Below are 56,966 nucleotides of genomic sequence, written 5' to 3'. Positions count from 1 at the left end.
GAAGCGGATGCGCCACCATTGGCGCGGACAAGCTTTGCCTTCATACCACGCGATGGCTTTGCGCTCGGCGAAGCATCGTTACGGTTATCGACGACATTAGCGAAAGAGTGTTGCCCAAATCTAAATCGGGCGACGAGATTGCGAAAGGTTTTTATCTCGGATGAAAACCAGGCGGTTTTGCTGTCGATCTGTTCCAGCCGATTTTTGGCATTCAGGATCTTCCAGGCTTCTTCGGGATGGCGAAGAAGAATTGCGCCGATTTACTCAGCCTATCGTCTTTTCAATCTGCGAGACGGCCCAATCCACCTGCTCGTTGGTGATGACCAGCGGCGGAGCGAGACGAATCGTATGATCGTGGGTGTCCTTGGCGAGAAGGCCGCGCTCTTTCAGCGCATGGCAATATTGCCGTGCGCCGCCGGCTTCGGGTTCCAGCTCGATGGCCATCATCAGGCCGCGGCCGCGCACGTCCCTGACGATGTTCGAGCGGATCGACCTGAGGCCTTCGATAAAGTAGTCGCCCATGACAGCGGCGTTCTCGATCATGCCCTCTTCCGTCAGCACCTTGAGTGCGGTACGCGCCACCGCGCAGGCGAGCGGATTGCCGCCGAAGGTCGAGCCGTGCTGGCCGGGTTTCAGTACGCCCAAGACTTCGGAATTCGAAAGCACGGCCGACACGGGATAGAAGCCGCCGGACAGCGCCTTGCCGATCAGCGTCACGTCGGCCTCGATGCCTTCGTGCTCCTCGGCCAGCAGCTTGCCGGTACGGCCGAGGCCGGTCTGGATCTCGTCGAGGATGAGGGTGACGTTATTTGCCGTGCAGAGCTCGCGGATGCGGGTGAAATAACCCGCCGGCGGGATGATGACGCCGGCTTCGCCTTGGATCGGCTCGATCAGGGCGGCCACCGTATTTTCGTTGATCGCTGCCTCGAAAGCCTCGGCGTCGCCGAAGGGAATGGTGCGGAAACCTGGCGTATAGGGGCCGAAGCCCGTGCGGGCCTCGGGATCTGTGGAGAAACTGATGATGCTCAGCGTCCGGCCATGGAAATTATCGGCGCAGACGATGATCTCCGCCTTGCCTTCCGGCACGCCCTTGACCTCGTATCCCCATTTGCGCACCGCCTTGATGGCGGTCTCCACTGCCTCGGCGCCGGAATTCATCGGCAGGATCTTGTGTGAGCCGGTGAGAGCCGCAAGCTCTTCGTAGAGATAGGCGAGCTGATCGTTGCGGAAGGCGCGAGAGGTGAGCGTCAGCCTGCCCGCCTGCTCGACCATGGCGGCGAGGATCTTCGGATGGCAATGGCCTTGGTTGACGGCGGAATAGGCCGAGAGGCAATCGAGATAACGGTTGCCGTCGGTATCCCAGACATAAACACCTTCGCCGCGCGTCAGCACCACGTCGAGCGGCTTGTAGTTATGGGCGCCGAGCCGTTGTTCCGTGGCGATCAGTTTTTCCGAAGTATTCATGGTCGTTCTCCCTCCAGAGCATGATGCCGAAAAGTGTAAGCGGTTTTCGGGCAGCATCATGCTCTAACTATTTAATTTAGAACAGGATTCAGATTTTAGGCCGTCCCGGCCTAAAATCATCCTGTTTTATGCGGCGCCTGCCCTATGCGGCGCGTGTCGGACGATCGAAGATGCGGCGGCCAAACAGGCTTGCCGTCAGCTCGACCAGGATGCGGGCGCTCTTGCCGCGATCGTCGAGAAACGGATTGAGCTCGACGAGATCGAGCGACGAGACGAGGCCGCTGTCCGAAAGCATTTCCATCACCAGATGCGCCTCGCGAAAGGTCGCGCCGCCCGGCACCGTTGTGCCGACGCCGGGGGCAATCTCGGGATCGAGGAAATCGAGGTCGAGGCTGACATGCAGCAGGCCGTTCGCCTTGGTGACGACATCGAGGATCTCGCGCATGATGGCGCCGATGCCCTGCTCGTCGATTGCGCGCATGTCGAAGACATTGACGCCGTGTTCGTGGATTTCCTCGCGTTCGCGCGCATCAACCGAACGGATGCCGACCTGGAAGACGTTCTTTGGATCGACGAACGGACGGTCCTTCGGCAGGATCTCGGCGAACTCCGCCTCGCCGCAGAAGAAGGCGACGGGCATGCCGTGAATATTGCCGGAGGGCGACGTTGCCGGAGAATTGAAATCGGCATGGGCATCAAGCCAGAGCACGAAGAGCGGGCGGCCTTTGCTGGCGGCATAGCGGGCCATGCCGGAGACGGTGCCCATAGAAAGGCTGTGGTCGCCGCCGAGAATTAGCGGAAAACGGCCGGAGGCGGCCACGTCGTGGACGCTGCTTTCGAGCGCGCGGGTGAAGGCGCCGACAATCCTCAAATTGTGAGCCTTCGGGTGATTCGGCAGGTCCATCGCCGGCACGATCCTGAGATCACCGATATCGGCGACGTCATGGCCAAGCTCGATCAACGTCTGGTCGACGCCGGCAATGCGCAGGGCGGAAGGGCCCATGGCAGCCCCTCTGCGGCCGGAGCCTTCTTCCAGCGGCGCGCCGATGAGGGTGACAGATCGCGATTGGGCATCCATTTCGAGGGCTCCGTGGTTGTGGCCTGTTTCGACCGATATTGGGGTAAAGTGCTGGTAGCAAAAAGATGGAAAAACGTCAGAAATGGACTATGATTGCGCAGATTGATAAATCTATTTTGACAAAGTGGGCAGCGTGGACGATCTCGACACCGAACTTCTCAGTGCACTTCGCCATAACGCCCGGATTTCCGTCTCGTCGCTTGCCGCGACGACAGGTGCATCGCGGGCGACAGTTGCCGCCCGTATCGACCGGCTGGTCGCCAGCGGCACCATTGTCGGCTTCACCATTCGCACCGGCCATGAGACGCGGTCCGCCGGCGTGCGCGCCATCGTCATGATCGAGGTGCTGGGCAAGCTCGCCGACAGGGTGGCCGATCAGTTGAGGGGCCTGCCGCAGGTGCGCGCGCTTCACAGCACCAACGGCAAATGGGATTTCGTCGCCGAGCTCGAGGATCGCGATCTTGCCGCCTTCGACGAGACGCTGCGCCGCATCCGGCTGATCAACGGCATCAATTCGACCGAGACCAACATCCTTCTCAAGACAAGCAAAACCGGTTTCTAAGCCGGCTTAAAGCTTGTGCATGCTGTCCGCAAACTGCTGCATAGCTTCGGGAGGATGCATCAGTATTCTCGTTCGTAGACAATCCCGGCTTCGCCCTCACCGTTGCCACCGGCCCCTCCGCGCAGCTTGACGCCGCGGCCGACATCGAGGTTGATCACCGCCTTGGCGCCGGCCGAACCGCCCTGCTGCAATTCGAAATAGGTGCGATCGTTGAGATAGCGGCCGACGCTGACGCTCGTCTGGCCCTTGGAATCGGTGCTGACGTCGAAATCGTCGACGCCGAGTTGATTGCGTAGGCCTTCGAAAAGCGAGGTGGAGCGGTTGCCGGCCAGCTGACTGACGGCATCGGCGAGCTGAGCGATCTGCACCGGCGAGAGCTTCGACATCGACTGGCCGAAGATCAGCTGTGCCAGCACCTCGTCCTGCGGCAGCTCGGGCGAGGAGGAGAAAGTGATTGCGGGATCGGTGGCAAGGCCCGCGACGTCGACGGTCAGCGTCGTCGTGCCGGAGGACGATGTCGCTTCCATATCGAGCGCCGGCGTCAAGTCGCCGGCAAAAGTGATCCTGCTCTTGTCAGAGAAGTCCAGGCGGCGGTTGAGAATGGTCAGGCGGCCGCGGCGCATGGTGAAACCGCCGGTCACGATGGGTGCAGCCGCCGTTCCGCGGATCGTCACCTGGCCGCCGAGTTCGGCGTCGATGCCGCGGCCGCGAACGAAGATATGCGAAGGCGCGTCGATTTCGAGATCCAGCGTGATCACGGAGGATTTCTCCCCAGGTTTGCGCTCGCCGTTATCGCGCATCTGCGCAAGCACGGCGCGCGGCGCATTCTTGTGCCGGATGTCGATTTCTCTCAGCGAGGTCGGCAGTTTTTCCGGGACCGTGATTGAGGTCTTATCCAGCAGCAGTTTGCCGCTCAGCGTCGCACTGGCGATCGGCCCGCGCAGGCCGACCGTGCCGTTGACGGTCGAGACGACAAGCGTTCCATCGACGTAGACCGCCTTGTCGAGCTTGATCGAAATGTCGGCGGGAAAGCCGCCAGCCGGCTGGATGCCGATCGTGCCGCTTGCAGAAATCGTGCCGCCGCCGCCAAGGTTGCCGCTGAGACGCGATATTACGGCCTGGCTGCCATTGAAGGTTACGGTTGCCGCGAGATTGTTGACCGCCAGATTGCGCCGGACGTCGACGAGCTTGGCGCCGTTGGTCGAGACCGTGCCATTGATGACGGGTGCTGCGGCCGTTCCGCCAATCTGGAGATTGACAGTGGCGACGCCGTCCGCGACGAGGCCCTGCTGCGCGAGCGGGGCGCCGAGCACGGCAAAGGGAAGATTGCCTGTGAAGTGCATGTCGATGGCGCGATTGCCTGTGATCACGACACTGCCGCCGCCCTTCAGCGACATGCCGGCGTCACCGGCAAGGCTGGTGTCGACCGTCAGCTTGTTTCCGGCAAGTTTGCCTGACGCACCGATGGTGAACGGCGAAAGGCCGGCGCCTTTTGTCTGGCTCGTCCCTGCGTTCTTCCAGTCGACCTTGAAATCGACCGACGGCGCCGATAGCGCGCCGGTGGCCTTTACGGTCGCCGAGACCGCGCCCTCGGCGGCAAGGCCGGGAACGAAGCCGTTGGCGATGTCGGCCGGAACATTGGTGGCGTTCGCCGTGACGTCGACCGAGCGGATCGACGTGCCTGCGATCGAAAGATCGCCGGCTGCTTTCAGCGCCATGCCGCCGCCGCCAGTCAGGTTCGCGTCGAAATCCAGCCTGTCACCGGCATATTTTCCCGTTGCCGCCAGCGCGAGGCGGGACAGGCCGGCAGCCTTGGTGTGGCTGGTCGCGGCATCTTTCCAGTCGAGCTTGAAGTCGACGATCGGATTGGCCGGCGTTCCCGACGTTATGGCGCTTGCCGAAAGCGTGCCTTCGGCACCGAGGCCGGGAACGAAGGCATTTGCGATATTTGCCGGCAGCGCCGGGATATCGGCATTGATCGAAAGGTCCCGGATGGCGGTTCCCGCGATCGTGACGCCGCCCTTTGCCTTGGCCAACACGCCGTCCTTGCCGGCGAGATTAGCGTCGAAATCGACCCGGTCATTGGCGAACTTGCCGGATGCCGCAGCGTTCAAGCCCAAAAGGCCGCTGCTCTTGGTCTGGGCGGTCGCGGCGTTCTTCCAGTCGAGCTTGAAATCGACCGCCGGCTTTGGAAGTGTGCCAGAAGCCGATGCCGTTCCCGAGACGGTGCCTTCTGCGGCAAGACCCGGGACGAAGCCGTTGGCGAGGCCTGCCGGAAGGTTGGCGAGATCGGCCTTGACGTCAAGGTTGCGAACCGACGTGCCTGAAATCGCAACGTTGCCGGCGGCCTTCAGCGAAAGGCCGCCCTGGCCGGCGAGATTGGTATCGAAATCGAGCCGGTTGTCGGCAAAGTGTCCCGATGCGGCAAGTGCCAGGCCGGAGAGGTGCGCGAGTCGGGTCTGGCTGGTCGCAGCGTCGGTCCAGTCGAGCTTGAAGTCGGCTTTCGGTGCGGCGAATGTTCCGGCGGCGGACATGGTGCCGGAAATCGTGCCGCCGGCCGCGAGATCGGGAACGAAGGCATTTGCGAGGCTGGCGGGAAGCTTGGCGATCTCGGCATCGACCTTGATGCTGTCGATCGCCGTACCAGCCAATGCGACATTGCCGATGGCCTTTAGTGAAAGGTCTTTATCGCCGCTGACTGCCGCGTTGAAATCAAGCTTGTTTTCCGCAAATTTTCCCGATGCGGTCACGCCGAGCGCTGCAAGGCCGGCCCGTTTCGTGTGGCTCGTCGCAGCATCTTTCCAATTGAGATCGAAATCGGCATTCGGGGCGGAGAGCGACCCGCTGACCGAGATCTTTCCTGAGATCGCGCCTTCGGCGGCGAGATCGGCGACGAAGTCGTTTGCGATGTTTGCGGGAACATTGGCCAGCGCGGCGTCGACTTTGACGTCGCTGATTGTCGTGCCCGTGATGGCGACATTGCCCTTTGCCGTCAGCGAGAGGCTGTTGGCGCCGCCGATCACCGTGTCGAAATCGAGCTTATTATCTGCAAGTTTTCCCGATGCGGTCACGCCGAGCGCTGCAAGGCCGGCGCGTTTCGTCTGGCTCGTCGCGGCATTCTTCCAATTCAGATCGAAATTGGCGGTCGGGGCGGAAAGAGAGCCGCTGGCAGAGACCGTTCCCGAGATCGCGCCTTCGGCGGCGAGATCGGCGACGAAGTCGTTTGCGATGTTTGCGGGAACATTGGCCAGCGCGGCATCGACTTTCACGTTGCCGATTGTCGTGCCCGTGATGGCGACATTGCCGTTTGCCTTTAAGGAGAGGCTGTTGGCGCCGACGATCACCGTGCTGAAATCGAGCTTATTATCCGCAAGTTTTCCTGATGCGGTCATGCCGAGCGCTACAAGGCCAGCCCGTTTCGTGTGGCTGGTCGCAGCATCTTTCCAATTGAGATCGAAATCGGCATTCGGGGCGGTGAGCGACCCGCTGGCCGCGATCTTTCCTGAGATCGCGCCTTCGGCGGAGAGATCGGCGACGAAGCTGTTTGCGATATTTGCGGGAACATTCGCCAGTGCGGCGTCGACCGTGACATTGCCGATCGTCGTGCCCGTGATGGCGACATCGCCGGTTGCCTTTAAGGAGAGGCTGTTGGCGCCGACGATCACCGTGTCGAAATCGAGCTTGTTTTCGGTGAATTTTCCTGATGCGGTCACGCCGAGCGCTGCAAGGCCCGCACGCTTCGTCTGGCTCGTCGCAGCGTCTTTCCAATCGAGATCGAAATCGGCACTCGGGGCGGAGAGCGACCCGCTGGCGGAGATCTTTCCAGAGATCGCGCCTTCGGCGGCGAGATCGGGGACGAAGCTGTTTGCGATATTTGCCGGAACATTCGCCAGTGCGGCATCGACCGTGACGTTACCGATCGTCGTACCCGTGATGGCGATATTGCCGTTTGCCTTCAGCGAGAGACTGTTGGCACCGCCAATCGCCGTGTTGAAATCGAGCTTGTTGTCGCCGAATTTTCCGGATGCCTTGACGGCGAGGTCGGCAAGGCCCGCACGCTTCGTCTGGCTGGTCGCAGCACTTTTCCAATCGAGATCGAAATTGGCGGTGGGAGCAGCGAGCGAGCCGGAGGCGGCCAGTTTTCCTGTAATCGTGCCTTCGGCGGCGAGATCGGGAACGAAGCCATTGGCAATGCGGGCAGGCAGGTTGAGGATATCGGCATTGACATCAAGCACCGGCGCCTTCGGGTCGGCGAGCGCGACATTGCCGGCTGCCTTCAGCGACAGTCCGTCATTGCTGCCAATCGTCGTGTCGAAATCGAGCTTGTTGTCGGCGAATTTGCCACCGGCGGTGATGCCGAGCGGTGCCAGGCCCGCCCCCTTTATCTGGCCCGTCGTCGCATCCTTCCAGTCGAGCTTGAAGTCGGCGACCGGTGCTGCCGGCGTTCCGGTTACGGCAATCGTTCCGGAGATCGTGCCGCCGGCTGAAAGGTTGGGCACGAAACCGTTGGCGAGCGCTGCCGGCAGCTCGTGGATGTCTGCATCGAGCTTCAGCGTTTCACCGGCGGAACCGGTGACAGTCACCGAACCGGTGCCGGTCTTCAGCGTCAGTCCGTTCAGACTGGCGGCACCGCCGCCGATGGTGACCTGCGTCGGTGCGGCAAGCTCGATCGGGATATTGCGGGGGCTTGCCGAAAAGCGATCGAGGTTCAGCTGCATCGTACCGGCCGCCGCCTCGATATTGCCGGCCGCCAGCACGGGATTGCCGTCATAGGCAGCATCGAGATGGAAGTCGGTATGGTCTTGCTGCTTGGTAAAATCGAGCGAAAACCCGGCCAGCCTGTTCGTTCCGACACTCACCTCCGCGGCCTTGACCGTACCTTTTGCGGCAAGGGCTTTGAGATCGCTGACCGTGACATCGATATCCGGCTTGGTGATCGCAAGCGTATCACGGCGGATCGATCCGCCTGTTGCAAGCAGCTTGAGCGCAATCCTGCCGCTATCGCTGCTCACGCCAAGCGACCCCTTGAGATCACCGTCGGCTTTCTGTCCGCCGAGTGCGGCAAGCAGGCCGACATTGGGGAAATCGAAAGTCAGTGCGCCTGTTGGCTCCAGGGAAGGCGAGAATTCCACATTGCCGGTCAGCCGGTTGCCGCCGATATCAGCGGTCAAAGCCGGAATACTCGTCTTGCCGTCCCGCGAACTGATGTCACCGTTGATGCCGATCGGCTGGCCGTCGATCGTGCCGGTGGCGGCGATCCTGCCCTGCGGCGCCTTGGGATCGGCGAGCCCTGACAGGTCGATATTCAGATTGCCGAGCACGCGGTCGGCCATTTCAAGGCTGGCGGCCTTCAGATTGGCCGTCACCGAGATTGCCGGGAGCTCACCGCCAACTCTCAATGCATAACCCGCGCCACCACTGGCGCCGGGGATGAGCTTGCCGATGTCAGGCAACCGGCCGGAGAGATCGGCATTCAACATCCCGCCGTCGAGCGCGACGTTGCCGGCGGCTTCGAGCGTGCCGGATTTCAGGACGATGTTGGACAGCGCGAATTTTGACGGGATGGTGCCGACCATCTGGCTTTCGAACGAGATCGGTCCGTCGAACCTGCTTGTCACCGCAGCCGGCAGGGCTGCCGGGTCGATGGTGAGCTTGAGGTTGCCGGTCAGCGCCTTGTCTGCCAGCCGATAGGAGCCGTTGAGGCCGCCGTTGATATTGGCGCTTTCGACGGTGGTGGCGTTGAAGCCGATGCCACTGGGCGAGATCTGCAGCGGCGAGGCGATCGTGACCGGGCCCTGGACGGCGCGATTGAGGTTCGGGTCGGAGAAGGTTACGTCGCCGGCAACGAGGCGCAGCTGGACGCTGCCGGAACGGGCGGCGAGATTGAAGGCGTCGCTCTTTGCGGTCAGCTTGATATTGCCGATATTGGCCTGCGGGAGGGTTGCGGTGTCGAGCGAGCCGCTGACGTTCAGCCGGGCCGCCTGCGCATCGCCTGTCAGTGCCAGGTTGAGGCCAGAAATGAGGAAGCGCGCTTCGCCTTCGGCGAGCGGCCAGCGGAAATCGACGGGCCCCGACGTGCCGAGCAGATTGGCGTTCAGGCTGTTATTGCCGGCCGGATCGAGGGTGCCCGAGGCGGCGATCACCACGCTGCCGGTGGCGATATTGCCGGTCTGGATATCGATCTTGCCGTGATTGTCGAAGGTCGTGGCAAGATCGATATTGGTCTGGCCGGCAAAAAGCGGCCGGAATGCCGATGGAAGCAGCGAGCTCAGGTCACCGCCACCCTTGAGGTCGAGATGGTGCAGCCCGTCTGCCGTGATCTGATGCCGGGCCTCGATTGCGGCGCGCTGCTGCCCGTCGAGGGCGGCCTGCACTTTGCCTTTCCAATCGGATATCGGCCCCTGGCCGTCGAGATCAATGTTGACGGCCGGGCTGTCCGGCAAGCCGAGAAAGCCCGCCAGCAGCCCGCCCTTCGGCTCGGACAGTTGCGCCTTCAACCGCAGCCGGTTTTCGGCCGGCGCAAAGGCGATGTCGGCGGCAAGCCGCGCATCCGGGACCGCGTGACGGCTGACATTGACGACGGCCTCGCCGCCATCGCCATTTGCCGAAAGGCTGCCCTCGGCGGCGAGCGCAAAGGCGCGGCCGGCAACAGGTGCGGCAAGTTTGATATCGGGCAGCGCGACACGGTCTATATCGACCTTGATCGGAAGATTAAATCCGCCGGAATTTTCAGCTCCGGGCCGCGAGGGGAGGGTGCGCACCGGCTTGCGCAGCACGTTGATCGCTTCGATCTCGAAGCGTTTGGCATGGAAAGTTCCCGTCAGCAGCGCAAGCGGATTCCAGTCGATCGCGACGCCATGAATTTCCGCAAAGACGCCCCTGGTGTCGGAGATGGAAATCTCGGCGGCCCGCAGCCCGCCGGTCAAAAGGCCTTGCGGTTCGCGAACCTCGATCGTCATGTCGCGGTTGGAAAGCGTGGAGGCTATCTTTTCGGTGACGATGCGAGCACCAAAACTGGTGAAGCCGAAGATCGCCAGCGCTACGACGGCGAGAATCAAAGTGGCACCGACGGCATAGCCGGTGAGCCGTACGATCCAGTTGACGATTTTTGCCAGCGTTTGCATCGGCGCGGACACTACCCCGTTTTCATGACGGCTCACAGATCGGAAAACACGAGCGGCATCGGCAACCCTAGAAGGATTGGCCAATGCCGGCGTAGATTCCGTAATCTGTGCCATCTTCGTACTTGTTTAGCGGCACGGCAAAATCAAGCCGCAGCGGGCCGAAAGGCGTTGCATATCGTATTCCGGCGCCGGCGCCGGCGCGGATATCGGAAAAACCCGGAAAGGTGCTGTCCGATACCGTGCCGACATCGACGAAGGGCACGATGCCGATCGTATCGGTGATCTTGATGCGGGCCTCCAGCGAACCGGTCACATAAGAGCGGCCGCCGGTGGCATCGCCATTGTCGTTATAAGGCGAGATTTCCTGATAGCTGTATCCGCGCACAGAACCGCCGCCGCCGGCAAAGAAGCGCTGGGTGGCGGGAATGTCCCCAATGCTATCGCCGCCGATCAGGACGCCGGCGGCAACCTTGCCGGCAAGCACCAGGCCGTCTTCCTGGCCGAACGGCAAATAGCCGGAAATCGAGCCCTCGAATGCCGCATAGGGCGTGGCGTTGAAGATTTCGTAGCCAGGCTTTGCCGAGAATGTCGCGCGATAGCCCTCTGTCGGGTTGAACTTGTCGTCGCGTGCATCGCGATCATATTTGATCGGCAAGGCAAAAGTCAGATAGTCGTTCGTGCCGAAGGCGTCGTCGTCGCGCTCCCAGCTGACCTCGCCGCTCGCCGAGACGGTGTCCCGGTCGGTCAGCTCGTAGGAAAGGCCGAGCGAGGCGGTGACGAGCGTCGCGTTATAGGCATCCGGATTTTCGGTCTTGGCGACGATGCCGGCCTTCAGGGTGGCGGCAGGAAAGAAGGCGCCGGGCTTGGTGAAGAGGATGCCGGCGGAATAGTCGAGGCTGCCGACATCCGTCGTTTCGCCAAGCCTGGAGACCGATCCCTCGATCCTCAGCGTTTCGGCTTCGCCGAACAGGTTGCGGTGGCCCCAATAACCCTGAACACCGAAGCCGTCGGTGGTGGAATATTGCGCGCCGACGCCGAAGTAGCGCCTTTTGCCCTCGGAAACCTCGATCGTCATCGGCAAGGTGCCGTCAGGCGCCAATGCATCCCCTTGGTGGATGGTGACGCTCGAAAAGACGCCGAGGGCGCGAAGGCGCTCGCCGGCTTTCTTCAGTGCTTCCGGGGAATAGGCTTCGCCCTTGTTCAGCCGGGAATAACGCTGGATGAAAGTCGGCTTGACGGTCTTTTCGCCGGTGACGCCCACATCGCCGATCGGGGCGACGGGACCGCCCTCGGCAGCAAGGACGATATCGACGGTATCGCTGTTGTGATCGGCGACGACCTTGCGTTCGGTCAACTTGGCAAACGGCCGACCTTCGCTCTTCAATTGTTCGACAATCTTGTCGCCGGCCTTGATGATGGCGAGCGAGCCGGCCTCAGCGCCCGGGGCGAGATCGTAATCGGCGGGATTATGGTTTGCGGCATCGCCGCCGAACTGAACTTCCCTGACCTTGAAAACCGGGCCGGGAGCAATGTCGACGGTGACGCGGATCGGGCCGGACCGGTCGAATGTCGGATTGGGTGGCAGGTCGTCGATATTCTTGCCGTCGATGGTGATCGTCACCAGGCCGCCATAACGGGCCTTTTCATAGAGAGTGGCGATCAGGCGCTCTCGGTCGTCGCGCGCCTTGACGACGATGCCGAGATCGCCGGACACCGGCTGCTTCTGGTCGCTGACGAGACGGGAACTGTTTTCCAGCGCTTCTTTCAGGTCGGGATCGGCGGTATCGGCTTTAAGGTCGACGTGGTAGCGCACCGGATCGGGCACCTGTTCGCCTTCGTCTTCTTCTTTGCCGAAAATGGTGATGCCGAAAAGCTTGAAGGCGTAAGCGTCGCCGATCAGGACCGGTGAGAACGCAGCTGCCGCTGCGACCACCATCATGGTGCCTGTTCGCCGATACGCAGTACTTGTTTTCGGACCTGTCCCTCTAATCCGCATCCGCCGCTTTTGGTTACGCCTATGATGAAGCTTCGTTGCCCAGCCGTGAACAGCTTAGCGATAAAATCGCGCGGGGTGTACCATTTTAAATTGCCAACGCACTAATTTAGCACAAAAAATCCCGGACGTGTGTCCGGGATTTCCTGGATTTAGCGATTTCAGGGTGCTCTCAGCGAGGGCAACTATCGATGTAGCGGCGACCGTAGCGGTCGCGATAGTAGCACTGGCCGGGCTGTTCGGCGACGCTGCCGATGAGGGCGCCGGACACGCCGCCGATCGCGGCGCCGACTGCCGCGCCACGAACATTGCCGGTGACTGCACCGCCGATGACGGCGCCTGATGCAGCGCCGATGCCGGCGCCCTGCTGCGTCGGCGTGCAGCTTGCAATCGACAGGCCGACCAATGCGAGTATGACAGCTTTCTTCATCTTTTCTCTCCGAGGTTGTTGCCCAGCGGGCAAAGGCCGTCCCTTCTATTTTTTTTCAGGCTAGACCGAAAACTATGTCGGAAGAAAGGGTTGTCCATCCGGTGTGCTGATTTTTTTGCGATCGGGCCGGGTCGCCTTTTGCACGGTGCGCAAGCTCCCCCTGCCTTCTGCGGCATCAATTTCGTTGATCGCGGCGCGCATATTTTTTATCTGGAATCATTCAAAAATCTGGGCCTTTTGCCGCAGTTGATGTTAAAGCAAAGGGTAAGCATTGACGCGCGGACGTCCAGTCATCAAGAACATCCGCGCGATACTGGAGCACATGATGGATTTCGAAGCGTTTTTCAAAGACGAGCTGGACGGGCTTCATAGCGAAGGCCGTTACCGCGTTTTTGCCGATCTCGAACGTCACCGCGGCAATTTCCCGCGCGCGACGCGTCACACCGCGGATGGCCAAAAGGAGGTCACGGTCTGGTGCTCCAACGACTATCTCGGCATGGGCCAGCATCCGAAGGTGATCGAGGCGATGAAGAACGCCATCGACCACTGTGGCGCGGGTGCGGGAGGCACCCGGAATATTTCTGGCACCAACCACCATCACGTCATGCTCGAGCGTGAGCTTGCCGATCTGCACGGCAAGGAAGCCGCGCTGATCTTCACGTCGGGCTATGTCTCCAACTGGGCAGCGCTCGGCACGCTCGGCGCCAAGATCCCCGGCCTGATCATCTTCTCCGACGCATTGAACCATGCCTCGATGATCGAGGGCATCCGCTACGCCAAGTGCGACAAGGTGATCTGGAAGCACAATGACGTGGCCGATCTCGAAGCCAAGCTCAAGGCCGCCGATCCGAAGGCGCCGAAGCTGATCGCCTTCGAGAGCGTCTATTCGATGGATGGCGATATCGCCCCGATCAAGGAAATCTGCGACCTCGCCGACACATACGGGGCGATGACCTATCTCGACGAAGTGCATGGCGTCGGCATGTACGGCCCGCGCGGCGGCGGCATTGCCGAGCGCGACGGGCTGATGGACCGGCTGACCGTGATCGAGGGCACGCTCGGCAAGGCGTTTGGGGTGATGGGCGGCTATATCGCCGCGTCGACGGCGCTTTGCGATTTCATCCGCTCGTTTGCGTCGGGCTTCATCTTCACCACGGCGCTGCCGCCGGCGCTGGCCGCCGGTGCCGTCGCCTCGATCCAGCACCTGAAGATCAGCCAGTTCGAGCGCGCCCGCCATCAGGACCGTGTCCGCAAGCTGCGGGCGCTGCTCGACCAGCGCGGCATTCCGCATATGCCCAATCCGAGCCATATCGTGCCGGTGCTGGTCGGCGATGCGGCCAAGTGCAAGTGGATCTCCGACCTGCTGCTCGACAATTGCGGCGTTTACGTCCAGCCGATCAACTATCCCACCGTGCCGAAGAAGACCGAACGGCTGCGCATCACGCCGACACCGCTGCATTCCGACGCCGATATCGCCCATCTGGTCGAGGCGCTGCATTCGCTTTGGTCGCGCTGCGCGCTCGCAAGGCACGTCGCCTGATTTTTCGATGATCGCTCGGTTCGAACCGTAATTCAGGGCCTCCACTGGAGGCTCTGACAGCGATCGGTCTTGCTCCCGCAAGGCGCTGCTGCAAACCTCCTTACCCGCCCAAGATCATCCGCTCTGTGCTTGGTCTCAACACCGATGACACATCGCAATCGGCCTGATCGATGCGCGTCGAACTCTCCCTGTGCTTGCCCTTCCCGCAAACTGCATTGCCGATCCGGCCTTTGTGCCGCATGAGAAAACCTTTTCTCACTTGACATAAGGTTTGGTAAAAGCTTTTCTCAGATCACTTCAGAAGGAGGACGTTCTGAACATATCGGGAGGAAAAAGAGGCAGGATCACCATCCACGAGGTGGCGGCGGCTGCCGCGGTGAGCATCTCCACGGCGTCGAAAGCTCTCAACGATACCGGCCGGATGGGCTCGGAAACGCGCGAACGGGTGAAACGGATTGCCGCGGAAATTGGATACCGGCCGAATGCGCTGGCCAGAGGTCTTCTCAGCAAGCGCAGCTTCACCATCGGACTGCTGACGAATGATACTTACGGCCGTTTCACGCTGCCTGTCATGGCAGGCATTTCGGACGCACTCGTCGATCACGGTGTTTCGGTCTTCCTGTGCGCGATCGAAGACGATCCGGCGCTCGCCCAGATCCATGTCGACGCGATGCTGGACAAGCAGGTCGATGGGATCATCGCAACCGGCAAGCGGCTGGACAGGCGCCTGCCTGTCGACCTGTCGAATTTGCATGTGCCTGTCGTCTACGCCTTCACGGAGGGGACGCAGAACAGTGTTACTTTTCGTTCGGACGACGAGCAGGGTGCGAGGCTCGCCGTCGAGTGGCTCGCGAACATCGGGCGGCGGCGGATTGCCCATATCACCGGGCCGGAAGAGTTCTTCTCGGTGCGGGAGCGTGCCGGCGCCTATCACGAGGTGGCAGGTCACCGCGAACCGGTGCTCTACGGCGTCTGGTCGGAAAGCTGGGGCCATGAGGCAGTCGAGCAGCTTTGGAAGAGACCCGGAGAAAAACCGGATGCGCTCTTCTGCGGCAATGATCAGATCGCCCGAGGTGCTGTGGATGCGTTGCGCGAGCGCGGCGTCAAGGTGCCGCAGGACGTCTCGGTCGTCGGCTTCGACAATTGGGAGATTGTCGCGGCCCAGACGCGGCCGCCGTTGACGACGGTGGACATGGAACTGAAGGAGCTCGGGCGGCAAGCCGGATTGACGGTGCTTGCGCTTGCGGAAGGACGGCCTGTCGAACCGGGAGTGAGGAAATTGCCGTGCCGGCTGATCGTCCGGCAATCATGCGGGGGGTAAAGCCCCCGGGGATGAGAACACGTGAATGAGCAAAGGCGCGAGGAGATGCGCCATATCGGGAGGAGTGTCATGATCAAGCGTCTATTGGCGGCGACCAGCATCGCTACCTTATGTCTGGTGTCGGCCGCGTCAGCCGCCGAAAATGTCGAAATGTGGGTTCGCTCGGGGATCGGCGACGCCTTCAAGAAGGTCGTCGAAGCCTATAATTCCGGTCACGAGAACAAGGTCGTGATGACCGAAGTGCCGTTTTCCGAGCTCGTGCAGAAATATGCGACGGCAATCGCCGGCGGACAGGCGCCGGACGCGCTGTCGATGGATCTCATCTACAACCCCGCCTTTGCTGCGGCCGGCCAGCTGGAAGACCTGACGGACTGGGCGAAATCGCTGCCCTATTTCAACTCGCTGTCGCCCTCGCATGTGCGCCTCGGCACCTATCAGGGCCGGATCTACGGCCTGCCGCTGTCGGTCGAGACATCGGTCTTTGCCTGGAACAAGGATCTCTACAAGAAGGCGGGTCTCGACCCGGAAAAGGCGCCGGCCAACTGGGATGAAATCACCGCCAATGCCGAGAAGATCCGGGCCTTGGGTGACGATACCTACGGCTTTTATTTCTCCGGCGGCGGCTGCGGCGGCTGCATGATCTTCACCTTCACGCCGCTCACCTGGGGTGCCGGCGCCGATATCCTGTCGGCCGACAGCAAGACGGCAACGCTCGATACCCCTCAGATGCGCAAGGCCGTCGATATCTACCGCAACATGGTCAAGAAGGACTTGGTGCCGGCGGGTGCGGCCAGCGACACCGGCGCCAACTTCCTGACCTTTACCAACGGCAAGATCGGCCAGCAAAGCCTCGGCGCCTTTGCCATCGGCACGCTGGTGACCGAGCATCCCGATATCAACTTCGGCGTGACGCTCATCCCCGGCGTTGACGGCAAGCCTTCGTCCTTTGCCGGCGGCGACAACTTCGTCATCACCAAGGGCACGAAGAAGATCGACGCGGTGAAGGGCTTCCTCGAATATGTGTATTCGATGGACGGCCAGAAGATCATGGCGAAATACGGCAGCCTGCCGACGCGCGGCGATATCGCCGACAAGGTGCTTGAGGGCCTCGATCCGCGCATGCAGGTTGGCCTGAAGGCGATCAGCGTCGCCAAGACGCCCTATACGCTGCAATTCAACGACCTGATCAACAGCGCCAACGGGCCATGGGCAAGCTTCACCAATGCCGCGATCTTCGGCGACGATGTCGACGGCGCGTTTTCGAGCGCCCAGTCGGAAATGCAATCGATCATCGATAGCGGCCAGTAATCTCTCCCCGGCCGCGGCCGGGGAGCGGTGGCAGCTTCCCGGCCAATCCCACTCGACAGACGCGGAGCGTTTTGATGACCGGTTCCGGTTCAGAGACTCTATTGCCTCAGCGCAGGCGACGGCGCAGATCGAACTGGCGAGGTCTTGCCTATATCGCGCCGGCCATGGCGCTCGTCATCGTCTTCTTCATCATGCCGGTTCTCTTCACCGGATGGATGAGCCTTCACAACTGGCCGCTGATGGGGGCGTCGCGCTGGATCGGCTTCAACAATTATTTTCGCATGGCCAACGACACCCGCTTCATGGCGGCGCTGAATTTCACGGCCTACTACACCGTGATCGTCACCATCGCGATCTTCGCGATCGCCTTTCCGCTCGCCATCTTCGTCGAAAAGGAACGGCAGTTCGTCAGCGCCTATCGGACGATCATCTTCCTGCCCGTCGTGGTCGGTCTTGCCACCGCCTCCCTGCTCTGGGTCTGGCTCGCCAATGTCGATAGCGGCTTCATCGGGCCGGCCTTGAAGGCGCTCGGTCTTCTGGAAAAGAGCCCCAATCTGCTGGCGACTTTCGACACCGCCTTTCTGACGATCGTGGTGATGGTCGTCTGGAAGATCGCCGGCTTCACCATGATCATTCTTTTGACTGGGCTTCAGGCCATTCCGTCCGAGCTGACGGAGGCCGCCCGCATCGACGGCGCCGGGCGCTGGCAGCGTTTCCGGCATCTGACGCTGCCGCTGATGCGCAAGACGATCGCCCTGGCGCTGATCGTCTCCGTCACCGGTTCGATCCTCGCCTTCGACCAGTTCTACATCATGACGTCAGGCGGACCGCAGAACAAAATGATCTCGGTGGTCTATTACATCTTCAATCAGTCCTTCGTGTCGTTCAACCTCGGCTACGGCGCAGCGCTGTCGATCGTGCTTCTCGCCATCCTGGTGGCGATCAGCATCGTGCAGCTCTGGCTGCTTCGCGTCGGGGAGGAGCGTCCATGACCACCTCAAGGGAACGCCGCGCGCGCAAGGCCATCCGTGCGAAATCGGTCTATCATCTGACCGGCATTGCCATATCGATCTTCTTCCTCGCCCCCTTCGTGATCACGCTATTGTCGTCCTTCCGGCATGGCACGGAGGCTAGCCTGCCGCCCCTGCCGCCGTGGCCGACCTCCGGCGTCAGCATCGATTCCTATGCTCTGCTCGATACGTTCGGCGCCGGCATCTGGCGGCACATGATCAATTCTCTGTTCGTTTCGGTCGCCACCGTGGTGCTCACCGTCGCCGTCAGCCTGCTCGCCGGCTACGGTTTCTCGCGGTATCGATTTCCGATGAAGAATGCGCTCTTCGTGCTGATCATCGCGACGCTGATGATCCCGTTCCAGTCGATCCTGACGCCGCTCTTCATCATCCTGGCAAAGCTCGGCCTCAACAATTCGCTGATTGGGCTGACGCTCGTTTATGTGACGCTGCAACTGCCCTTCTCGGTCTTCATGATGCGCAACGCCTTCGACGCCGTGCCGAAGGAGATCGAAGAGGCCGCACGCATCGACGGCGCGCGCGACCTCAGGCTTCTGGTCCGGGTTCTTCTGCCGCTGGTCCTTCCCGGCGTCGCGACGGTCGCGATCTTTGCCTTCCTCAATGCCTGGAACGAGTTTCTCGCAGCACTCGTGCTGCTCTCCAGCAATGAGAAATACACCCTGCCAGTGCTGATGACGGCGGTTCGCGCCGGACGGCTCGGCGCCATCAACTGGGGAGCGGTCCAGGCCGGTGTCGTCGTCATGACGATTCCTTGCCTGATCGTCTTCCTGCTCCTGCAACGCTATTACATGCGCGGGCTGATGGCCGGCGCGGTGAAATGATCTTAGAGAAAGTGGAGCCCATGACCAAACCAAGCAACGACCGCCAGTTTCGTCCCGTCGCCGTTCCCGATGTGGAACTCGGCGGCTTCTGGGGCAAATGGCAGGACGCCGTCTGCAATTCCACCGCCGAGACCTTGCTCGACCGCTGTGTCGAGGCCGGCATGCTCAAGGCGATCGACGTCGATCAGCCGAGCCCCGGGGTCGTCATTCCCATTCAGCCATGGGGCGGGACGACCCAGATGTTCTGGGATTCCGACCTCGGCAAGTCGATCGAGACGATCGCCTATTCGCTTTATCGCCGGCCGAACCCGAAGCTCGAGGCGCGGGCCGACGAGATCATCGACATGTATGAGAAGCTGCAGGATGAGGACGGCTATCTGAACGCCTGGTTCCAGCGCGTGCAACCGAACCGGCGCTGGACCAACCTGCGCGACCATCATGAGCTCTATTGCGCCGGCCATCTGATCGAAGCCGCGGTCGCCTATTACCAGGCGACCGGCAAACGCAAGCTGCTCGACATCATGAGCCGCTATGCCGATTACATGATCAAGATTTTCGGGCACGGCGAGGGCCAGATCCCCGGCTACTGCGGCCATGAGGAAGTCGAGCTCGCGCTGGTCAAGCTCGCCCGCGTGACGGGAGAAAAGAAATATCTCGAGCTATCGAAATACTTCATCGACGAACGCGGCACCGAACCGCATTTCTTCACCGCCGAGGCAAGTCGCGACGGCCGCGATGTCTCCGAATACCACCAGAAGACCTATGAATATGCGCAGGCACACCAGCCGGTGCGCGCGCAGACAAAGGTCGTCGGCCACGCCGTGCGCGCCATGTATCTCTATTCGGGCATGGCCGACATTGCCACCGAATACCAGGACGACAGTCTGACGGCAGCGCTGGAAACGCTCTGGGACGATCTGACGACCAAGCAGATGTACATCACCGGCGGCATCGGGCCGGCGGCGTCCAACGAAGGCTTTACCGATTATTTCGATCTGCCGAACGATACCGCCTATGCGGAGACCTGCGCCTCGGTCGGCCTGGTGTTCTGGGCAAGCCGCATGCTCGGCCGCGGGCCGGATCGGCGCTATGCCGACATCATGGAGCAGGCGCTTTACAACGGCGCGCTGCCGGGGCTTTCGACGGACGGCAAGACCTTCTTCTATGACAATCCGCTTGAAAGTGCCGGCAAGCACCATCGGTGGAAATGGCACCATTGCCCTTGCTGCCCGCCCAACATCGCCCGGCTGGTGACCTCGATCGGCTCCTACATGTACGCCGTTTCGGATAACGAGATCGCCGTGCACCTCTATGGCGAGAGCACCGCCCGGCTGAAGCTTGCTAACGGTGCCGAGGTCGAACTCGAGCAGACCACCAACTATCCGTGGGACGGTGCGGTCGCCTTTACCACCAGGCTGGAGAAGCCGGCGCGGTTTGCGCTGTCGCTGCGCATTCCGGACTGGGCCGAAGGCGCAACCCTCAGCGTCAACGGAGAGATGCTCGATCTCAACGCCAATATGCGGGACGGATATGCCAGGATCGATCGTGACTGGGCGGCGGGCGATCGTGTCGCCCTCTACCTGCCGCTGGCGCTTCGGCCGCAATATGCCAATCCGAAGGTGCGCCAGGACGCCGGCCGGGTCGCATTGATGCGCGGGCCGCTGGTCTATTGTCTGGAAACCACGGACAATGGCGAAGACCTCAATGCCATCGTCCTGCCGCGTGAGCTCTCCACAGCCGAAACCGTCGTGCTGAAGGATCTCAACGATGCCGTCGCCCTCGATCTCAAGGTCGAGCGCGAGGAAACATCGAACTGGGGAACAGCGCTCTACCGCAAGGCGCCGGCCGAAAGGCAGGTCGCCACCGCGCGTTTCGTGCCCTATCATCTCTGGGACAACCGCGCACCCGGAGAGATGCTCGTCTGGGTCCAGTCGGACAGATAGGTCTTTTGGGGATGACGAACGGTGTGGCTAACAAGAGCGTCGTGCTCCAGGACGTGCGAAAAAGCTATGGCAATCTGCAGGTGGTCCACGGCATCGACCTGACGATCGCGGAGGGCGAATTCGTCGTCTTCGTCGGCCCTTCCGGCTGCGGAAAATCGACGCTTCTGCGCATGATCGCCGGCCTGGAAGACGTGACCGACGGGGAGGTCGAGATCAAGGGGCGTGTTGTCACCGATCTCGATCCATCCGAGCGCGGCATCGCCATGGTCTTCCAGTCCTACGCGCTCTATCCGCATATGAGCGTGCGCGACAACCTGGCCTTCGGCTTGAAGATGGCGCGCACCAGTGCCGCCGAGATAGAGACGCGCGTCAAGGCCGCTTCCGCCATCCTGAAGATCGACCATCTTCTCGACCGGCGGCCGGGACAGCTTTCCGGCGGCCAGCGGCAGCGTGTGGCGATCGGCCGGGCGATCGTGCGCAAGCCCGATGTCTTCCTGTTCGACGAACCGCTGTCCAATCTCGATGCGGAACTGCGCGTTTCGATGCGCATCGAGATCGCCCGCCTCCATCGTGAACTCGGCAATACGATGATCTATGTCACGCACGATCAGACGGAGGCGATGACGCTCGCCGACAAGATCGTCGTGCTGCGCGACGGCCGCGTCGAACAGGCCGGAACGCCGCGGGAAATCTATGAGAATCCCTCGAATACCTTCGTGGCGGGCTTCATCGGCTCGCCGAGGATGAACCTGCTGAATGCCCGTTGGGGTGAGGGAGGCATGGTCGAAGTCGCCGGCCGGCAGATCGAAAGCGGCCTGCCGCCGGCAGACAGGCCGGTTGGCGGCGCGGTGACGCTCGGCCTGCGGCCGGAGCATCTGAGGGTGGCCTCCGATCTATCGGGCAGCCTGACGGCCAGGGTCGATTTTTCGGAATATCTCGGCGGAACGCAATATCTCTATTGCCAGCTTGCCGATGGCCAGTCACTCACCGTCGAGCATCGCTCGCCGATCAGCATCGCGGCAGGCGAGCAGGTGAGCCTGCTGTTTGAACCGTCGGATTGCCGGTTGTTCGACGAGGGCGGCAACCGGTTGCGGTAATGGCGCCGGTCGCGATCACAGGCGGGGCGACCACTCGATGATCGGCCGTCCGAACTTCACTCGGCGATCGCGAGTGTCATCAGCTCCGCCGCCCTTTGCCGGGCTTCCCTGTCGGCGGCGAAGACATCGTCCATGCCGGCAGCCGGCGGCAGGCCGGCCAGATCGTCCATGACCCTTTCGGTGACCTCGGCCATGGCGAGGAAGGAGAGCCGCCCTTCGATGAAGGCTTCGAGCGCCACTTCCTTGGCGCCGTTCAGCACCGCGCCCTGAACGCCGCCGCGCCTCATCGCCAGGCGTGCGAGCCGCAGCGCCGGAAACCGCGTCTCATCCGGCGCCTCGAAATCCAGCCTGGCGAGCTTGGCGAAATCCAGCCGCTCGACGGGTAGGTTCGGCCGGCGCGGAAAGGACAGGGCATAACCGATGGCAGTGCGCATATCCGGCGCGCCAAGCTGCGCCAGAACCGACCCATCGGTATAGCCGACCATGGAGTGGATGATCGATTGCGGATGGAAGATGACCTCGATCTGTTCGGGTCTGAGACCGAAAAGGTGCCGGGCTTCGATCATCTCCAGCGCCTTGTTGAACATCGAGGCGCTGTCGATCGAGATCTTCAATCCCATCGACCAGTTCGGGTGGGCACGTGCGGTTTCCACCGTCACGTCCGCCATGTCACGCAGCGAGGCGGTGCGGAAGGGGCCACCCGACGCCGTCAGGATGACCCGCTCGACGGCGTGGCGCTGGTTCTCTTCCAGCACCTGGAAAATCGCGTTGTGTTCGCTGTCGACCGGAAGCAGCCTGCCGCCGCCCGCCCGGATCGCTGCGATGAAGAGATCGCCGGCCGATACCAGGCATTCCTTGTTGGCAAGGGCGATATCGGCGCCGCGGCGGGCGGCCGCAAGGGTCGGCGCCAAGCCCGCGGTGCCGACGATTGCCGCCATCACCCAGTCGGCTTCGCGGTCGGCGGCTTCCATCAGCCCGGATTTTCCCGAAGCGACCGCGATGCCGCTGCCGGAAAGTTCGCTCTTCAGTGATTCGTAATGGCGGTCGTTTGCCGTGACCGCCAGCCGCGCGCCGGAGGATTTCGCCTGCCGGGCCAGCAATTCGACATTGCCGTTGCCGGTCAGCACGGAGATTTCGAAGTTCTCCCGTCCGCCCAGGTGATCGACGACATTGAGTGTATTCTGGCCGATCGAACCCGTCGAACCGAAGATGCTGAGGCGCCGCGGCGCGCTTTTGCCGGTTATCATGTGGTATTTCGCGAAAATTTCTCTCGTAGGCTCAGGCTCTACTAGGCTTTGGAGGGGGCGGCAAGTGTGCGGTGCAGCAGATTTCAACCCGCGAGGGGTTTACAGAGCGGCGGTTGGATGTGATCCTTACAACAATCCTCATGGGGATTGGGAGGTTCCGCCGCGGCCGTTCACGGTCGCATGCGCAATCGGGACGCTGCGGCGTCCATTGAAGAACAGGCACGCGGTGCCACAGGCCTTCCGGCCAAAATCAAATCGAGGTTGAAACCGGGATTGGCGGCTTGGCCGCAATCCCCATCGCGTTCGCTGCGAGCGCCTTCATATGTGCTGTCGCGTCGGTTCGGCGCTAGAGCCCTGTGTCAGGTCAAAACGATCGGATTTCATGAAGATACTTAAAACAGCATGCATTCTTTTCGCCATCCTATCCTCGCTCACCGCCGCAGCCAGGGCGGACGACCTGGTGATCTGGTCGCCGGCCAAGCTTTCGGACCGGTCCTACAAGGCGACGATGGGTTTTCGCCTGCCGGCGGAATGGGAAACGAGCGCCGGCGCCGACATCGCGCTGGCCTCGACCAAAGGCGGGGCGCTGCTGCCCGATTCCGAACAAGCAATGCTTTGGGGCCGGATCACCAGGACGAGCGTTACCCCGGCAGGCCAGTCACAGCAGGGTGCCAGCGTCAGCGTCGATACGCTGCGCGGCAGTGGCGCGCTGACGCTTAGCCGCTCGCGCAGCTGGATTCTCTCCGATTCACTCGACATGCAATCGAGCCGGTCCATCAGTGTCCAGTATGACGCGGTCGAAGCCCGGCAGGCTTCGGTGACGGCATCGCAGGCGCTGAAGCTGATCCATCCCTGGACGGGAACCTCGCTTTCGGCAGGGACAGGCGTCAGCAATGCCAGCGGCGACTTCTCGAGCACGGTGGGGGTCAGCCAGACCATCCTGCCGAATCTCAATCTCGATGCCTCGCTCAGCAATCCGTTTTCGGGGGGGGAGGCGGGCAGCGTCAATCTCCGCTATCGCGTGCAGTGGTAGCGGTGCTGAACCAAACTCCGCCGATCAGCGTTTCCTCCGCAGGTTTTCACGGAGGAACGGATCATGGTTTTCAAGGAGCAGACATTTCACGGGCTCGAACCCGAGATGGAAGCGGAAATCGCCAATCGTGCATCGGTCGAGGCAGCCGTTGCCAATGCGCTGGCGATCGCCGGCGGTATCGATGCATCTGATGTCGAGGTGACGATGGAGAACGATCAGATCGTGCTCACCGGTACCGTCGGCACGGTCGGCGAGATCGAACGGGCGACCGCGGTCGCCACGGCCGTCGAGGGTGTGCATGCGGTGCAGAACCGTATCCTGCTCGGCGGATCCTTGATCGATGGCACGCATTAACGAGATGGCGGGCCGCTCCCAGACCCTGCCAGACGAGGACTATTTCCACGTCGTCGCCTATCAGCCGGCGCTGAGCTGATCAACCGGCGAAGCGTTCGATGAGGAAGGACGAGCCGGCCAGACGATCCGTCTTCTGCATGGCGCCCGACCCTTGTGGGTGGTAGGCGATGGCAAGCAGCACGGCGCTGACAGCGACATAAGCGATGGCCAAAAGAATCATCTTGATACGCATGATGAGTACTCCTGTTTCGCAATAAAACGCGGCTGATATGGTGAAGTTCCTCATCGGCGCGATCAGGGCGCGATCAGTTGAAAAGCCTGGCTGGGGAGGATCAGCCGGGCTTTTCCTGTATGGATTGCCTTATCGGCAGATTCGGGTTTCCTTGACGATCGTGTGACCGTGGCGGCGGATCTTTTCCACCTTGGTGAAGCACTCCTCGGAGATGTGGCGCGGCCTCAGGTGATGGCGGTAATAGGGTCGGTCCGAATGGCGATAATAGGGACGCGCATCATCCGTGGTGATGGTCACACTTGCCGCCTGGGACGGCATTGCGGAAAAGACGGACGCAGCAGCGAGCGTGCAGGCAAGGATAATCTGTTTCATGACGAGCCTCTCTTTCTGAGTTTGTCATGAGATCAACTCGCCGGAAGCGCTGTCGGTTCAATCACATAGAGTTACCGATTGTGTCGAAGGCAGAAACCTTTAGGGCCGCGGATCGTTAGCGCAAGGGGACAGCCAGAGGCATCGATCATGGGACTGATTGCAAGGATCATCGCCATTGTGGCCGGGCTTGCCAGCGGCACGATTTTTTCGCAGGCGCCGGAATTTGCGCAGCAATACCGCCAGCGGATCGGCGGGGCGATCGATGAATTGCGGGTCATCGTCGAGGATTTCAATGCCCAGGCAGCCGAACACCATCTCGATCGCCAGCAGGCGCTGAATGCCTATGCGCAATCATCCGACGATTTCCTGCGCGACCGCGGTGTCTCGATGCAGAGCACGATCATGCGTTACGAAACGCTGCTGTCGCAGCAACTCCACCTCGGCATCGCCGCACCCGTCGCCAGGCCTTTCATCCTGCTGCGGGACGCGGACGACGTTGTTTTCGCCAATACCTGGCGCGACTTCGTACCCAGCGTGCCGGTCAGCTTTGCCGGCCTTGTCTGGGGTGCGATTGGTTTTGTCGGGGGCTGGGCCGTCGCGGCTCTGCTGGGATTGGGTGCGCGGCGGGTCACGAGGACACGGCGAGTCCATCGTCAGGTGCGGTGAACCAATCGGTGGCGAACGCGGCCTCGAACGTGATGATAAGATCAGCCAAGCTTTGCGCTGAAATGCTCCCGCCAAACTTCGGCGGGGGCATCGATATTGATCGGAAGCGGTTCGTGCAGTCGCCTTTCCGGTGATCAGGCCAGAGAGCCTTGTTACGTGGACGCTGCCGCTTCCTTGATGATGCCACCTGAAAGCAAACGCCAAATGCCGAATGCCACGACGCCCATCGCGAGGAAGATCACAAAGATCAGGAAGTTGTAGTAGATCATCGCCGCCAGCGCGATGAGGGCGAGCCCGAGGGCAATGGCTGGCACCACGGGATAACCCCAGGCCCTGAAGGGGCGGGCGAGTTCAAGTTCGGCCTGACGCAGCTTGAACAGCGACGCCATCGAGACGATGTACATGATGATCGCGCCGAACACCGACATGGTGACAATATTGGCGGTCAGCGGCAAACCGCCGATCTGGATCAGGCTGTCGGAAAAGATGGCTGCGATGCCGACGGCGCCACCAGCAAGGACTGCGAGATAAGGCGTGCGGAATTTCGGATGGATTTTTGCAAGGACTTCCGGGAGGTAGCCGGCGCGGCCCAGCGCAAAAATCTGCCTGGAATAGCCCATGATGATGCCGTGAAAGGAAGCAATCAGGCCGAACAGGCCGATCCAGACCAGCATATGCAGCCAACCCGAGGATTCGCCCACCACTGCCTTCATCGCCTGCGGTAGCGGATCGTTGATGTTGGACAGCGTGCGCCAGTCGCCGACGCCACCGGCGAAGATCATGGTGCCGAAGGCGAGGAAGACGAGTGTCAGAATACCCGCAATATAGGCAATGGGAACGGTTCGGGTGGGGTTCTTGGTCTCCTCAGCCGCCATCGCCGCGCCTTCGATCGCCAGGAAAAACCAGATGGCAAATGGAATGGCGGCAAAGATGCCTCCAATGGCACCGACCGAGAATTCAGGGGCGCCAGCCCAGCCATTGGCCGCGAAATTGGCAAAAGAGAAGCCCGGCGCGACGACACCCATAAAGATCAGCAGTTCGGCAATCGCCAGAATGGTGATGAAGAGTTCGAAGGTTGCCGCGATGGTAACTCCGACGATATTGAGCGCCATGAAAATGATATAGGCGCCGACAGCCGCCACTTTCGGATCGAGCCCCGGGAACTGCACATTGAGATAGGCGCCGATGGCCAGCGCGATGGCCGGAGGGGCGAAGACGAATTCAACCAATGCCGCAAAGCCCGCAACGAAACCGCCGAGCGGGCCGAAAGCCCTGAGCGCATAGGCAAAAGGGCCGCCGGCATGCGGAATGGCCGTCGTCAATTCCGTGAAGGAAAAGATAAAGGTGGTGTACATCACGGCGATCAGGATCGTGGTGATCAAGAAGCCGAGTGTGCCGGCAGCCGCCCAGCCATAGCTCCAGCCGAAATATTCGCCCGAGATGACGAGGCCGACGGCAAGTCCCCATAGATGCAGCCCGGTCAGGCTTTTGGCGAGCGTCGGTTGAGGATTTGACATGATTGTTCCCCTTTTTTGTAGATTGAACTTTATGCTTCTTGGTGTGGCAGCGCTTCTATGACGCCTTCGGCATTTTCCTTGAGATCGACACCGGTCAGCTGCAGGCGAAGCGCCTCCCGGACGATCCAAACGATCTTGTCCGCTGCGACCTCGTAGCTGAGTCCGTCGGCATGAATATTCGAAATGCAGTTGCGCTCACTGTCGCGCCGTCCCGATTGCGGGCGGAACGTGATGTAGGCGCCGAGGCTGTCAGGCACGCTTAATCCCGGCCTCTCGCCGATCAGCACGATGGCAACTTCCGCGCCAAACGCCGCCGCGGCCTCATCACCAAATGCCACCCGCGCCTGCTCGCCCAATATCACCGGGGCGACGCTGAAGGCCCCGAGACGCTTCATGCATGCCTTAAACAGCGGCACCGCATGGTGCTCGACCGCCGAGGCCGAAAGTCCGTCTGCGATGATGAAGGCGATGTCATAACGATCGCCTGGGCCCGGCAGATCGGCTGCATGGGTCTGACGGCCGAGATCCGGACGCGCCAGATAGATCGTGCGGTCTTTGGCGCGAGACCGAATCCGGACCGTCGGCACGGGAGCAAGCTGCTTGGCAAGGGCGACAAAATCCACCTGCCCATGCACGGCATCCCGCGCCCGGGCATGGGCAAGCTGAAAGTCGAGAATTGCCGATGTCGGCAAGGCGTCGCCCGCCCTGCCAAGCCCGATCCGGGCGCGTGTGGCGTTGCGGAACCGCGCAAACGGATCTCGTTCGAAGGGAGTCATGCCGATGCCTTGTAGCTCAGGAGATTGCGGGAGAAGGCGCCCGAGGCGCTGGCCGGTGCAAGACGACCCGCGTGATCAAGCATGCCCATGCGATTGAGCCAGGCTTCGAACTCCGGAGCGGGCGGACGATTGAACTGGTGCCTGAGGCCGACAATATCGTGGTAGGAAAGGCTCTGATAATTGAGCATGACGTCATCGGCGCCGGGTACGGCGATCAGAAAGCTCACGCCCGCGACAGTCAGCAGCACCATCAGATTGTCCATATCGTCCTGGTCGGCTTCCGCATGGTTCGTGTAGCAGACGTCGACCCCCATCGGTACACCAAGCAGTTTGCCGCAGAAATGATCTTCGAGCCCGGCGCGGATAATTTGCTTGGCGTCGAAAAGATATTCGGGGCCAATGAAGCCGACCACTGTATTGACGAGCAGCGGATTGAGCTCACGTGCAACGGCATAGGCCCGCGTCTCCACCGTCTGTTCGTCGACACCGTGATGGGCGTCGGCCGAGAGCGCGCTGCCCTGGCCGGTCTCCAGATACATGACATTGTTTCCGACCGTGCCGCGCTTCATGGAGAGTGCTGCCTGCTGGCCGTCCCTGAGGACGGCGAGATCGACGCCGAAACCCTTGTTGGCGGCCTCCGAGCCGGCGATTGACTGGAACACCAGATCGAGCGGCGCGCCGGCCTCGATCGCCTTGATCGACGTGGTGACATGGGTCAACACGCAGGATTGGGTGGGGATTTCGAACCGTTCGCGCAGCCGGTCGAAAAGAACCATCAATCGTGTGCAGGCCTCGAGATTGTCGGTCGCCGGGTTGATGCCGATCACCGCATCGCCGATCCCATAGAGAAGTCCATCGAGCGTCGAGCCGGCGACGCCTTCAGGATCATCGGTGGGATGATTGGGCTGAAGACGGCTCGACAGTCGGCCGGGCAGACCGATCGTAGAACGAAAGGCCGTGACCACCCTGCATTTGCCGGCGACGGTGATCAGATCATGGTTGCGCATGATCTTGGAGACCGCCGCGACCATTTCGGGGGTGAGGCCCGGCGCAATGGCCAGCAGTTTTTCGGAGGTCGCGTCATAAGAGAGAAGCCAATCGCGAAACTCACCGACCGTCATATGAGAGACCGACGCGAATGCCATCCAATCATGGCGGTCGACGATCAGCCGACTGACCTCGTCGGTCTCGTATGGGATGACGAGGTCCTCCAGGAAAGTCTTGAGAGGCATATCCGCGAGCAGGTAGCGGGCGGCCACCCGCCGCTCGTTGCTTGACGCAGCGATCCCGGCCAGCACGTCACCGGATTTCAGCGGCGAAGCGCAAGCCAACACCGATTTCAGATCCTGAAAGACATGGCGTTCGCGTCCTAGAACGATCGAATATGTTGTCATCTGCTCCTGGCCGTCGACCGGCCTATTCCAAATGTCCGAGAACTCATCCACCTTCCGGTTGTGAGCATTCGCGGGTTTCCGCCGAGTATGCTCGGCTCCACGCCTAACAACGCAAGAAGCGTGCCATTCTTCATAGGCTGGAATGCCGGGGCAGCCGTGCCAAGGACCTCGCATGGCTCGACCATGCCGGCCTACGCTGCGCGTCCATCGCAGAGATCATTTTCAACTAGGGATAGATGATCAGTCGGAGCGGTTTATCCACTTTGCGACGGCATGCTCCGATATGCGCACATTTGCGTCGAGCGCACACTGATCGCGAAAATATTCGTTGACCGTTCCTGATCTAGTGTTTCTGGCCGCCGGCCTTTTTCGGTGGGGCAGTCTGTGCTGAGACGCAGTCGTCAACTTTGAGCGAACTGACCGTGGATCGCCCCCGATGTTGAAAAACTAGCCAGTCGAACGAACCCAATTGACCGCCAATTTCTTCGGCCCAAGAGCTCGGGTCGTGCGGCCTCAGCGCGACACTTGGCCTCGCTGCTAACAGTTAAAGCCGGTTTCGTGACATCGTTATTGCGTTCTTGCATGTCTGCAGGAACGTACGTTCTGTCGAGGGAGATAGGCATCTGATTGACTGGTGATCCCGGCGCGATTCGAACGCGCGACCCCCAGATTAGGAATCTGGTGCTCTATCCTGCTGAGCTACGGGACCACTTGAGTGCCATGCATACAAAAGGCTTGGCGGGAAGCCAAGCCTTAATTGTAGCTAGAGACCGAGGCGCTGTTCGGCAAGGCGGACCCAATAGGAGATGCCGTGGGCGATGGCTTCGTCGTTGAAATCGTAGGCCGGGTTGTGGAGGCCGGCGCTGTCGCCGTTGCCGATGAAGATGAAGGCGCCGGGGCGGGCGTTCAGCATATAGGAGAAATCCTCGCCGCCCATCATCGGATCGATCTCGGCGTTGACGTTGCCTTCGCCGGCGATGGCGCTGGCGGTGGCCACTGCATGCCCGGTCTCGTCGGGGTGGTTGACGGTGACGGGATAGTTGCGGTGGAAGCTGATTTCGGCCTCGGCGCCGTGGGCCGCGACCAGGCCCTCGATGATCTGCCGGAACCGCGTCTCGGCGAGGGTGCGCACCTCGGGGTCGAGGGTGCGGACCGTACCGGCGAAGGTCGCATCGTTCGGAATGACGTTATGGGCGAAACCGGCATTGAATTTGGTCACCGAGACGACGACCGAGCGCAGCGGATCGGCAGTGCGCGAGGCGATCATCTGCAGGTTGGCGATGATCTGGGCGCCGATGGCGATCGGGTCGATGGTCTTATGCGGCTGGGCGGCGTGGCCGCCGCGGCCCTTGACGGTGACGGTGAACTCGTCGGTCGCCGCCATGATTGCGCCCTTGCGGGTGGCGAACTGGCCGACCGGCAGACCCGGCAGATTGTGCATGCCGTAGACCTCTTCGATAGCGAAGCGCTCCATCATGCCGTCCTTGACCATCAGATTGCCGCCGCCGCCGCCTTCTTCGGCGGGCTGGAAGATGACGGCGACATTGCCACTGAAGTTACGGGTCTCGGCCAGGTATTTCGCTGCGCCGAGCAGCATGGCGGTGTGGCCGTCATGGCCGCAGGCATGCATCTTCCCAGGCGTCTTCGAAGCCCAAGGCTTGCCTGATATTTCGGTGAGCGGCAGGGCGTCCATGTCGGCGCGCAGGCCGACCGTGCGGGAGCCTTTGCCCTTGCCCCTGATCAGGCCGACGACGCCGGTGCGGCCGATGCCGGTGACGATCTCGTCGACGCCGAATTCCTTGAGTTTTTCGGCGACGAAGGCGGCCGTGTTTTCCACCGCGAAGAGGAGTTCGGGCCGGGCGTGGATGTGGCGGCGCCATTCGGCGACCTCGTCCTGCAACTCCGCGGCTCTGTTCAAAATCGGCATATCGGCGTTCCTGTTATGAAATCTCGACAATCTTTCATCGCATCACAAGGGTGTGAGGCTGTGGAAATTACTTAGTCAATGACCTTTGCCATGTCATAGCCATATAGGCTAAATAGGGGAAGATTTCGAGATTTTCCTGATATCCGAAGGACGAACCGTGTCGACGAGCCACTTCCGTTTGTTTGCTGCCTTGCGGCCGCTTTCTTTCGTATCAGCGGCAACTGCCGTTTTTCTGGCCTCCGTTTCGCTGGCCCAGGCCAATCCGCATATTCTCGTCGACGTGCAGACCGGCCGCGTGCTCGAGCATGAAGAAGCCTTCCGCAAATGGTATCCGGCCTCGCTGACCAAGCTGATGACCGTCTATACCGTGTTCGACGCGATCCGCGCCGGCCAGATCAGCCTCGATACGCCCATCGTCATGAGCAAGCGCGCCGCCGCGCAGCCAGCTGCCAAGATGTATTTCAAGCCTGGCCAGAAGCTGACGCTCGACAGCGCGCTGAAGATCCTGATGGTCAAATCGGCCAACGACATCGCGGTCGCGGTCGCCGAAGCCATCGGCGGCACGCAGGAAGGCTTCGTGACGCGGATGAACGGCGAGGCGCTGAAGCTCGGCATGACGGATTCGCATTTCGTCAACCCGAACGGGCTGCCCGGCAAGGGCCAGTATACGACGGCGCGCGACCTTGCAGTGCTGACGGTGGCGCTGCGCCGCGATTTTCCGCAATATGCCGGTTTTTTCGCGCTGGAGGGCTTCACCACCGGCCAGCAGAACGTGCCGAGCCTCAACATGCTGATCGGCCGCTTCGCCGGCGCCGACGGCATGAAGACCGGCTTCATCTGCGCCTCGGGCTTCAACCAGATCGGTTCGGCGACGCGCAACGGCCGCACGCTGGTCTCCGTCGTGCTCGGCACCGACAGCCTTGCAGCCCGCGCCGATGCGACCGCGAACCTCTTGCAGAAGGGCTTCACCACCCAGCCGGCCAGCAACGACACGCTGGGTTCGCTGAGACCCTATGGCCCTGGGCAGGACCAGGTTGCCGACATCACCGCCGATATCTGCAGCGCCAAGGGCGCCAAGGTGCGTAGCGAAACGCGCGACGAGGTCGGCCGCATGCGAGTGCAGTCGCCCTATATCCAGCCGATGGACCACGATCCGCAATTCGTCTTTGCCGGCCTCATTCCGGGCCAGGACCCGCAGCCGGCAGCGCAGCCGGAAAAAATGGCGCGGGGCGATACCGCTGGAGCGATCGCCAACGTGCCGGTGCCCATGCCGCGCCCGACATCCTTCTAAGCTTTAAGGTAGATGACATGAGCGCGCTCAACGACAGGATTCCGGTCACCATCCTGACCGGCTTTCTCGGCGCCGGCAAGTCGACGCTGCTCAACCGCATCCTCAAAGATCCGGTGATGAAAGATGCGGCGGTCATCATCAATGAATTCGGCGATGTCGGCATCGACCATCTGCTGGTCGAAAGTTCCGGCGATTCAATCATCGAGCTTTCCGATGGATGCCTCTGCTGCACCGTGCGCGGCGAACTTGTGGATACGCTGGCGAACCTGATGGATGCGGTGCAGACAGGCCGCGTCAAGCCGGTGAAGCGCGTCGTCATCGAGACGACCGGCCTTGCCGATCCTTCACCGGTCATGCAGGCGATCATGGGCAATCCGGTCATCGCCACGAATTTCGAGCTCGACGGCGTCGTCACCGTCGTCGACGCAGTGAATGGGCTGCAGACGCTCGACAATCATGAGGAAGCGCGCAAGCAGGCGGCGGTCGCCGACCGGCTGATCGTCTCGAAAAAGACGATGGCCGAAGCAACGGAGGGGCTGGAAAAAAACCTGCGGGCGCTCAATCCGCGTGCGGTGATGATGGATGCCGACAGTGCCGAGGCGGGTACTGCCGCAGTGCTGGTCAACGGGCTCTACGATCCGGCAACAAAGATCGCCGATGTCGGGCGCTGGCTGCAGGACGAGGATGCGCACGAAGCGCATCACGATCACGATCATGATCGTGATGGCGATCACCACCATGATGGTCATTACCATCTTGGTGATCATGAGTACGCGCATCAGGATCCGCATGACGTCAATCGTCACGACGCCTCGATCCGCTCTTTCTCGATCGTCGAGGAGAAGCCGATCGATCCGATGGCGCTCGAGATGTTCATCGATCTCCTGCGCTCTGCCCATGGCGAGAAGCTGTTGAGGATGAAGGCGATCGTCTCGGTCTCCGACCGGCCGGATCGGCCGCTGGTGCTGCATGGGGTGCAGAGCATCTTCCATCCGCCGGTGCGGCTTGCCGCCTGGCCGGGGGAAGACCGGCGCACGCGCATGGTGCTGATCACCCGGGATCTGCCGGAAGCCTTCGTGAAGGATCTCTTCGACGCCTTCCTCGGCAAGCCGCGCATCGACATGCCGGATCGTGCGGCGCTGTCGGACAATCCGCTCGCTATCCCCGGCCTCAGAATTTAAAAGCATGTCGCGCAAAAGTGTGCAGCGATTTTGCGCCAAAGACATGCGGAAAACAAAGACCTAAAGCGCGGTAAGCGAATCTGAAAGATCGCGACGCGCTTTAACGCTTGCGGATCAGGAAGCGGTGGCCGTTTTCGGTCTTTTCCGTCTCGATCAGTTCGTGGCCGTCCTCATTGCAGAAATGCGGCATGTCGATCACCGCAAGCGGATCGGTGGTGTCGACGCGAATGAGCGTGCCGCTCGCCATGGCGGCGAGCTTCTTGCGTGTCTTGATCACGGGGAATGGGCATTTCAGGCCGCGAAGATCGTAGAGAACGGGGTTCAAGCCGTTCAGTTCCTCGCCCAGAATTTCCAGAACGGCTTCTTTGCCGTGGCTTCCGCCGTTTCCTGCGGTTCGGGCGCCGTAAAGGCCAGCGGGTTCTGCATCGGCACCGGCACGACCGCGGGTGCCGCGGCAGCGACGGCTTGCGGCTGGGCAGGGGCGACAGGCGTGCCGCCCGGTGCCGTCTTGGCGGCGAGGCCCTGCTCGGTGCGCTTGGCCATCAGGTCTTCGAGTTCGGCGACCTTGACCATGCGGCCGGCTTCCAGCGAGGTTCCGGTCGGGGCGTAAGCGAGTTCACGGCCCTTGCGCGTCTTGGCGACCACCGCCTTGCGTTCGGCTTCAGACGGGTCGTACCAGGCCATGCCGTCAAATTTGCTCATCGCCTTGGCATAATCGGCATCGTAGGTCTTGCCGTAGGCGGCAAGGGCCGCCGTCAGCGCCGGCGGCGTCGACATAGCAGGGCACTTGCCGGCGGCGTTAAAGGCGCTGCCGTCGGTTGCCTGCTGGTTGAACACGTATTTCTTCTCGCAGACGTTCACCTCAGGCGGGCGCTTCGTCACTTCGAAATTGTCGTACCCGACCTTCAGCATCTTCCAGAAGTCGTAACTGCTGTCGAGACGATGCTTCACCATATTTTCCGCCGTCATGCGGAAGGGGAAAGCTTGTAGCTGCACGGTCGACTGGCCGCCCTTGAAGGCGTCGCGGGCGAAGGCGTAGATCTCCAGCACCTGCTGGTCGGTCATCGAGTAGCAGCCGGAGGACGAGCAGGCGCCGTGGATCATCAGATCGGAGCCGGTGCGGCCGTTCGCCGCGTCGTAGCGGTTTGGGAAACCGGTGTTGATCGCCAGATAATATTTCGAATTGGGATTCAGGTTGGCGCGCGTCAGGTCGTAGAAACCTTCCGGCGCCTGCCGGTCGCCGGTCTTTACCTTCGGGCCGAGACGGCCGGACCAGGCACAGATCTTGTAATCGGCGATCTTGTCGAAACGGTTGTCGGTCTTCGCCTTCCAGATCTCCATGGCACCTTCTTCCTTGAAGATGCGGATCATGATCGGCGAATTGCGGTCCATGCCCTTGGCGGCCATGGCAGTGAGGATGTGGCTGGGAAGCGGCTGCTCGACCTTGTTCTTGACCTTGGAAAGATCGACCTGCGCGGTTTCCAACGCGTCATTGCAGCCGGAGAGAGCCAGCGCCATGAGGGAAATATAGGCAAAATAACGTATGCGCATCCCAACTAGCCCATAAAGATAATGCGACCCGGTCCGCCCATGGAGTCCGGGCATCAAACGGAATCATAGACGGCTTATACTTTATAAGTCCTTACCAGCCTATGACGTGCCTGGAACATCCCCGCAAGCGCGAATGCTACAGATAACATCAATGTGGCCAAGATTTGGCCCCAATCGATGAGAAACCGAATGTCTGTTAGAGATTGCGGCCCATGGCGAGGAATTTCTGGCGGCGGTCGTTGCGCAGCTGCTCGCCGGAGCGGGGTGCCATTTCGGCCAGAGCATTGGCGATCACGTCGCCGGTTGCTGCGATCACGCTGTCGGGATCACGATGCGCGCCGCCGAGCGGCTCGGAAATGATGCCGTCGATGACGCCGAGCGATTTCAGGTCTTCGGCGGTGATCTTCATGTTGGTCGCCGCTTCCCGGGCGCGGGTGGAATCGCGCCAGAGGATGGAGGCCGCCCCTTCCGGCGAGATGACGCTGTAGATCGAATGCTCAAGCATATAGACCTTGTTGCCGGTGGCGATGGCAATCGCGCCGCCCGAGCCGCCTTCGCCGATGACGACGGAGACGAGGGGAACCTTGACGCCCAGGCACATTTCCGTCGAGCGGGCGATCGCCTCGGCCTGGCCGCGTTCTTCGGCGCCGACGCCGGGATAGGCGCCTGCCGTATCCACCAGCGAAATCACCGGCAGGCCGAAACGGTCGGCCATTTCAAGGATGCGGATCGCCTTGCGGTAGCCTTCCGGCCGGGGGCTGCCGAAATTGTGCTTCAGGCGGCTCTTGGTGTCATTGCCCTTTTCCTGGCCGATGACGGCGACGGGCTGGCCGCGGAAACGGGCAAGGCCCGCCTGGATTGCGGCATCCTCGGAAAATTTGCGGTCGCCGGCAAGCGGCGTGAATTCCTGGAACAGCGTCTTGGCGTAATCGACGAAATGCGGGCGCTGCGGATGGCGGGCGACCTGCGTCTTCTGCCAGGGATTGAGCCTGGAATAGATTTCGACGATCGCCTCGCGGACGCGAACCTCCAGCCGGCCGATCTCATCGGTGGTGTCGATGCTCTCGTCTTCCGTTGCGAGCTTCTTCAGCTCGATGATCTTGCCTTCGAGGTCGGAGATCGGCTTTTCGAAGTCGAGATAATTGTGCATGAGGTGCGTTTCCGTTCCTTGTGCCCGGGGCGTTTTCCTGGCTCCGCCCCTTGTCGCCGGTCCTATTCGTGCTTTTTCGCCTGTTTGGCAAGGGGGTGATGCGTCTGGACAAGCTGCTGCAGCCTCTCTTCGAGGACATGGGTGTAGATCTGCGTGGTCGAAATGTCCGAATGGCCGAGGAGTTCCTGTACGACGCGCAGATCGGCGCCGTTGGCCAGCAGGTGGCTGGCAAAGGCGTGGCGCATGACATGCGGCGAGATCAGCGACGGCGTCAGGCCGGCGCGGATTGCCAGGTTCTTGAGGTCGCGGGCGAAAACCTGGCGCGGCAGATATCCCTCCTTCGAGGCGGAGGGAAACAGCCAGGGGCTTTCCTGCGGCTCCTTCACTGCTGCATTTTCGCTCGCCAGCCGGCGGCCGTAGGATTTCAGCGCCGATATCGCCGATTGCGACAGCGGCACCAGCCGCTCCTTGTTGCCCTTGCCGCGGATCATCAGGAAACGGCCTTCCTGATCGAGCACACGGGCTGGAAGCGAGACAAGTTCGCTGACACGCATGCCGGTGGCATAGAGCAGTTCCAGCAGCGCCAGCATGCGCAGGCGCTGCAGCTGGCCCGGAGCCGCATCATCGGCTTCGGCCTCGGCCTGCGAAAGCAACCTGCCGACCTCCTCGACGCCCATCGTCTTCGGCAGCGGACGGCCCTTCTTCGGCGCGTCGAGAATGCCTGTGGGGTCGTCGGTCCTCAGGCCCTCGGCGTAGAGAAACTTGTAGAACTGCCGCATGGCCGCAAGCCGGCGCGCCTGGGAGGAGGGTTTGAAGCCCTTTCGGGCGAGTGAGGAGAGATAGGCGGCGAGATCGGCGGAGGCGGCTTCGGTGAGCCGTATGCTGCGCTCCTTCAGGAAGGATCTGATATCGTCGAGATCGCGTTCATAGGATTGCAGCGTGTTGGCGGCAGCACCCCGCTCGGCGCTCATCATCTCCAGGAAGGATTCCACATGGACGCGGCCGAGATCCACCATGCCGGTCACTTCCTGGTCGTGTTGATCGCGCCCGTTGCGGGCGGATTGACCCGCTCGGACGGAATGCGGATCGTCACGTCGCGCGGCTCGGGCTCGACGAAGGTCACAAGCGCCAGCATCGCTCCGTAGACCGTCCCGGCGAGGATCGCGCAGACGAACAGGAAACGGAACAGGGTCGGCATTAAGCAACTCCTTCATGCTCTGCTTCTGTTATAAGAAGCCTATCTGCAAGTGCAAGAAGCGGTATTCACGCCATGATTCCCTTGTCCGCGACTTGACGCTCCACCTGCATTTGTCGATACCGTTTGCAAACAAAGTGTGAATGGACCGATGAGTGAACAACTGCTGACCGTTGCTGACAGCTTGAAAGACAGAGCTCGCGCCGCGCTCGGTTCACGCAATCTGATCCTTGTCGGCCTGATGGGCGCCGGAAAATCCTCCGTCGGGCGCATCGTCGCCAACCAGCTCGCCATTCCCTTCATCGACAGCGATCTCGAGATCGAGCGGGTTTCGCGCATGACGATCGCCGAGCTTTTCGCCGCCTATGGCGAGCAGGAATTCCGGGCGCTGGAAGCGCGGGTGATGAAGCGGTTGCTGAAGAGCGGGCCGCGGGTCGTCTCCACCGGAGGTGGCGCCTTCATCAACGACCGGACGCGCAGACATATCAAGAAGGGCGGCCTTTCCGTCTGGTTGAAGGCCGATCTCGACGTGCTCTGGGACCGGGTCGCCAAGCGCGACACGCGGCCGCTGCTCAAGACCGAAAACCCGAAGCAGACGCTCGAGGGCCTGATGAATGCGCGTTATCCGATCTATGCGCAGGCCGATCTGACCGTGCTTTCGCGCGATGTGCGCAAGGAAATCATGGCCGACGAGGTGTTGAAGGCCTTGATCGAAGCTCAGAAGGAAAGTGCAGCGTCATGAATGCGATAACCTCCGCCTCCGCCATCCGAACGGTGCATGTGCCGCTCGGCGAGCGCTCCTACGACATACTGATCGGGCCGGGGCTGATTGCGCGGGCCGGCGCCGAGATCGCCTCCCGGCTCAAGGGCCGCAAGGCGGCTGTTATCACCGACGAAAATGTCGCACCACTCTATCTCAAAGCCCTTGTCGCAAGTCTGGAGGAAGCGGGGATCGCCTCGGCTGAGGTCGTCCTGCCGGCCGGCGAGAAGACCAAGAGCTTCGAGCATCTGATCACGGTCTGCGACAAGGTGCTCGAAGCCCGCGTCGAGCGCAACGATTACGTCATCGCGCTCGGTGGCGGCGTCATCGGCGATCTTTCCGGATTTGCGGCCGGGATCATCCGCCGCGGCGTGCGTTTCGTCCAGGTGCCGACCTCGCTTTTGTCGCAGGTCGATTCCTCCGTCGGCGGCAAGACCGGCATCAATTCCCGCCACGGCAAGAACCTGATCGGCGTGTTCCACCAGCCGGACCTGGTTCTGGCCGATACGGATGTGCTGAATTCGCTGAGCGCGCGCGAATTCCGCGCAGGCTACGCCGAGGTCGCGAAATACGGGCTGATCGACAAGCCGGATTTCTTTGCCTGGCTGGAAGCGAACTGGAAGGCGGTTTTTACAGGCGGTTCCGCGCGCATCGAGGCGATTGCCGCGAGCTGCCAGGCGAAGGCCGACGTCGTCGTTGCCGACGAGCGCGAGAATGGTCCGCGGGCGCTGCTCAATCTCGGGCATACCTTCGGCCACGCGCTGGAAGCGGCGACTGCTTATGACAGTTCCCGCCTCGTGCATGGCGAGGGCGTTTCGATCGGCATGGTGCTGGCGCACGAATTCTCCGCACGGATGAACCTTGCAAGCCCTGACGATGCGCGCCGCGTCGAGCGGCATCTGAAGGAGGTCGGCCTGCCGACCCGCATCTCCGACATTCCGGGCGACCTGCCGCCGGCCGAAACGCTGATGGACGCGATCGCCCAGGACAAGAAGGTCAAGGGCGGCAAGCTCACCTTCATCCTGACGCGCGGCATCGGCCAGTCCTTCGTCGCCGACGACGTTCCGGCGTCCGAAGTGATCAGCTTTCTCCGGGAAAAACACGCCTGATGACGGTCGAAGGCACTCTGGCATTTCTCGCGACATACTGGCCGGAGATCCTTTCGATTACGGCGCTGGTGCTGATGTCCGCCTTCTTTTCCGGCTCGGAGACGGCGCTGACCGCCGTTTCGCGCAGCCGTATCCATACGCTTGAGGCCAACGGCGACGACCGCGCCGGCCTCGTTCGGCAGTTGATCGAACGGCGCGATCGGTTGATCGGTGCGCTGCTCATCGGCAACAATCTCGCCAATATCCTGTCCTCCTCGATCGCCACCAGCCTCTTCCTCGGACTGTTCGGCAGTTCCGGGGTGGCACTGGCGACGCTCGCGATGACCGTCATCCTGGTCATCTTCGCCGAAGTGCTGCCGAAGAGCTGGGCGATTTCAGCGCCCGAGCGTTTCGCACTCGCTATCGCGCTGCCGGCCAGGCTGTTCGTTGCCGTCGTCGGCCCGGTTTCCTCCTTTGTCAATGCGATCGTGCGGCAGATTCTTTCGCTGTTCGGCATCAATCTCTCACGCGAGATATCGATGCTGACGGCGCATGAAGAGCTGCGCGGCGCCGTCGATCTGCTCCACCGCGAGGGATCGGTGGTCAAGGCCGACCGCGACCGTCTCGGCGGCGTGCTCGATCTCAGCGAGCTGGAACTCTCGGACATCATGGTCCATCGCACCGCAATGCGGGCGATCAACGCCGACGATCCGCCGGAAGCGGTGGTGCGCGTCATCCTCGAAAGCCCGTATACGCGCATGCCGTTGTGGCGCGGCACGATCGACAACATCATCGGCGTCGTCCATGCCAAGGACCTGCTGCGGGCGCTTGCCGAGCCGAACATGGAGCCGCAGAACCTCGATATCGTGAAGATCGCGCAGAAGCCGTGGTTCGTGCCCGACAGCACCAACCTCGAGGACCAGCTCAACGCCTTCCTGCGGCGCAAGCAGCATTTCGCCGTCGTCGTCGACGAATATGGCGAGGTGCAGGGCATCGTCACGCTGGAGGATATTCTCGAGGAAATCGTCGGCGATATTTCCGACGAGCACGATATCGAGATACAGGGCGTGCGTCAGGAGGCTGACGGTTCCGTCGTCGTCGATGGCGGCGTGCCGATCCGCGACCTGAACCGGGCGCTCGACTGGAATCTGCCCGACGAGGAGGCGACGACGATCGCCGGCCTCGTCATCCACGAATCGATGACCATCCCGGAAGAGCGTCAAGCCTTCACCTTCTACGGCAAGCGTTTCGTCGTCATGAAGCGGGAAAAGAACCGCATCACCAAGCTGCGCATCCGCCCGGCTGGAGAAGACGGCGCGAAGCCAGGCTGATTCCGCTTGGATCTTGGACGGCCAACGCCTATATGGGCTTGCGTGCCGCTACCAGCGGGTCGGTTCATCAGGTGCAGCCGGTTCGACGGCCAGCGCATGCAGGCCGGCATCGAGCTCCGGTTTCAACAGGTCGGTGATTGCCCGGTGGCGCGCCAGCCGCGACATGCCGGCGAATTTTCCGGAAACGATCCTCACCCGCATATGGGTTTCGCCGGTGCCCGTGATATCAGGCTGGTGGCCGGCATGCAGATGGCTTTCGTCGATGACGCTCAGGCGTTCGGGCGCGAAGGCTTTGATAAGTTTTTCTTCGATGCGGGTTCGCAGGGTCATCATCCGGTCTTGCTGGTTCGCGAAAAGGGTTCCTACCAAGCCTGTAACATTCCCGTTTGTCAATTCTTGTTGTCGCTTCGCGACAGCCCCATAATTAGCGCCGTCATGAGACTTGATTCCAAATATTTCGATCGCATCCGAACACGCCGCAAACGCGAGCCGGAGACAGAGCAGGCGCCGCCTACCTGTCAATGGGACGGGTGCGACAAGAAGGGGGCGCATCGCGCTCCGGTCGGCCGCAATGCGGAAGGCCAGTTCTTCTTGTTCTGTTTCGAGCACGTCAAGGAATACAACAAGGGCTACAATTATTTCTCCGGTCTTTCGGACGGCGAGATCGCGCGATACCAGAAAGAGGCGATCACCGGCCACCGGCCGACATGGACGGTCGGCGTCAACAAGGCGGCGAAGGACAGTCCGCTGCATTCGGAGATCCGCTCCGGCGCCTATACCCGCGTTCGCGATCCCTTCGGCTTCGTCAAGGAAGGCGGCAAGGGCAGCGGACCGCGTTTCCCCCAGGCGCGCAAGCTGAAATCGCTGGAAACCAAGGCCTTCGAAACGATGGCCCTCGACGCCAATGCGACGTCGGCGGAGATCAAGAGCCGCTACAAGGAACTGGTGAAGAAACACCATCCGGATGCCAATGGCGGTGACCGTGGCTCGGAGGAGCGTTTTCGCGCCGTCATACAGGCCTATCAATTGTTGAAGCAGAACGGTTTTTGTTAATTCCCGTCCTTGCTCTTGGGCTTCAATCGGGTATGGTCCAAATCGGCTGAGGCCGCAGGCAAACGCGGCTTATATTTGTGCGTTTTCCCGACATCGCCTCCGCCGACCTTCCGGACGCGGCGTTTCTTGTCTGGGACTCTTTCAAGAATGCTCGCACGCGGTCATTATCCCGCCGAGGTTTCGTTTCAGTCCCGGAGAAGTATCGCCGACGTTCCGACCTGGACGGGCGCGGAATAAAAAACGCGGCGTCTGGGTTGCGACATGGCCTGAGACAGTATGGCCGGGTGGCAGCACCCGCCTTGGAGACATGATGAGCAAGATCGACCTGGATATATCAGAACTGCCCGATACCACCGTTTCGGTCCGAGAGGTCTTCGGTATCGATTCCGACATCCGCGTTCCCGCCTACAGCAAGGGCGACGCCTATGTGCCGGACCTCGATACCGACTACCTTTTCGACCGCGACACGACGCTCGCCATTCTCGCAGGCTTCGCCCATAACCGCCGCGTGATGATCTCCGGCTATCACGGCACGGGCAAGTCGTCGCATATTGAGCAGGTGGCGGCGCGGCTCAACTGGCCTTGCGTGCGCATCAACCTCGACAGCCATGTCAGCCGTATCGATCTGGTCGGCAAGGATGCGATCGTCGTCAAGGACGGACTGCAGGTCACCGAATTCAAGGACGGCATCCTGCCCTGGGCCTATCAGCACAATGTCGCGCTCGTCTTCGACGAATATGATGCCGGCCGTCCCGATGTGATGTTCGTCATCCAGCGCGTGCTCGAATCCTCCGGCCGGCTGACGCTGCTCGATCAGAGCCGCGTCATCCGGCCGCACCCGGCCTTCCGCCTGTTTGCGACCGCCAATACGATCGGCCTCGGCGACACAACCGGCCTCTATCACGGCACGCAGCAGATCAACCAGGCGCAGATGGACCGCTGGTCGATCGTCACGACGCTGAACTACCTGCCGCATGATCACGAAGTGAATATCGTCGCCGCCAAGGTGAAGAGCTTCGGCAAAGACAAGGGCGGCCGTGAGACCGTTTCGAAGATGGTTCGTGTCGCCGACCTGACGCGCGCCGCCTTCATGAACGGTGATCTGTCCACAGTCATGAGCCCACGCACCGTCATCACCTGGGCCGAAAACGCCGACATTTTCGGCGATCTGGCCTTCGCCTTCCGCGTCACCTTCCTCAACAAGTGCGACGAGCTGGAGCGTCCGCTGGTCGCCGAGCACTATCAGCGCGCCTTCGGCGTCGAGCTGAAGGAAAGTGCCGCCAACATCGTTCTCGGAGCTTGAGACCGACCGATCATGGCAGCTCGCGGTGACAATTCGAAAGCAAAGCCCGGCGCGCCTGTCGACGTCGAGCCACTGCGCCGGGCTATAACCGGCTGCGTGCGCTCGATCGCCGGCGACGGCGATGTCGAGGTGACCTTTGCCAATGAACGGCCGGGGATGACCGGCGAGCGCATCCGGCTGCCGGAACTTTCCAAGCGGCCGACGGCGCATGAGCTGGCGGTCACCCGCGGGCTCGGTGATTCGATGGCGTTGCGCCTTGCCTGCCATGACGAGAAAGTGCACACGACGATGGCGCCGCAGGGCTCGGACGCCCGGGCGATCTTCGATGTTGTCGAGCAGGCGCGCGTCGAATCGATCGGCGCGCTGCGCATGGAGGGCATGGCGTCGAACCTGCGCTCCATGACGGAAGAGAAATATTCCAAGGCGAATTTCACCGGCATCGAGCGCCAGGAAGACGCACCGGTCGGCGAAGCCGTTGCGATGATGGTGCGCGAGAAGCTGACCGGCCAGCGCCCGCCTGAAACCGCCGGCAAGGTGCTCGACCTCTGGCGGGGCTTCATCGAAGACAAGGCAGGGTCCGAACTCGATAATCTGTCGAGCGCGATCAACGACCAGCAGGCCTTCGCCAAGGTTATCCGCAACATGCTGTCGGCCATGGAAATGGCCGAGGAATACGGCGACGACGACAGCGATGCCGACAATGACGACCAGTCGGAGCAGGAAGACCAGTCGAGCGGCGACGAGCAGGATCAGGACGAGGTCGACGAGCATGCCGGCACGGATGCCGCCCCTGTCGAGGACAGCGAGGTCGCCGACGAGCAGATGGAGGACGGCGAGACCGAAGGCGCCGAAATCTCCGACGACGACATGATGGAAGAGGGCGAGGACGATTCGGAAACGCCGGGCGAGACCCGCCGTCCAAATACGCCCTTCGCCGATTTCAACGAGAAGGTCGATTATCACGTCTTTACCGAAGAGTTCGACGAGATCATCACCGCCGAGGAACTTTGCGACGCTGCCGAGCTGGAGCGCCTGCGCGCCTTCCTCGACAAGCAGCTGGCGCATCTGCAAGGTGCCGTCGGCCGTCTCGCCAACCGGCTGCAGCGCCGCCTGATGGCGCAGCAGAACCGCTCCTGGGATTTCGATTTGGAAGAGGGCTATCTCGATCCGGCCCGGCTGCAGCGCATCATCATCGATCCGATGCAGGCTCTTTCCTTCAAGATGGAGCGCGACACCCAGTTCCGCGACACCGTCGTCACCCTGCTCATCGACAATTCCGGCTCGATGCGCGGCCGGCCGATCACGGTGGCCGCCACCTGCGCCGACATTCTCGCGCGCACGCTGGAGCGCTGCGGCGTCAAGGTCGAGATCCTCGGCTTTACGACGAAGGCCTGGAAGGGCGGGCAGGCGCGTGAAAACTGGCTTGCCGGCGGCAAGCCGCAAACGCCGGGCCGCCTCAACGACCTGCGCCATATCATCTACAAATCGGCCGACGCGCCGTGGCGGCGGGCACGCGCTAATCTCGGGCTGATGATGCGCGAGGGTCTGCTCAAGGAAAATATCGACGGCGAGGCGCTGATCTGGGCGCATAATCGTCTGCTTGCACGCCGCGAGCAGCGCCGCATCCTGATGATGATCTCGGACGGCGCGCCGGTCGACGATTCGACGCTGTCGGTCAATCCGGGCAATTATCTGGAGCGGCACCTGCGCGCCGTTATCGAGCAGATCGAGACGCGTTCGCCTGTCGAACTGCTGGCGATCGGCATCGGTCACGACGTGACGCGCTACTATCGCCGCGCCGTGACGATCGTCGATGCGGACGAACTTGCCGGTGCGATGACCGAGCAGCTTGCCTCGCTGTTCGAGGACCAATCCGTCCAGCCGCGCGGCGGCCGGATACGCCGTGCCGGCTGACGCCGCTGGAAGAATGACGGTCAAGCGCCTCTGCCGTGCGGCGTCGATCGCTCTTTGCCTCGCAGCCGGCGCTTCCTCGTCATGGGCCGGCGACGACGTGCCGGTCATTAGCCGGCAAATCTCCGATTTCAGGATCGGCTCTTCGGAGACGACATTCGGCTCGCTGGAATTTCTCGGTGGGCTGGAGATGGTCTCCAGCAGAGCGCTGTTCGGCTCGCTCTCCTCCATCCGTTTCCGGCAGGACCAGAAACATTTCGTCGTTGCGCTCGATACCGGCCAGTGGCTGACCGGCGGCATCGAGCGTGACGTCAAGGGTAGGCTTTCGGGTCTCTCGGATGTCGAGATCACGCCGATGAAGAACAGCGCCGGGCGCAGCTTCGAGGGCAAGGGACATATGGATGCCGAGGGCCTGGCACTCGACGGCGACCGGATTCTGGTCTCCTTCGAGCAGGATCATCGCGTCGATATCTATCCCGATCCTGGCTTTACCGGCTCGGGAGCGATCGCCACTCTGCCGATTATTATCCCGCGGAAGATGCTGAACGACAACCGCGGCATCGAGACTATCGCCGTGGCGCCGGCATCCAGCCCGCTGCGGGGCGGTGTGGTCATCGTCACCGAACGCGGTCTCGACAGCGACGGCAACCGGTTGGCGGCCATTCTCAGCGGGCCGCTGAAAGGGCGTTTCTCGGTCGAGCGGGACGGCAGCTTCGACATCACCGATGGTGCTTTCCTGCCGAACGGCGACCTGCTGCTGCTGGAGCGCCGCTTCAACATGGCCGAAGGCATCGGCATGCGTCTTCGGCGCATCAAGGGTGCCGATATCAGGCCCGGCGCCATTGTTGACGGCGAATTGCTGCTGGAAGGCAATTTCAACTCGCAGATCGACAATATGGAAGGGCTCGATGCCTTTCAGGCCGCAGACGGCACCACCCATATCATCCTGGTGTCGGACGACAATCATTCGATCCTGCAGCGCAATCTGATGCTGGAGTTCCGGCTTTCCGAACAGGCCGAACACAAAGCGTCAAACTGATGTCATAGGTCGCGGCTATCCCACCCGCGGCATCGGTGGCTGGCCTGCGGAGGAAATCATGGTGCATATTCACGTTATGGGCGCGTCCGGTTCCGGCACCACATCGCTCGGCCTTGTGCTCGCCCAGAAGCTCGATATTGCCCATCTCGACACCGACGATTTCTTCTGGCTGCCGACCGATCCGCCGTTCACGACGCCGAGGGATGCCGACGACCGCATCAGGCTGCTGCTCGATGAGGTGGCGCGGCATGAAGGCTGGGTTCTCTCCGGATCGGCGCTGAAATGGGGAGGGCCGATTGAGCCACTCTACGATCTGATCGTGTTCCTCAGGATCGATCCGGAGCTTAGAATGACGCGCATCCTCACGCGGGAGATTGCCCGATACGGAAACAGAATCAGGCCCGGCGGCGACATGGCCGTCAAGAGCGGGGAGTTTCTGGAATGGGCGGCGAGCTACGATACGGCCGGCCCCGAACGCCGCAGCCTTGCGGCACATGAGCAATGGCTGGAAACGCAGACAGTGCCGGTGCTGCGGCTCGATTCATCGCTAGGTATCGACGATCTGGCGGCAGAGGTGCTGCTGCACCCGGCCATCGCCGCCGGTGCGATCCGGCGGCGTCGGTAACTTCAATTAGCTGGCGCGAGCGGCCTGCATCGGCCGCAGCACGTTCATCAGCGCGCCATAGGGCAGCAGCATGACGAGGCCGACGATCATCTTCACGGCGAAATCGCCGATCGCCCAGGAAATCCAGCGCGGAGCCTCCGTGGCGAAGACGCCGAGGACGGGGGCTGCTTCGAGCGCAAAGGGATCGTTGGGGCCGAGGAGGACGAAAAACGCGGCGAAGGAAAGCGAAAAGAACATCACCGTATCGAGCGCCGAGCCGATCAGCGAGCCGACCAGTGGGGCGCGCCACCAGGCCTGACGGCGAAGGCGGTTGAAGACGGCGATATCGAGCAGCTGGCCGGCGAGATAGGCCGAGCCGGAGGCTATGGCGATGCGCGGCACCGAAGTGAAGAAGGAGAGCGTCACGCCGACGACGAAGCCGGCAAAGACGACCTTGCGGGCTGCCTGCGGGCCGAACTGACGATTGGTCAGATCGGTGATCAGGAAGGCGATCGGATAGGAGAAGGCGCCCCAGGTCAGGATGTCGGCGAGGTTGATGCCGGCGACTTCGGCGTTCAGCGGAAACTGGACGAGAAAGTTGGAGGCGACGACGACGAGCGTCATCAGCGCGACATAGGCAATGGTAGAGCGGGTCTTCAGCATTTTTTATCCTGGGTGATGCCACCAGTTGGAGAGACGGACCGGCAAAGCAAAAGGCTTGTCCGGTTTTATCCGTTCAAGCCTTTTGAAGCCGTATGAAAGAAGGGCAGAAGCTTACGCAGCAGCGGCTTCGGCGGTCTTCTTGGCGATCTGACGGCGCAGCAGACGGGCGCGCATCGACAGTTCGTTTTCGCTGGCCTTCAGCAGGAAGGCATCGAGGCCGCCACGATGCTCGACGGTGCGAAGAGCGGCAGCCGAAACGCGAAGACGGTAACGCTGGTTGAGAGCGTCGGAAATCAGCGTGACCTGGCACAGGTTCGGCAGGAACCGGCGCTTGGTCTTGTTGTTGGCATGGCTGACATTGTTACCAGTCAGGACGGCCTTGCCGGTCAATTCGCACACGCGGGACATGGAACACCTATTCTTGTTTTTTCTCGGGCCATCGAATTGCCATTCCCGGCAAAGCCAGGCGCGCAATCCAACGGGCATGATTGGAAAGTTGCGGTTCTATAGTCAGACAGGCTGCTCGCGTCAAGCCAAACCTTGGCCTTTCCCGCAATTCTGTCAAAAAGCTGCTGTTTTCTTCCCTTCGCGGCAGGAGTATAGAGCGCTTAACAAGAGCTGCCGGCGCGCGGCAAGACAAGGCTTGATTCATGGCTCATTCGGGCAGACGGATTTTCATTTCGGCCATTGCCGCGCTCCTTGCCATACCGGCATCGGCGGCCGAAATCCAGCATCGGACGGAATACCGGGTGGCGCTCGCCGGCCTGCCGATCGCGCGCGCAGCGTTCCTGACGCAGATCGAGGACGATCACAGTTACAAGATCGCCGGCGACATCAATTCCGCCGGTCTTGCCGATCTCGTCACGACGATTTCGGCAAAGACCAGCGTCACCGGTGTCGTGCGCAATGACAGACTGCAGGCGCAGAAATATTCGCTCTACTACAAGAGCGGCAAGAAGAAGGCCCGCGTCTACGAGGTCAGCTACCGCAACGGCAATATCATCTCGGCGACGACGACACCGGCGCCGAAGCGTCCGAAGAACTGGATCGACGTCACACCGCGCGACATGCGCTCGGTGCTCGACCCGATCTCCGGCCTGGTCTTCACCGGCGATACCAAGGTCTGCTCGCAGACGCTGCCGATCTTCGACGGCGAGACGCGCATGGATTTGGTGCTGTCGCCGAAGGGCGATGAGGATTTTTCCACCAATGGCTTCAAGGGCAAGGCAACCGTCTGCAGCGTGCGCTTCGTGCCGCGCTCGGGCTACAAGAAGGGCCGCAAGGACATCGACTATCTCAGCAAGAGCAACCGGATGGAAATCTGGTTTGCCAAGTCGGACGCGGCAAATGTATACGCTCCTGTCTATGTGCGCATTCCAACAGAATATGGAATGGTGACGATCACTGCCGTCAAATACGGCAGCAACAGCTGACGGGGCTTCTGCCTCCGTGAAGGGGGACAGGTGAAGCTTCGCGCGACGTTGATCGGTTTTACGGCCATTCTGATGTGGTCGTTTCTGGCGTTGTTCACAGCCGCCTCCGGCAAGATGCCGCCATTCCAGCTTTCGGCCATCTGCTTTGCGATCGGTAGCATTCCCGGCCTTGTGGTGCTTATCCTCAATCCTTCGCGGCTAGCGCTGCTGAAGCAGCCGGCCAAGGTTTGGATAACAGGCATTGCGGGGCTGTTCGGCTATCATTTCCTCTACTTCACCGCGCTCCGGAACGCACCGGCGGTGGAGGCGGGGCTGATTGCCTATCTCTGGCCGCTGCTGATCGTCGTCGGTTCGGCGCTGCTGCCGGGCGAACGGCTGCGCTGGTATCATGTGGCGGGTGCGCTTGCCGGACTTTGCGGCACCTTCCTGATCGTTAGCCGCAACGGCATCGATTTCGACGGCGCCTATGCCATCGGTTACGGGGCTGCCGTTCTCTGCGCCTTCACATGGTCCGGCTATTCGCTGCTGACGCGGCGCTTCGTCGCCGTCTCCACGGATGTCGTCACCGGCTTCTGCCTTGCGACCTCCATCCTGTCGTTCTTCTGCCATCTCGGACTGGAGACGACCGTCTGGCCGGCAACGGGTTTCGAGTGGGTCGCCGTCGCCGGGCTCGGGCTCTTTCCGGTCGGGGCTGCCTTCTACGCCTGGGATTACGGCGTCAAGAACGGCGATATCCAGATCCTCGGCGCGGCCAGTTACGCAGCACCACTGCTATCGACACTGATTCTGGTGCTGTTCGGATATGCCGAGCCGAACTGGCGCATCGCCCTTGCCTGTCTGCTCGTCACCGGCGGGGCGGTGCTCGCCGCCCAGGAGATGTTGCGCCGCAAGAGCCGGGCGCAGCCTGCTGCGGCGGAGTAGGTCTTAGAACAGGATGATTTTAGGCCGACCAGGCCTAAAATCATCCTGCTCTAAATTAGATAGTTGGAGCATGATGTTACCCGAAAACCGCTCACACTTTTCGGCATCATGCTCTAGCCGCCGGGCTTCCAATCGGGCGGCGCCATCTCGAAGCTCGAAAATTCGAAGCCGGGAGAGACGGTGCAGCCGACCAGGGTGAAATCGCCGAGGGTTTCGGCCGATTGCCACCAATTGGCGGGAATGATCGCCTGCGGCCGCTCGCCGGCAGGAAGATTCGTTCCAAGCGTCAGGGTCTCGCTTGCCGTTCCGTCTTCCGAGCGGTGCAGCGAGAGCGGCGCGCCGGCGTAATAATGCCAGACCTCCGCCGCGTCATGAACGCGATGCCAATGCGAACGCTGTCCCCTGGTCAGCAGATAATAGATCGCCGTCGAATGGCCGCGTTCCCCGCCCGCCGTATCGCGGAATGTCTGCACGTACCAACCACCTTCAGGATGCGGCTGCATGCCGAGTTCGCGGATGATGTCCTCGGGCGACATCAGAAATGGTCCTTGCGCTTGCGGATCTCGGCAAAGACTTCCTCGTTCGTCTTGCCTTCCATCAGCAGATTGCGGCGGATCGCCGGATCGGCGGCGCGCAGGAACGGGTTGGTTTCCTTTTCCAGCCCCAATGTCGTCGGGATGGTGAATTTGCCGTCGGCGCGCAAGGCTTCGATCTCGGCGGCGCGACTCTTGAGGCGCTCATTGTCCGGATCGACGGTCAGTGCGAAACGGGCATTGGACAATGTGTATTCATGGCCGAAATAAACGGCGGTTTCATCGGGCAGCACGGCGAGTTTCTGCAGGGAATGCCACATATCGGCGGCAGGGCGTTCGAACAGCCGGCCGCAGCCGAGCGCAAACAGCGTGTCGGCGGCAAACAGCAGCTTATCGTCGACGAAGTGATAGCAGATGTGGCCGGCGGTGTGGCCGGGCGTCTCGATGACGTTGACCGTGTGATCGCCGAAAAGGAAGCTGTCGCCATCGGCCATCGCCCGATCGAGGCCGGGAATGGCGATGGCCTCGTTGATCGGGCCGATGATCTCGCAGCCGAACTGCTCCTTCAGCGCCAGGTTGGCAGTGACATGGTCGGTGTGATGATGAGTGGTGAAGATATGGGTGATCTTCCAGCCGCGACGTGTCGCCGCTTCCAGGATCGGCGCCTCTTCCGGTGCATCGATCGCCGCGGTAAAGCCTGTCTCCGGATCGTGCACGAGAACGCCGAAATTGTCGGTGCGGCAGAGAAAAACGTCTAATTCCAAAGGTTTCATCGTTCAATAATCCCTTATCCCAGGAGTCTCGCGGAAATGTAGAGGTTCCGGCCTTGAAGTCCAACCGCCCGCTGATAACATTTGTCGCAATGCACGCCGATATCGTCGACCTACGCCAGTTCTATCACTCCGAGCTCGGACGTCTTGCCGAGCAGTCGATCGCCATGGCGCTGTCATCGCTCTGGGTGCGGCTGCCGCAAGAGCGTCTGGTCGGCCTCGGTTATGCCGTGCCCTTCCTCGACCGCTTCCAGGCCGATACCGAACGCACCTTCGCCTTCATGCCGGCCGGGCAGGGCGCGGTGAACTGGCCGATGGGCTCGCTCTCGACGACGGCGCTGATTTTCGACGAGGAACTGCCGCTGCCGGATTCCTCGATCGACCGGGTGCTGATGGTGCATTCGCTGGAATTCGCCGAAAGCCCGCGCGAGACGCTGAAGGAGCTCTGGCGGGTGCTGGCACCGGGCGGGCGGCTGGTCATCGTCGTGCCGAACCGGCGCGGCGTCTGGGCACGGATGGAACATACGCCCTTCGGTTCGGGCCGGCCCTATTCCCGCGGTCAGCTGACAAGTCTGCTGCGCGAGACGAATTTCACCCCGGGCGCGACGGCTGAAGCGCTGTTCTTCCCGCCCTCGAAGCTCAGGGCCATATTGCGCCTTCGCCGCGCCTTCGAGCGGATCGGCCGAACGCTATGGCCGGCCTTCTCAGGCGTCATTATCGTCGAGGCGCAGAAGCGGCTTTATCAGGGGCTGCCGGTTGCGGCGCGGGCCTCGCGCCGCGTTTTCGTGCCGGTTCTCGCACCGCATGGCGTGCCGACCACACGCACGACAGCGCCGCGCGTCTTTTGAGACGCGCAAAGAACGTTGTAGCACTTTGAATGCTGCATAATTTTATCCTTAAATCGATTCCGATTTAAGGAATTATGCAGGAGGTGACGCCGCTCTCGGCGTTCCCCAACTGCTTGTGACACGCCCGTAGCTCTCGACAACAATCGCATTCCGCTTTAATGCCACTTGGTGTTTTTCAGCCCGGATTTCCGGCAATTCCAAGGTCGAACCCATGAGCGTTGAGATGAGCAAGCCCGTTCCGCGTCCCGGTATTCTCGATATCGCAGCCTATGTGCCGGGCAAGGAACATGCGCCGGGCGTCGCCCACGTCTACAAGCTTTCGTCCAACGAAACGCCGCTCGGCCCCAGCCCAAAGGCGATCGAAGCCTTCAAGGCGGTTGCCGACAATCTAGGGCGTTATCCTGACGGGCAGGCGATCGAACTGCGCGAGGCAATCGCCGCCGTGCACGGTCTCAATCCGGCAAACATCCTCTGCGGCAACGGTTCCGACGAGCTGCTCGGCCTGCTTTGCCATGTCTATCTCGGCGCCGGCGACGAGGGCATCATCACCGAGCACGGCTTCCTCGTCTACAAGATCCAGATCCTGGGTGCGGGTGCCACGCCTGTCGTCGCCAAGGAGAGGGACTATACCGTCGACGTCGATGCCATTCTTGCCGCGGTGACGGAGAGGACGAAGATCGTCTTCATCGCCAATCCCGGCAACCCCACAGGCACCTATGTTTCCGTTAGCGAGATCCGCCGCCTGCAGGCCGGACTGCCGAAACATGTCGTCCTCGTGCTCGATGCCGCCTATGCCGAATATGTGCGCCGCAACGATTATGAAGCCGGCATCGAGGTCGTATCCTCCAATGCCAACGTGGTGATGACCCGCACCTTCTCGAAGGCCTATGGTCTTGCGGCGTTGCGCGTCGGCTGGATGTATGCGCCGGCCGAGATCGTCGACGCGCTGAACCGGGTGCGCGCACCATTCAACTTGAACGCGCCGGCAATCGCTGCCGGTGCCGCTGCCATCCGCGACCAGGCCTTCATCCAGCAGGCGGTTTCCTTCAACCAGCTGTGGGTCGAGACGCTCACCCAGGCGCTCGAGGCGATCGGGCTGAAAGTGACGCCGTCCGTCGCCAATTTCATCCTCATTCATTTCCCCGAGATCGACGGCAAGCGCGCCGCGGATGCCGACGATTTCCTGACGGGCCGCGGCTACATCCTGCGCGCCGTGCGCGGCTATGGTTTCGCCAATGCGCTGCGCATGAGCATCGGCCCCGAAGAGGCCAACCGCGGCGTGATTGCCGCGCTCACCGAATTCATGGGACATCAGGCATGAGCGTGCAGTTCGATCGGATTGCGCTGATCGGCATCGGCCTGATCGGCTCTTCGCTTGCCTACGACATCAGACGGCTTGGTCTTGCAAGGGAGATCGTCGTCGCCACGCGCAGCCCCGATACGCTGAAGCGTGCGGAAGAGCTCGGCCTCGGCGACCGCTACACGACGTCCTCGCAGGATGCCGTCAAGGATGCCGATCTGGTGATCGTCTCGGTGCCAGTCGGCGCTTCGGAAAGTGTGGCGAAGGAGATTTCTGGAAGCCTGAAGCCCGGGGCTGTTGTCACCGATGTCGGTTCGACAAAGGCTTCTGTCATCGCACAGATGCTACCGCATATGCCGGATAATGTGCATTTCATTCCCGGCCATCCGCTGGCAGGTACCGAGAAATCCGGCCCGGATGCCGGCTTCCCCGGCCTCTTCGAAGGCCGCTGGTGCATCTTCACGCCGGTCGCGGATACCGATGAGACTGCGCTGAAGCGGCTGCGCAGCTTCTGGGAGGCGCTCGGCTCGAAGGTCGACGAAATGGATGCCGAGCATCACGACAAGGTGCTCGCCATCGTCTCGCACCTGCCGCATATCATCGCTTACAATATCGTCGGCACGGCCGACGATCTGGAGACGGTGACGGAGTCTGAGGTCATCAAATATTCCGCCTCTGGCTTTCGTGATTTCACCCGCCTCGCCGCCTCCGACCCGACCATGTGGCGTGATGTTTGCCTGCACAACCGCGATGCGATCCTCGAAATGCTGGCGCGCTTCTCGGAGGACCTCGCCTATCTGCAGCGCGCCATCCGCTGGGGCGAGGGCGACAAGATTTTCGAACTCTTCACCCGCACCCGCGCCATCCGCCGTTCGATCGTCCAGGCCGGCCAGGATGTCGACGCGCCTGATTTCGGCCGGCACGCGCTGGACAAGAAGTAGCCACCGCGATGGTTGAGGTGGCACGCGCCGGCTCGGCGGATATCGACTGGCTGGTGCGCGAGGATGCCAGCGCCAGTAAGGCGTGGATATCGCGTTGCGTGGCGCTCGGCGAATATCTGGTTGCCAGGGAGGCCGATGAGATTGTCGGCTTCCTGCGCTTCTCCCGCTTCTGGGGCAGGGTTCCCTATATGGAAATGATCCGCGTTCTGCCCGGCCATCGCCGGTCGGGCGTTGGAACGGCGCTGTTTCTCGCCTGGGAAGAGGCCATGCGCGGCGACGGCTTCCGCCTGCTGATGACGTCGAGCGAATGCGACGAAAGCCGGCCTCAGGACTGGCACCGCCGCAACGGATTTTGCGAAACCGGCGCGATCGAGCTGCCCGGCCTGCAATCGGTGCCGGAAGTCTTCTTCATCAAGCGAATCGGCTAGATCGGCGGAATCCGGCCGAGCGGAATGAAACCGCTGACGGTGGCATTGCCACGATCGACGACGAGATCGACAGAGACCTTGTCGCCGCCACCGGCGAGCGACTTCAGCAGTTTTGTCGCCGTGTTGACGGTCGAGGCGATATCCGGAAAGGCCTGTTTCAGGCTGTCGCCCCAGGGGCCGAGCTGTTCGATCTCCAGCTTGAATTTTCCCGAGAGCAGACCCCGTTCGTCAAAGGAGAAGGGGCCAGTCAGCGTCATCACCTTGCCGTCGCCGATGTCGGCGACGATGCGGCGCAGGTTGCCGGTGGCGCCATTGAGCCCGTTCGGATCACTGCCGTCGATCAGGCCGGCCTTGCCGGCGATGGTCAGATCGATGCTGGCAGACATTTTTGGAAAGATCTGCGGCCAGTCCTTGATCGCCGTATTCGCATCCTGCACGGAGATCGCGCCATCGAGATCGGCGCCGTTCTGGCGCAGATGGATTTCGGTGCGGACGGCATCGAAGCTGATGGTCTGGCCGGTGTAGGAGGAGACGGCTATCGCCTTCAGACCCTCGATGACGGTCGAGCTGTGGTCGATGCCCTGCAGTCGGGTTGCAAGACTCGCCTGCAAGTTCGTCCATTGGGCCGAGATCGAAAGGCCGTTGCTGGTGCGGATTTCGGCCGGCGAATCGAGTTCCCAGACAATCTTGCCGGGTGCATAGACCTGTGCTGCCGAGCGCAACGCGCCGAAGGTGGCGGAGACGCCGTTGACATTGTCGTCGACGTCGATCTTCGAGCAGAACAGGCCGATACGGAAGGGATAGCCGCGGAATTCGATATCGGAGCATTCGCCGCTGACGCCTGCCTGGTCGCGTGGCGCGATCGCCTTCAGCACCGTGGTCTTCAATGCCGACGCCGCATAGAACCAGCCGCCGGTATAAAGCGCGATCACCAGGAGGATACCTCCACCCAGCAACCAGAATTTCTTACCGCTGCCGGATTGGCTGCTGCCGGATCGGCTTGACGCTGCCATGATGTTCTCCAATGGTGAATCGCAAATGTGATTCCCGGTCTGGCGTGCGATATGGACGAATTTTGGGTATTTGGCTACGGTTCGCTGATGTGGAATCCGGGCTTCGAGTTCATGGAGCGGGCAGAGGCTCTGGTTTACGGCTACAGGCGTTCGCTTTGTGTCCGCTCCTTTGTCCATCGCGGCACACGCGACAATCCGGGCCTGGTTCTCGGCCTCGACAGGGGTGGCGCCTGCCGCGGCATGGCTTTCCGCATTTCGCCTGAAAAATGGGAAGATGTGATCGACTATCTCCGCGCCCGCGAGCTGGTCACCAATGTCTATCTGGAGCGCCGGGTGCGGCTGCAGCTTGCCGGCCGGCGCCGGGTGGAAGCGGTCGCCTACATCATCGATCGCGAGCATGAACAATATGCCGGCGCGCTCGATGCGCTTGCGGCGGCACGGGTGGTGAACGAAGCAAAAGGCCAGTCAGGCCCGAATGATGCCTATGTCTTCAACACGCTGGCGCATCTGAAGCAGATGGGCATTCGCGACCATTGGCTGGAGCAGGTCGTCAACGAAGTGGAGCGGCTGCGCGCCGCCTGATCTCAGCCAGTTGTCGCGTTCAGCTTGCGCAGCTCGATCAGTCTTTCGACCGCCGTTGGCGGGAGCGGCAGATGCGGATTTTGCGCGACGGTTTCGAGCAGAAGCTCGTCGCTTGCCCGCTCCAATACCTCGATCAGATGGGCGAAAAAGGCGTCCGGATCCATTCCGGGCATGATTGGCGGCAGGATCTTCACCTTGAAATGGCCGGGATAACGACGGATGCTCCGCCGCGGCCAGAAGAGACCGGGATGCATGGCGACCGGAACGACGGGGAGATTAAGATCGCGGTACATGCGGGCTATGCCGTATTTATAGACCGGCTCCGCACCCGGCGGACGGCGAGTGCCCTCGGGATAGATGATGAGCTGGCGGCCCGTCGAAAGCTCTTCCTTCGTGCGTTTCAGCACTTCCACCATCACCTTGCCACGGGCGCCGCGATCGACCGGGATCATGCGCTGCTTCTTCGCATACCAGCCGAAGAGCGGAATCCACATCAGTTCGCGCTTCAGGATATAGACTGGGTCCTTCAGCCAGGGCAGCAGCGCGTAGGTATCCCAGAAAGACTGGTGCTTCGGCGCTAGGATGTAACTGCCGTCAGGCAGGTTCTCCAGGCCCTCGATCTCGAAGGTGGTGCCGACGATCACACGCATCAGCCAGTGGTTGGACCGCGCCCAGTTCTTCGGGATCGCATAGGCGATTTTGCGCGGCACCACGAAATAATAGGGCGAGAGCACGATCATCCGGATGATGAGATTGGCGTAGAAGATCGTGTTGAAGAGAACGGAACGCAGGGCGATCATGAAACTTTCCCGAGGCATGCTCACGCGACCGGCCTACACGATATTCC

At 61.6% G+C, this 56,966-nt stretch carries 51 protein-coding genes, 1 tRNA gene and 2 pseudogenes; 28 read left to right on the top strand and 26 right to left on the bottom strand.

The annotated features are described in order from the left end of the window. Positions 1 to 264: 264 nt before the first annotated feature. Positions 265 to 1,464 carry an ornithine--oxo-acid transaminase gene (gene rocD / locus N2A41_RS20725; RefSeq protein WP_260109598.1) on the bottom strand — a complete coding sequence of 400 codons (1,200 nt, stop codon included), beginning with the start codon at positions 1,462 to 1,464 and terminating at the stop codon, positions 265 to 267. Positions 1,465 to 1,606: 142 nt separating this feature from the next. Then, entirely contained in the window at positions 1,607 to 2,542 is a 936-nt protein-coding gene (gene rocF / locus N2A41_RS20720) for an arginase (protein ID WP_170257092.1), read from the bottom strand. A gap of 124 nt (positions 2,543 to 2,666) precedes the next feature. On the opposite strand from rocF, the gene N2A41_RS20715 reads away from it, so the two are divergent. Then, the gene (locus N2A41_RS20715; RefSeq protein WP_222293001.1) at positions 2,667 to 3,104 is read left to right on the top strand and encodes an Lrp/AsnC family transcriptional regulator; all 438 of its coding nucleotides are present in this window, start codon (positions 2,667 to 2,669) and stop codon (positions 3,102 to 3,104) included. A 59-nt stretch (positions 3,105 to 3,163) separates the two neighbouring features. On the opposite strand, the pseudogene N2A41_RS33465 reads toward N2A41_RS20715, so the two are convergent. From N2A41_RS33465 to N2A41_RS20700, 4 genes and pseudogenes are all read right to left on the bottom strand, one after another. Further along, a pseudogene (locus tag N2A41_RS33465) lies at positions 3,164 to 6,763 on the bottom strand (translocation/assembly module TamB domain-containing protein); the annotation flags it as partial. 441 nt (positions 6,764 to 7,204) lie between these two features. After that, a pseudogene (locus N2A41_RS33460) lies at positions 7,205 to 10,228 on the bottom strand (translocation/assembly module TamB domain-containing protein); the annotation flags it as partial. Positions 10,229 to 10,295: 67 nt separating this feature from the next. Then, entirely contained in the window at positions 10,296 to 12,224 is a 1,929-nt protein-coding gene (locus N2A41_RS20705; protein WP_170260961.1) for an autotransporter assembly complex protein TamA, read from the bottom strand. A gap of 169 nt (positions 12,225 to 12,393) precedes the next feature. Further along, entirely contained in the window at positions 12,394 to 12,651 is a 258-nt protein-coding gene (locus N2A41_RS20700; RefSeq protein ID WP_017966299.1) for a YMGG-like glycine zipper-containing protein, read from the bottom strand. Between the two features lie 325 nt (positions 12,652 to 12,976). Between N2A41_RS20700 and hemA the strand changes: the two genes are divergently transcribed. The 7 genes from hemA (at position 12,977) to N2A41_RS20665 (ending at position 21,712) form a co-directional block, all read left to right on the top strand. After that, positions 12,977 to 14,191, top strand: a complete 1,215-nt coding sequence (gene hemA / locus N2A41_RS20695) for a 5-aminolevulinate synthase (protein WP_260111079.1) — start codon at positions 12,977 to 12,979, stop codon at positions 14,189 to 14,191. A gap of 358 nt (positions 14,192 to 14,549) precedes the next feature. Further along, positions 14,550 to 15,512 (top strand): LacI family DNA-binding transcriptional regulator, encoded by a 963-nt coding sequence (locus N2A41_RS20690; protein ID WP_162116924.1) that lies wholly within the window; start codon positions 14,550 to 14,552, stop codon positions 15,510 to 15,512. A 69-nt stretch (positions 15,513 to 15,581) separates the two neighbouring features. Then, positions 15,582 to 16,820 carry an ABC transporter substrate-binding protein gene (locus N2A41_RS20685; RefSeq protein WP_162116829.1) on the top strand — a complete coding sequence of 413 codons (1,239 nt, stop codon included), beginning with the start codon at positions 15,582 to 15,584 and terminating at the stop codon, positions 16,818 to 16,820. A gap of 74 nt (positions 16,821 to 16,894) precedes the next feature. Next, positions 16,895 to 17,812 carry a carbohydrate ABC transporter permease gene (locus N2A41_RS20680; protein ID WP_162116828.1) on the top strand — a complete coding sequence of 306 codons (918 nt, stop codon included), beginning with the start codon at positions 16,895 to 16,897 and terminating at the stop codon, positions 17,810 to 17,812. After that, positions 17,809 to 18,672: a carbohydrate ABC transporter permease gene (locus N2A41_RS20675; protein ID WP_222387017.1), complete on the top strand. Its 864-nt coding sequence runs from the start codon at positions 17,809 to 17,811 to the stop codon at positions 18,670 to 18,672. Before N2A41_RS20680 ends, N2A41_RS20675 begins: the two co-directional genes overlap by 4 nt. A gap of 20 nt (positions 18,673 to 18,692) precedes the next feature. Continuing rightward, positions 18,693 to 20,615, top strand: coding sequence for a glycoside hydrolase family 127 protein (locus N2A41_RS20670; RefSeq protein WP_260109597.1), 1,923 nt, complete (start codon positions 18,693 to 18,695; stop codon positions 20,613 to 20,615). Between the two features lie 11 nt (positions 20,616 to 20,626). Further along, complete coding sequence (locus N2A41_RS20665; protein WP_260109596.1) at positions 20,627 to 21,712, top strand: ABC transporter ATP-binding protein; 1,086 nt, start codon at positions 20,627 to 20,629, stop codon at positions 21,710 to 21,712. Between the two features lie 56 nt (positions 21,713 to 21,768). On the opposite strand, the gene dxr is transcribed toward N2A41_RS20665, so the two are convergent. Next, a complete protein-coding gene (gene dxr, locus N2A41_RS20660; RefSeq protein WP_260109595.1) occupies positions 21,769 to 22,959 on the bottom strand; it encodes a 1-deoxy-D-xylulose-5-phosphate reductoisomerase in 1,191 nt (396 codons plus the stop codon). Between the two features lie 382 nt (positions 22,960 to 23,341). Between dxr and N2A41_RS20655 the strand changes: the two genes are divergently transcribed. After that, positions 23,342 to 23,992 (top strand): hypothetical protein, encoded by a 651-nt coding sequence (locus tag N2A41_RS20655; protein ID WP_260109594.1) that lies wholly within the window; start codon positions 23,342 to 23,344, stop codon positions 23,990 to 23,992. A 63-nt stretch (positions 23,993 to 24,055) separates the two neighbouring features. After that, on the top strand, positions 24,056 to 24,346 hold the full coding sequence (locus N2A41_RS20650) for a BON domain-containing protein (protein WP_260109593.1): 291 nt from the start codon (positions 24,056 to 24,058) through the stop codon (positions 24,344 to 24,346). 79 nt (positions 24,347 to 24,425) lie between these two features. On the opposite strand, the gene N2A41_RS20645 is transcribed toward N2A41_RS20650, so the two are convergent. Both N2A41_RS20645 and N2A41_RS20640 read right to left on the bottom strand, forming a co-directional pair. Beyond that, on the bottom strand, positions 24,426 to 24,578 hold the full coding sequence (locus tag N2A41_RS20645; protein ID WP_260109592.1) for a hypothetical protein: 153 nt from the start codon (positions 24,576 to 24,578) through the stop codon (positions 24,426 to 24,428). A 129-nt stretch (positions 24,579 to 24,707) separates the two neighbouring features. Next, positions 24,708 to 24,950 carry a hypothetical protein gene (locus N2A41_RS20640; protein ID WP_260109591.1) on the bottom strand — a complete coding sequence of 81 codons (243 nt, stop codon included), beginning with the start codon at positions 24,948 to 24,950 and terminating at the stop codon, positions 24,708 to 24,710. Between the two features lie 147 nt (positions 24,951 to 25,097). Here N2A41_RS20640 and N2A41_RS20635 point away from each other — a divergent pair, with 147 nt between their 5' ends. Beyond that, complete coding sequence (locus N2A41_RS20635; RefSeq protein ID WP_260109590.1) at positions 25,098 to 25,616, top strand: DUF2937 family protein; 519 nt, start codon at positions 25,098 to 25,100, stop codon at positions 25,614 to 25,616. Positions 25,617 to 25,768: 152 nt separating this feature from the next. Here N2A41_RS20635 and eat read toward each other — a convergent pair whose 3' ends face one another. The 5 genes from eat to N2A41_RS20610 all read right to left on the bottom strand — a co-directional run bounded on the left by eat (position 25,769) and on the right by N2A41_RS20610 (position 31,230). Then, positions 25,769 to 27,133 (bottom strand): ethanolamine permease, encoded by a 1,365-nt coding sequence (eat, locus tag N2A41_RS20630; protein ID WP_260109589.1) that lies wholly within the window; start codon positions 27,131 to 27,133, stop codon positions 25,769 to 25,771. A 29-nt stretch (positions 27,134 to 27,162) separates the two neighbouring features. Beyond that, entirely contained in the window at positions 27,163 to 27,909 is a 747-nt protein-coding gene (gene eutC, locus N2A41_RS20625; RefSeq protein WP_260109588.1) for an ethanolamine ammonia-lyase subunit EutC, read from the bottom strand. Further along, entirely contained in the window at positions 27,906 to 29,354 is a 1,449-nt protein-coding gene (locus tag N2A41_RS20620; protein ID WP_260109587.1) for an ethanolamine ammonia-lyase subunit EutB, read from the bottom strand. Before N2A41_RS20620 ends, eutC begins: the two co-directional genes overlap by 4 nt. A 581-nt stretch (positions 29,355 to 29,935) precedes the next feature. Beyond that, positions 29,936 to 30,012: transfer RNA gene (locus tag N2A41_RS20615), tRNA-Arg, on the bottom strand. Between the two features lie 54 nt (positions 30,013 to 30,066). Next, positions 30,067 to 31,230 carry a M20 aminoacylase family protein gene (locus N2A41_RS20610; protein ID WP_260109586.1) on the bottom strand — a complete coding sequence of 388 codons (1,164 nt, stop codon included), beginning with the start codon at positions 31,228 to 31,230 and terminating at the stop codon, positions 30,067 to 30,069. A 157-nt stretch (positions 31,231 to 31,387) separates the two neighbouring features. Between N2A41_RS20610 and N2A41_RS20605 the strand changes: the two genes are divergently transcribed. After that, entirely contained in the window at positions 31,388 to 32,521 is a 1,134-nt protein-coding gene (locus tag N2A41_RS20605) for a D-alanyl-D-alanine carboxypeptidase family protein (protein ID WP_260109585.1), read from the top strand. 17 nt (positions 32,522 to 32,538) lie between these two features. Then, entirely contained in the window at positions 32,539 to 33,702 is a 1,164-nt protein-coding gene (locus N2A41_RS20600) for a CobW family GTP-binding protein (RefSeq protein WP_260109584.1), read from the top strand. A gap of 100 nt (positions 33,703 to 33,802) precedes the next feature. Here the strand turns inward: N2A41_RS20600 and N2A41_RS20595 are convergent, their stop codons facing one another. The 5 genes from N2A41_RS20595 to N2A41_RS20575 all read right to left on the bottom strand — a co-directional run bounded on the left by N2A41_RS20595 (position 33,803) and on the right by N2A41_RS20575 (position 37,601). Beyond that, complete coding sequence (locus tag N2A41_RS20595) at positions 33,803 to 34,027, bottom strand: sulfurtransferase TusA family protein (protein WP_012759205.1); 225 nt, start codon at positions 34,025 to 34,027, stop codon at positions 33,803 to 33,805. Between the two features lie 5 nt (positions 34,028 to 34,032). After that, positions 34,033 to 35,253, bottom strand: coding sequence for a L,D-transpeptidase family protein (locus tag N2A41_RS20590; protein ID WP_260109583.1), 1,221 nt, complete (start codon positions 35,251 to 35,253; stop codon positions 34,033 to 34,035). Between the two features lie 196 nt (positions 35,254 to 35,449). After that, positions 35,450 to 36,403 carry an acetyl-CoA carboxylase carboxyltransferase subunit alpha gene (locus N2A41_RS20585; RefSeq protein WP_017966323.1) on the bottom strand — a complete coding sequence of 318 codons (954 nt, stop codon included), beginning with the start codon at positions 36,401 to 36,403 and terminating at the stop codon, positions 35,450 to 35,452. 62 nt (positions 36,404 to 36,465) lie between these two features. After that, positions 36,466 to 37,419 (bottom strand): site-specific tyrosine recombinase XerD, encoded by a 954-nt coding sequence (xerD, locus tag N2A41_RS20580; RefSeq protein ID WP_260109582.1) that lies wholly within the window; start codon positions 37,417 to 37,419, stop codon positions 36,466 to 36,468. Between the two features lie 5 nt (positions 37,420 to 37,424). After that, positions 37,425 to 37,601, bottom strand: coding sequence for a hypothetical protein (locus tag N2A41_RS20575; protein WP_017966325.1), 177 nt, complete (start codon positions 37,599 to 37,601; stop codon positions 37,425 to 37,427). A gap of 148 nt (positions 37,602 to 37,749) precedes the next feature. Here N2A41_RS20575 and N2A41_RS20570 point away from each other — a divergent pair, with 148 nt between their 5' ends. The 3 genes from N2A41_RS20570 to N2A41_RS20560 are packed head-to-tail and all read left to right on the top strand — an operon-like array spanning position 37,750 to position 40,777. After that, complete coding sequence (locus N2A41_RS20570; protein ID WP_162116810.1) at positions 37,750 to 38,340, top strand: shikimate kinase; 591 nt, start codon at positions 37,750 to 37,752, stop codon at positions 38,338 to 38,340. Continuing rightward, the gene (gene aroB, locus N2A41_RS20565; RefSeq protein WP_260109581.1) at positions 38,337 to 39,467 is read left to right on the top strand and encodes a 3-dehydroquinate synthase; all 1,131 of its coding nucleotides are present in this window, start codon (positions 38,337 to 38,339) and stop codon (positions 39,465 to 39,467) included. The genes N2A41_RS20570 and aroB overlap by 4 nt, the downstream gene beginning before the upstream one ends. Beyond that, on the top strand, positions 39,467 to 40,777 hold the full coding sequence (locus tag N2A41_RS20560) for an HlyC/CorC family transporter (protein ID WP_222279663.1): 1,311 nt from the start codon (positions 39,467 to 39,469) through the stop codon (positions 40,775 to 40,777). The genes aroB and N2A41_RS20560 overlap by 1 nt, the downstream gene beginning before the upstream one ends. A gap of 48 nt (positions 40,778 to 40,825) precedes the next feature. On the opposite strand, the gene N2A41_RS20555 is transcribed toward N2A41_RS20560, so the two are convergent. Then, entirely contained in the window at positions 40,826 to 41,110 is a 285-nt protein-coding gene (locus tag N2A41_RS20555; RefSeq protein WP_017966329.1) for a BolA family protein, read from the bottom strand. A gap of 102 nt (positions 41,111 to 41,212) precedes the next feature. Here N2A41_RS20555 and N2A41_RS20550 point away from each other — a divergent pair, with 102 nt between their 5' ends. The 5 genes from N2A41_RS20550 to N2A41_RS20530 all read left to right on the top strand — a co-directional run bounded on the left by N2A41_RS20550 (position 41,213) and on the right by N2A41_RS20530 (position 46,708). Continuing rightward, entirely contained in the window at positions 41,213 to 41,830 is a 618-nt protein-coding gene (locus tag N2A41_RS20550) for a J domain-containing protein (RefSeq protein ID WP_017966330.1), read from the top strand. Between the two features lie 310 nt (positions 41,831 to 42,140). Next, on the top strand, positions 42,141 to 43,133 hold the full coding sequence (gene cobS / locus N2A41_RS20545; RefSeq protein WP_017966331.1) for a cobaltochelatase subunit CobS: 993 nt from the start codon (positions 42,141 to 42,143) through the stop codon (positions 43,131 to 43,133). Positions 43,134 to 43,145: 12 nt separating this feature from the next. Continuing rightward, complete coding sequence (gene cobT / locus N2A41_RS20540; RefSeq protein ID WP_260109580.1) at positions 43,146 to 45,047, top strand: cobaltochelatase subunit CobT; 1,902 nt, start codon at positions 43,146 to 43,148, stop codon at positions 45,045 to 45,047. Between the two features lie 13 nt (positions 45,048 to 45,060). Beyond that, positions 45,061 to 46,083: an esterase-like activity of phytase family protein gene (locus N2A41_RS20535; RefSeq protein WP_170257069.1), complete on the top strand. Its 1,023-nt coding sequence runs from the start codon at positions 45,061 to 45,063 to the stop codon at positions 46,081 to 46,083. A gap of 58 nt (positions 46,084 to 46,141) precedes the next feature. Beyond that, the gene (locus tag N2A41_RS20530) at positions 46,142 to 46,708 is read left to right on the top strand and encodes an ATP-binding protein (protein ID WP_222293066.1); all 567 of its coding nucleotides are present in this window, start codon (positions 46,142 to 46,144) and stop codon (positions 46,706 to 46,708) included. Positions 46,709 to 46,714: 6 nt separating this feature from the next. Here N2A41_RS20530 and N2A41_RS20525 read toward each other — a convergent pair whose 3' ends face one another. Both N2A41_RS20525 and rpmB read right to left on the bottom strand, forming a co-directional pair. Then, complete coding sequence (locus tag N2A41_RS20525) at positions 46,715 to 47,350, bottom strand: VUT family protein (RefSeq protein WP_170257067.1); 636 nt, start codon at positions 47,348 to 47,350, stop codon at positions 46,715 to 46,717. A 111-nt stretch (positions 47,351 to 47,461) separates the two neighbouring features. After that, the gene (rpmB, locus tag N2A41_RS20520) at positions 47,462 to 47,758 is read right to left on the bottom strand and encodes a 50S ribosomal protein L28 (protein ID WP_003543341.1); all 297 of its coding nucleotides are present in this window, start codon (positions 47,756 to 47,758) and stop codon (positions 47,462 to 47,464) included. Between the two features lie 242 nt (positions 47,759 to 48,000). On the opposite strand from rpmB, the gene N2A41_RS20515 reads away from it, so the two are divergent. Then, the gene (locus N2A41_RS20515) at positions 48,001 to 48,783 is read left to right on the top strand and encodes a DUF3108 domain-containing protein (protein ID WP_162116804.1); all 783 of its coding nucleotides are present in this window, start codon (positions 48,001 to 48,003) and stop codon (positions 48,781 to 48,783) included. A gap of 30 nt (positions 48,784 to 48,813) precedes the next feature. Continuing rightward, positions 48,814 to 49,704 (top strand): aromatic amino acid exporter YddG, encoded by an 891-nt coding sequence (yddG, locus tag N2A41_RS20510; RefSeq protein WP_260109579.1) that lies wholly within the window; start codon positions 48,814 to 48,816, stop codon positions 49,702 to 49,704. A gap of 113 nt (positions 49,705 to 49,817) precedes the next feature. On the opposite strand, the gene N2A41_RS20505 is transcribed toward yddG, so the two are convergent. Next, positions 49,818 to 50,240, bottom strand: a complete 423-nt coding sequence (locus N2A41_RS20505; RefSeq protein ID WP_168324669.1) for a cupin domain-containing protein — start codon at positions 50,238 to 50,240, stop codon at positions 49,818 to 49,820. Then, entirely contained in the window at positions 50,240 to 51,010 is a 771-nt protein-coding gene (gloB, locus tag N2A41_RS20500; RefSeq protein ID WP_170257065.1) for a hydroxyacylglutathione hydrolase, read from the bottom strand. Before gloB ends, N2A41_RS20505 begins: the two co-directional genes overlap by 1 nt. A gap of 53 nt (positions 51,011 to 51,063) precedes the next feature. Here gloB and N2A41_RS20495 point away from each other — a divergent pair, with 53 nt between their 5' ends. From N2A41_RS20495 to N2A41_RS20480, 4 genes are all read left to right on the top strand, one after another. After that, on the top strand, positions 51,064 to 51,855 hold the full coding sequence (locus tag N2A41_RS20495; protein ID WP_162116800.1) for a class I SAM-dependent methyltransferase: 792 nt from the start codon (positions 51,064 to 51,066) through the stop codon (positions 51,853 to 51,855). 223 nt (positions 51,856 to 52,078) lie between these two features. Beyond that, positions 52,079 to 53,176 (top strand): histidinol-phosphate transaminase, encoded by a 1,098-nt coding sequence (hisC, locus tag N2A41_RS20490; protein ID WP_260109578.1) that lies wholly within the window; start codon positions 52,079 to 52,081, stop codon positions 53,174 to 53,176. After that, positions 53,173 to 54,096: a prephenate/arogenate dehydrogenase family protein gene (locus N2A41_RS20485; protein ID WP_018482773.1), complete on the top strand. Its 924-nt coding sequence runs from the start codon at positions 53,173 to 53,175 to the stop codon at positions 54,094 to 54,096. Before hisC ends, N2A41_RS20485 begins: the two co-directional genes overlap by 4 nt. Before the next feature lie 8 nt (positions 54,097 to 54,104). Further along, complete coding sequence (locus tag N2A41_RS20480; RefSeq protein ID WP_222279651.1) at positions 54,105 to 54,524, top strand: GNAT family N-acetyltransferase; 420 nt, start codon at positions 54,105 to 54,107, stop codon at positions 54,522 to 54,524. Here N2A41_RS20480 and N2A41_RS20475 read toward each other — a convergent pair. Beyond that, a complete protein-coding gene (locus N2A41_RS20475; RefSeq protein WP_260109577.1) occupies positions 54,521 to 55,537 on the bottom strand; it encodes a DUF2125 domain-containing protein in 1,017 nt (338 codons plus the stop codon). The genes N2A41_RS20480 and N2A41_RS20475 overlap by 4 nt on opposite strands. 51 nt (positions 55,538 to 55,588) lie before the next feature. Between N2A41_RS20475 and N2A41_RS20470 the strand changes: the two genes are divergently transcribed. Then, positions 55,589 to 56,119: a gamma-glutamylcyclotransferase gene (locus tag N2A41_RS20470; RefSeq protein ID WP_162116796.1), complete on the top strand. Its 531-nt coding sequence runs from the start codon at positions 55,589 to 55,591 to the stop codon at positions 56,117 to 56,119. A 2-nt stretch (positions 56,120 to 56,121) separates the two neighbouring features. On the opposite strand, the gene N2A41_RS20465 is transcribed toward N2A41_RS20470, so the two are convergent. Next, positions 56,122 to 56,919, bottom strand: coding sequence for a lysophospholipid acyltransferase family protein (locus N2A41_RS20465; RefSeq protein WP_222279647.1), 798 nt, complete (start codon positions 56,917 to 56,919; stop codon positions 56,122 to 56,124). Positions 56,920 to 56,966: the final 47 nt, after the last annotated feature.

This window comes from Rhizobium sp. SRDI969, assembly GCF_025152725.1.
Classification (GTDB): domain Bacteria; phylum Pseudomonadota; class Alphaproteobacteria; order Rhizobiales; family Rhizobiaceae; genus Rhizobium; species Rhizobium leguminosarum_I.
This window is presented reverse-complemented; position numbering and strand designations above follow the sequence as displayed.

Coding starts and splice junctions, on each gene's coding strand:
- N2A41_RS20590 (WP_260109583.1), bottom strand. CDS start 35,253: ATGCGCATACGTTATTTTGCCTATATTTCCCTCATGGCGCTGGCTCTC.
- N2A41_RS20675 (WP_222387017.1), top strand. CDS start 17,809: ATGACCACCTCAAGGGAACGCCGCGCGCGCAAGGCCATCCGTGCGAAA.
- N2A41_RS20555 (WP_017966329.1), bottom strand. CDS start 41,110: ATGATGACCCTGCGAACCCGCATCGAAGAAAAACTTATCAAAGCCTTC.
- N2A41_RS20480 (WP_222279651.1), top strand. CDS start 54,105: ATGGTTGAGGTGGCACGCGCCGGCTCGGCGGATATCGACTGGCTGGTG.
- hemA (WP_260111079.1), top strand. CDS start 12,977: ATGGATTTCGAAGCGTTTTTCAAAGACGAGCTGGACGGGCTTCATAGC.
- aroB (WP_260109581.1), top strand. CDS start 38,337: ATGAATGCGATAACCTCCGCCTCCGCCATCCGAACGGTGCATGTGCCG.
- N2A41_RS20645 (WP_260109592.1), bottom strand. CDS start 24,578: ATGCGTATCAAGATGATTCTTTTGGCCATCGCTTATGTCGCTGTCAGC.
- N2A41_RS20485 (WP_018482773.1), top strand. CDS start 53,173: ATGAGCGTGCAGTTCGATCGGATTGCGCTGATCGGCATCGGCCTGATC.
- cobS (WP_017966331.1), top strand. CDS start 42,141: ATGAGCAAGATCGACCTGGATATATCAGAACTGCCCGATACCACCGTT.
- N2A41_RS20535 (WP_170257069.1), top strand. CDS start 45,061: ATGACGGTCAAGCGCCTCTGCCGTGCGGCGTCGATCGCTCTTTGCCTC.
- N2A41_RS20570 (WP_162116810.1), top strand. CDS start 37,750: ATGAGTGAACAACTGCTGACCGTTGCTGACAGCTTGAAAGACAGAGCT.
- eutC (WP_260109588.1), bottom strand. CDS start 27,909: ATGACTCCCTTCGAACGAGATCCGTTTGCGCGGTTCCGCAACGCCACA.
- N2A41_RS20700 (WP_017966299.1), bottom strand. CDS start 12,651: ATGAAGAAAGCTGTCATACTCGCATTGGTCGGCCTGTCGATTGCAAGC.
- N2A41_RS20610 (WP_260109586.1), bottom strand. CDS start 31,230: ATGCCGATTTTGAACAGAGCCGCGGAGTTGCAGGACGAGGTCGCCGAA.
- N2A41_RS20585 (WP_017966323.1), bottom strand. CDS start 36,403: ATGCACAATTATCTCGACTTCGAAAAGCCGATCTCCGACCTCGAAGGC.
- N2A41_RS20665 (WP_260109596.1), top strand. CDS start 20,627: ATGACGAACGGTGTGGCTAACAAGAGCGTCGTGCTCCAGGACGTGCGA.
- N2A41_RS20655 (WP_260109594.1), top strand. CDS start 23,342: ATGAAGATACTTAAAACAGCATGCATTCTTTTCGCCATCCTATCCTCG.
- N2A41_RS20530 (WP_222293066.1), top strand. CDS start 46,142: ATGGTGCATATTCACGTTATGGGCGCGTCCGGTTCCGGCACCACATCG.
- eat (WP_260109589.1), bottom strand. CDS start 27,133: ATGTCAAATCCTCAACCGACGCTCGCCAAAAGCCTGACCGGGCTGCAT.
- N2A41_RS20635 (WP_260109590.1), top strand. CDS start 25,098: ATGGGACTGATTGCAAGGATCATCGCCATTGTGGCCGGGCTTGCCAGC.
- N2A41_RS20550 (WP_017966330.1), top strand. CDS start 41,213: ATGAGACTTGATTCCAAATATTTCGATCGCATCCGAACACGCCGCAAA.
- rocF (WP_170257092.1), bottom strand. CDS start 2,542: ATGGATGCCCAATCGCGATCTGTCACCCTCATCGGCGCGCCGCTGGAA.
- N2A41_RS20650 (WP_260109593.1), top strand. CDS start 24,056: ATGGTTTTCAAGGAGCAGACATTTCACGGGCTCGAACCCGAGATGGAA.
- N2A41_RS20560 (WP_222279663.1), top strand. CDS start 39,467: ATGACGGTCGAAGGCACTCTGGCATTTCTCGCGACATACTGGCCGGAG.
- xerD (WP_260109582.1), bottom strand. CDS start 37,419: ATGGTGGATCTCGGCCGCGTCCATGTGGAATCCTTCCTGGAGATGATG.
- N2A41_RS20505 (WP_168324669.1), bottom strand. CDS start 50,240: ATGTCGCCCGAGGACATCATCCGCGAACTCGGCATGCAGCCGCATCCT.
- rocD (WP_260109598.1), bottom strand. CDS start 1,464: ATGAATACTTCGGAAAAACTGATCGCCACGGAACAACGGCTCGGCGCC.
- N2A41_RS20575 (WP_017966325.1), bottom strand. CDS start 37,601: ATGCCGACCCTGTTCCGTTTCCTGTTCGTCTGCGCGATCCTCGCCGGG.
- N2A41_RS20685 (WP_162116829.1), top strand. CDS start 15,582: ATGATCAAGCGTCTATTGGCGGCGACCAGCATCGCTACCTTATGTCTG.
- N2A41_RS20470 (WP_162116796.1), top strand. CDS start 55,589: ATGGACGAATTTTGGGTATTTGGCTACGGTTCGCTGATGTGGAATCCG.
- N2A41_RS20640 (WP_260109591.1), bottom strand. CDS start 24,950: ATGAAACAGATTATCCTTGCCTGCACGCTCGCTGCTGCGTCCGTCTTT.
- N2A41_RS20525 (WP_170257067.1), bottom strand. CDS start 47,350: ATGCTGAAGACCCGCTCTACCATTGCCTATGTCGCGCTGATGACGCTC.
- N2A41_RS20670 (WP_260109597.1), top strand. CDS start 18,693: ATGACCAAACCAAGCAACGACCGCCAGTTTCGTCCCGTCGCCGTTCCC.
- cobT (WP_260109580.1), top strand. CDS start 43,146: ATGGCAGCTCGCGGTGACAATTCGAAAGCAAAGCCCGGCGCGCCTGTC.
- gloB (WP_170257065.1), bottom strand. CDS start 51,010: ATGAAACCTTTGGAATTAGACGTTTTTCTCTGCCGCACCGACAATTTC.
- N2A41_RS20475 (WP_260109577.1), bottom strand. CDS start 55,537: ATGGCAGCGTCAAGCCGATCCGGCAGCAGCCAATCCGGCAGCGGTAAG.
- N2A41_RS20600 (WP_260109584.1), top strand. CDS start 32,539: ATGAGCGCGCTCAACGACAGGATTCCGGTCACCATCCTGACCGGCTTT.
- rpmB (WP_003543341.1), bottom strand. CDS start 47,758: ATGTCCCGCGTGTGCGAATTGACCGGCAAGGCCGTCCTGACTGGTAAC.
- N2A41_RS20515 (WP_162116804.1), top strand. CDS start 48,001: ATGGCTCATTCGGGCAGACGGATTTTCATTTCGGCCATTGCCGCGCTC.
- N2A41_RS20465 (WP_222279647.1), bottom strand. CDS start 56,919: ATGATCGCCCTGCGTTCCGTTCTCTTCAACACGATCTTCTACGCCAAT.
- N2A41_RS20680 (WP_162116828.1), top strand. CDS start 16,895: ATGACCGGTTCCGGTTCAGAGACTCTATTGCCTCAGCGCAGGCGACGG.
- dxr (WP_260109595.1), bottom strand. CDS start 22,959: ATGATAACCGGCAAAAGCGCGCCGCGGCGCCTCAGCATCTTCGGTTCG.
- hisC (WP_260109578.1), top strand. CDS start 52,079: ATGAGCAAGCCCGTTCCGCGTCCCGGTATTCTCGATATCGCAGCCTAT.
- N2A41_RS20705 (WP_170260961.1), bottom strand. CDS start 12,224: ATGCGGATTAGAGGGACAGGTCCGAAAACAAGTACTGCGTATCGGCGA.